At 69.6% G+C, this 55737-nt stretch carries 57 protein-coding genes and 2 riboswitches (2 of these 59 only partly in view); of the genes, 36 read left to right on the top strand and 21 right to left on the bottom strand.

Annotated features, from left to right (window positions below; all coding sequences use genetic code 11):
• The 4 genes from AC1RTC_RS13315 to AC1RTC_RS13330 all read right to left on the bottom strand — a co-directional run.
• Nucleotides 1-148, bottom strand: partial view of a DoxX family protein gene (locus AC1RTC_RS13315; protein ID WP_493156431.1) — the 5' end (the start) only. Its footprint begins 422 nt before the window's first position; only the first 148 of its 570 coding nucleotides appear in the window; it begins with the start codon at nucleotides 146-148; the stop codon falls past the left edge of the window.
• Nucleotides 149-450: 302 nt separating this feature from the next.
• Nucleotides 451-792 carry a YciI family protein gene (locus AC1RTC_RS13320; protein ID WP_493156433.1) on the bottom strand — a complete coding sequence of 114 codons (342 nt, stop codon included), beginning with the start codon at nucleotides 790-792 and terminating at the stop codon, nucleotides 451-453.
• 38 nt (nucleotides 793-830) lie between these two features.
• The gene (locus AC1RTC_RS13325) at nucleotides 831-1412 is read right to left on the bottom strand and encodes a dienelactone hydrolase family protein (protein WP_493156435.1); all 582 of its coding nucleotides are present in this window, start codon (nucleotides 1410-1412) and stop codon (nucleotides 831-833) included.
• Between the two features lie 9 nt (nucleotides 1413-1421).
• A complete protein-coding gene (locus tag AC1RTC_RS13330) occupies nucleotides 1422-3386 on the bottom strand; it encodes a hypothetical protein (protein ID WP_493156437.1) in 1965 nt (654 codons plus the stop codon).
• Nucleotides 3387-3493: 107 nt separating this feature from the next.
• Here AC1RTC_RS13330 and AC1RTC_RS13335 point away from each other — a divergent pair, with 107 nt between their 5' ends.
• The 7 genes from AC1RTC_RS13335 to AC1RTC_RS13365 all read left to right on the top strand — a co-directional run bounded on the left by AC1RTC_RS13335 (nucleotide 3494) and on the right by AC1RTC_RS13365 (nucleotide 11020).
• Entirely contained in the window at nucleotides 3494-4111 is a 618-nt protein-coding gene (locus tag AC1RTC_RS13335) for a TetR/AcrR family transcriptional regulator (protein WP_493156439.1), read from the top strand.
• Nucleotides 4108-5370, top strand: coding sequence for an MFS transporter (locus AC1RTC_RS13340; RefSeq protein WP_493156441.1), 1263 nt, complete (start codon nucleotides 4108-4110; stop codon nucleotides 5368-5370). The genes AC1RTC_RS13335 and AC1RTC_RS13340 overlap by 4 nt, the downstream gene beginning before the upstream one ends.
• A complete protein-coding gene (locus tag AC1RTC_RS13345) occupies nucleotides 5367-6590 on the top strand; it encodes an amino acid deaminase/aldolase (protein ID WP_493156443.1) in 1224 nt (407 codons plus the stop codon). The genes AC1RTC_RS13340 and AC1RTC_RS13345 overlap by 4 nt, the downstream gene beginning before the upstream one ends.
• Complete coding sequence (locus AC1RTC_RS13350) at nucleotides 6587-7882, top strand: D-arabinono-1,4-lactone oxidase (protein ID WP_493156445.1); 1296 nt, start codon at nucleotides 6587-6589, stop codon at nucleotides 7880-7882. The genes AC1RTC_RS13345 and AC1RTC_RS13350 overlap by 4 nt, the downstream gene beginning before the upstream one ends.
• Nucleotides 7879-9288, top strand: coding sequence for a GH1 family beta-glucosidase (locus AC1RTC_RS13355; RefSeq protein ID WP_493156447.1), 1410 nt, complete (start codon nucleotides 7879-7881; stop codon nucleotides 9286-9288). The genes AC1RTC_RS13350 and AC1RTC_RS13355 overlap by 4 nt, the downstream gene beginning before the upstream one ends.
• Before the next feature lie 213 nt (nucleotides 9289-9501).
• A complete protein-coding gene (locus tag AC1RTC_RS13360; protein ID WP_493156449.1) occupies nucleotides 9502-10068 on the top strand; it encodes a LemA family protein in 567 nt (188 codons plus the stop codon).
• A gap of 58 nt (nucleotides 10069-10126) precedes the next feature.
• Nucleotides 10127-11020 carry a M48 family metallopeptidase gene (locus AC1RTC_RS13365; protein WP_493156451.1) on the top strand — a complete coding sequence of 298 codons (894 nt, stop codon included), beginning with the start codon at nucleotides 10127-10129 and terminating at the stop codon, nucleotides 11018-11020.
• On the opposite strand, the gene AC1RTC_RS13370 is transcribed toward AC1RTC_RS13365, so the two are convergent.
• On the bottom strand, nucleotides 11017-12255 hold the full coding sequence (locus AC1RTC_RS13370; RefSeq protein ID WP_493156453.1) for a winged helix-turn-helix domain-containing protein: 1239 nt from the start codon (nucleotides 12253-12255) through the stop codon (nucleotides 11017-11019). The two genes, AC1RTC_RS13365 and AC1RTC_RS13370, sit on opposite strands and share 4 nt — an antisense overlap.
• Nucleotides 12256-12420: 165 nt before the next feature.
• Between AC1RTC_RS13370 and AC1RTC_RS13375 the strand changes: the two genes are divergently transcribed.
• The 8 genes from AC1RTC_RS13375 to AC1RTC_RS13410 are packed head-to-tail and all read left to right on the top strand — an operon-like array spanning nucleotide 12421 to nucleotide 20175.
• Nucleotides 12421-13536 (top strand): ABC transporter substrate-binding protein, encoded by a 1116-nt coding sequence (locus tag AC1RTC_RS13375; protein ID WP_493156455.1) that lies wholly within the window; start codon nucleotides 12421-12423, stop codon nucleotides 13534-13536.
• A gap of 23 nt (nucleotides 13537-13559) precedes the next feature.
• On the top strand, nucleotides 13560-14471 hold the full coding sequence (locus AC1RTC_RS13380) for an ABC transporter permease (protein WP_493156457.1): 912 nt from the start codon (nucleotides 13560-13562) through the stop codon (nucleotides 14469-14471).
• Nucleotides 14468-15268, top strand: coding sequence for an ABC transporter permease (locus AC1RTC_RS13385; protein ID WP_493156458.1), 801 nt, complete (start codon nucleotides 14468-14470; stop codon nucleotides 15266-15268). Before AC1RTC_RS13380 ends, AC1RTC_RS13385 begins: the two co-directional genes overlap by 4 nt.
• Nucleotides 15265-16377 carry an ABC transporter ATP-binding protein gene (locus AC1RTC_RS13390; protein ID WP_493156459.1) on the top strand — a complete coding sequence of 371 codons (1113 nt, stop codon included), beginning with the start codon at nucleotides 15265-15267 and terminating at the stop codon, nucleotides 16375-16377. The genes AC1RTC_RS13385 and AC1RTC_RS13390 overlap by 4 nt, the downstream gene beginning before the upstream one ends.
• 9 nt (nucleotides 16378-16386) lie before the next feature.
• Complete coding sequence (locus AC1RTC_RS13395; RefSeq protein ID WP_493156461.1) at nucleotides 16387-17550, top strand: AI-2E family transporter; 1164 nt, start codon at nucleotides 16387-16389, stop codon at nucleotides 17548-17550.
• Nucleotides 17543-18778, top strand: coding sequence for a threonine ammonia-lyase (ilvA, locus tag AC1RTC_RS13400; RefSeq protein ID WP_493156462.1), 1236 nt, complete (start codon nucleotides 17543-17545; stop codon nucleotides 18776-18778). Before AC1RTC_RS13395 ends, ilvA begins: the two co-directional genes overlap by 8 nt.
• A gap of 30 nt (nucleotides 18779-18808) precedes the next feature.
• Complete coding sequence (locus AC1RTC_RS13405; protein WP_493156464.1) at nucleotides 18809-19726, top strand: hypothetical protein; 918 nt, start codon at nucleotides 18809-18811, stop codon at nucleotides 19724-19726.
• The gene (locus AC1RTC_RS13410) at nucleotides 19723-20175 is read left to right on the top strand and encodes a hypothetical protein (protein WP_493156467.1); all 453 of its coding nucleotides are present in this window, start codon (nucleotides 19723-19725) and stop codon (nucleotides 20173-20175) included. The genes AC1RTC_RS13405 and AC1RTC_RS13410 overlap by 4 nt, the downstream gene beginning before the upstream one ends.
• Before the next feature lie 36 nt (nucleotides 20176-20211).
• On the opposite strand, the gene greA is transcribed toward AC1RTC_RS13410, so the two are convergent.
• The gene (gene greA / locus AC1RTC_RS13415) at nucleotides 20212-20700 is read right to left on the bottom strand and encodes a transcription elongation factor GreA (RefSeq protein ID WP_493156470.1); all 489 of its coding nucleotides are present in this window, start codon (nucleotides 20698-20700) and stop codon (nucleotides 20212-20214) included.
• A gap of 53 nt (nucleotides 20701-20753) precedes the next feature.
• Nucleotides 20754-21146 (bottom strand): DUF4307 domain-containing protein, encoded by a 393-nt coding sequence (locus AC1RTC_RS13420; RefSeq protein WP_493156472.1) that lies wholly within the window; start codon nucleotides 21144-21146, stop codon nucleotides 20754-20756.
• Nucleotides 21147-21192: 46 nt separating this feature from the next.
• Here AC1RTC_RS13420 and mca point away from each other — a divergent pair, with 46 nt between their 5' ends.
• Complete coding sequence (gene mca, locus AC1RTC_RS13425) at nucleotides 21193-22071, top strand: mycothiol conjugate amidase Mca (RefSeq protein ID WP_493156474.1); 879 nt, start codon at nucleotides 21193-21195, stop codon at nucleotides 22069-22071.
• A complete protein-coding gene (locus AC1RTC_RS13430; RefSeq protein WP_493156476.1) occupies nucleotides 22068-22328 on the top strand; it encodes a hypothetical protein in 261 nt (86 codons plus the stop codon). The genes mca and AC1RTC_RS13430 overlap by 4 nt, the downstream gene beginning before the upstream one ends.
• On the opposite strand, the gene trhA is transcribed toward AC1RTC_RS13430, so the two are convergent.
• Nucleotides 22325-23029: a PAQR family membrane homeostasis protein TrhA gene (gene trhA, locus AC1RTC_RS13435; RefSeq protein WP_493156478.1), complete on the bottom strand. Its 705-nt coding sequence runs from the start codon at nucleotides 23027-23029 to the stop codon at nucleotides 22325-22327. The genes AC1RTC_RS13430 and trhA overlap by 4 nt on opposite strands.
• Nucleotides 23030-23080: 51 nt before the next feature.
• Between trhA and AC1RTC_RS13440 the strand changes: the two genes are divergently transcribed.
• The 4 genes from AC1RTC_RS13440 to AC1RTC_RS13455 all read left to right on the top strand — a co-directional run bounded on the left by AC1RTC_RS13440 (nucleotide 23081) and on the right by AC1RTC_RS13455 (nucleotide 27441).
• Nucleotides 23081-23866 (top strand): isoprenyl transferase, encoded by a 786-nt coding sequence (locus AC1RTC_RS13440; RefSeq protein ID WP_493156480.1) that lies wholly within the window; start codon nucleotides 23081-23083, stop codon nucleotides 23864-23866.
• Entirely contained in the window at nucleotides 23863-24981 is a 1119-nt protein-coding gene (locus tag AC1RTC_RS13445; RefSeq protein WP_493156482.1) for an aminotransferase class V-fold PLP-dependent enzyme, read from the top strand. Before AC1RTC_RS13440 ends, AC1RTC_RS13445 begins: the two co-directional genes overlap by 4 nt.
• A gap of 317 nt (nucleotides 24982-25298) precedes the next feature.
• The gene (gene phoH2 / locus AC1RTC_RS13450; protein ID WP_493156652.1) at nucleotides 25299-26573 is read left to right on the top strand and encodes an RNA 5'-3' helicase PhoH2; all 1275 of its coding nucleotides are present in this window, start codon (nucleotides 25299-25301) and stop codon (nucleotides 26571-26573) included.
• A gap of 76 nt (nucleotides 26574-26649) precedes the next feature.
• The gene (locus AC1RTC_RS13455; RefSeq protein ID WP_493156484.1) at nucleotides 26650-27441 is read left to right on the top strand and encodes a fumarate hydratase; all 792 of its coding nucleotides are present in this window, start codon (nucleotides 26650-26652) and stop codon (nucleotides 27439-27441) included.
• A gap of 9 nt (nucleotides 27442-27450) precedes the next feature.
• Here the strand turns inward: AC1RTC_RS13455 and AC1RTC_RS13460 are convergent, their stop codons facing one another.
• Genes AC1RTC_RS13460 through xseA form a run of 5 tightly spaced genes read right to left on the bottom strand, consistent with a single transcriptional unit; the run spans nucleotide 27451 to nucleotide 31585 of the window.
• The gene (locus AC1RTC_RS13460; RefSeq protein WP_493156486.1) at nucleotides 27451-28845 is read right to left on the bottom strand and encodes a class II fumarate hydratase; all 1395 of its coding nucleotides are present in this window, start codon (nucleotides 28843-28845) and stop codon (nucleotides 27451-27453) included.
• 57 nt (nucleotides 28846-28902) lie between these two features.
• Complete coding sequence (locus AC1RTC_RS13465; protein WP_493156488.1) at nucleotides 28903-29526, bottom strand: carbonic anhydrase; 624 nt, start codon at nucleotides 29524-29526, stop codon at nucleotides 28903-28905.
• Nucleotides 29526-30152: a DUF4245 domain-containing protein gene (locus AC1RTC_RS13470; protein WP_493156490.1), complete on the bottom strand. Its 627-nt coding sequence runs from the start codon at nucleotides 30150-30152 to the stop codon at nucleotides 29526-29528. The genes AC1RTC_RS13465 and AC1RTC_RS13470 overlap by 1 nt, the downstream gene beginning before the upstream one ends.
• Nucleotides 30152-30367, bottom strand: a complete 216-nt coding sequence (locus tag AC1RTC_RS13475) for an exodeoxyribonuclease VII small subunit (protein WP_493156492.1) — start codon at nucleotides 30365-30367, stop codon at nucleotides 30152-30154. The genes AC1RTC_RS13470 and AC1RTC_RS13475 overlap by 1 nt, the downstream gene beginning before the upstream one ends.
• Before the next feature lie 9 nt (nucleotides 30368-30376).
• Nucleotides 30377-31585 carry an exodeoxyribonuclease VII large subunit gene (xseA, locus tag AC1RTC_RS13480; RefSeq protein WP_493156493.1) on the bottom strand — a complete coding sequence of 403 codons (1209 nt, stop codon included), beginning with the start codon at nucleotides 31583-31585 and terminating at the stop codon, nucleotides 30377-30379.
• Nucleotides 31586-31654: 69 nt separating this feature from the next.
• On the opposite strand from xseA, the gene AC1RTC_RS13485 reads away from it, so the two are divergent.
• The 4 genes from AC1RTC_RS13485 (at nucleotide 31655) to AC1RTC_RS13500 (ending at nucleotide 35627) form a co-directional block, all read left to right on the top strand.
• Entirely contained in the window at nucleotides 31655-32701 is a 1047-nt protein-coding gene (locus AC1RTC_RS13485; protein WP_493156495.1) for a 4-hydroxy-3-methylbut-2-enyl diphosphate reductase, read from the top strand.
• The gene (locus AC1RTC_RS13490; RefSeq protein WP_493156497.1) at nucleotides 32694-33179 is read left to right on the top strand and encodes a DUF6264 family protein; all 486 of its coding nucleotides are present in this window, start codon (nucleotides 32694-32696) and stop codon (nucleotides 33177-33179) included. Before AC1RTC_RS13485 ends, AC1RTC_RS13490 begins: the two co-directional genes overlap by 8 nt.
• 77 nt (nucleotides 33180-33256) lie before the next feature.
• On the top strand, nucleotides 33257-34486 hold the full coding sequence (locus tag AC1RTC_RS13495; protein WP_493156499.1) for a sensor histidine kinase: 1230 nt from the start codon (nucleotides 33257-33259) through the stop codon (nucleotides 34484-34486).
• A complete protein-coding gene (locus AC1RTC_RS13500) occupies nucleotides 34473-35627 on the top strand; it encodes a hypothetical protein (RefSeq protein ID WP_493156501.1) in 1155 nt (384 codons plus the stop codon). The genes AC1RTC_RS13495 and AC1RTC_RS13500 overlap by 14 nt, the downstream gene beginning before the upstream one ends.
• A gap of 9 nt (nucleotides 35628-35636) precedes the next feature.
• On the opposite strand, the gene fbaA is transcribed toward AC1RTC_RS13500, so the two are convergent.
• Nucleotides 35637-36662: a class II fructose-bisphosphate aldolase gene (fbaA, locus tag AC1RTC_RS13505; protein ID WP_493156503.1), complete on the bottom strand. Its 1026-nt coding sequence runs from the start codon at nucleotides 36660-36662 to the stop codon at nucleotides 35637-35639.
• An 89-nt stretch (nucleotides 36663-36751) separates the two neighbouring features.
• Between fbaA and glpX the strand changes: the two genes are divergently transcribed.
• Nucleotides 36752-37738 (top strand): class II fructose-bisphosphatase, encoded by a 987-nt coding sequence (glpX, locus tag AC1RTC_RS13510; protein ID WP_493156505.1) that lies wholly within the window; start codon nucleotides 36752-36754, stop codon nucleotides 37736-37738.
• A 3-nt stretch (nucleotides 37739-37741) separates the two neighbouring features.
• Here glpX and AC1RTC_RS13515 read toward each other — a convergent pair whose 3' ends face one another.
• Nucleotides 37742-39103, bottom strand: coding sequence for a DNA recombination protein RmuC (locus AC1RTC_RS13515; RefSeq protein WP_493156507.1), 1362 nt, complete (start codon nucleotides 39101-39103; stop codon nucleotides 37742-37744).
• 41 nt (nucleotides 39104-39144) lie between these two features.
• On the opposite strand from AC1RTC_RS13515, the gene AC1RTC_RS13520 reads away from it, so the two are divergent.
• Both AC1RTC_RS13520 and AC1RTC_RS13525 read left to right on the top strand, forming a co-directional pair.
• Nucleotides 39145-40050, top strand: a complete 906-nt coding sequence (locus AC1RTC_RS13520; protein WP_493156510.1) for a LysR family transcriptional regulator — start codon at nucleotides 39145-39147, stop codon at nucleotides 40048-40050.
• 72 nt (nucleotides 40051-40122) lie between these two features.
• Complete coding sequence (locus AC1RTC_RS13525; RefSeq protein ID WP_493156512.1) at nucleotides 40123-41613, top strand: CoA-acylating methylmalonate-semialdehyde dehydrogenase; 1491 nt, start codon at nucleotides 40123-40125, stop codon at nucleotides 41611-41613.
• Nucleotides 41614-41624: 11 nt separating this feature from the next.
• Here the strand turns inward: AC1RTC_RS13525 and AC1RTC_RS13530 are convergent, their stop codons facing one another.
• Both AC1RTC_RS13530 and AC1RTC_RS13535 read right to left on the bottom strand, forming a co-directional pair.
• A complete protein-coding gene (locus AC1RTC_RS13530; protein WP_493156514.1) occupies nucleotides 41625-42209 on the bottom strand; it encodes an exonuclease domain-containing protein in 585 nt (194 codons plus the stop codon).
• A gap of 55 nt (nucleotides 42210-42264) precedes the next feature.
• The gene (locus tag AC1RTC_RS13535) at nucleotides 42265-43371 is read right to left on the bottom strand and encodes a flavin-containing monooxygenase (RefSeq protein ID WP_493156516.1); all 1107 of its coding nucleotides are present in this window, start codon (nucleotides 43369-43371) and stop codon (nucleotides 42265-42267) included.
• 65 nt (nucleotides 43372-43436) lie between these two features.
• Here AC1RTC_RS13535 and ychF point away from each other — a divergent pair, with 65 nt between their 5' ends.
• The 3 genes from ychF to AC1RTC_RS13550 all read left to right on the top strand — a co-directional run bounded on the left by ychF (nucleotide 43437) and on the right by AC1RTC_RS13550 (nucleotide 46506).
• Nucleotides 43437-44507, top strand: a complete 1071-nt coding sequence (ychF, locus tag AC1RTC_RS13540; protein WP_493156518.1) for a redox-regulated ATPase YchF — start codon at nucleotides 43437-43439, stop codon at nucleotides 44505-44507.
• Between the two features lie 13 nt (nucleotides 44508-44520).
• Nucleotides 44521-45162 carry a hypothetical protein gene (locus AC1RTC_RS13545; RefSeq protein ID WP_493156520.1) on the top strand — a complete coding sequence of 214 codons (642 nt, stop codon included), beginning with the start codon at nucleotides 44521-44523 and terminating at the stop codon, nucleotides 45160-45162.
• 138 nt (nucleotides 45163-45300) lie between these two features.
• Nucleotides 45301-46506 carry an HNH endonuclease signature motif containing protein gene (locus AC1RTC_RS13550; RefSeq protein ID WP_493156522.1) on the top strand — a complete coding sequence of 402 codons (1206 nt, stop codon included), beginning with the start codon at nucleotides 45301-45303 and terminating at the stop codon, nucleotides 46504-46506.
• Here the strand turns inward: AC1RTC_RS13550 and AC1RTC_RS13555 are convergent.
• Both AC1RTC_RS13555 and AC1RTC_RS13560 read right to left on the bottom strand, forming a co-directional pair.
• On the bottom strand, nucleotides 46503-46919 hold the full coding sequence (locus tag AC1RTC_RS13555) for a DoxX family protein (protein ID WP_493156654.1): 417 nt from the start codon (nucleotides 46917-46919) through the stop codon (nucleotides 46503-46505). The genes AC1RTC_RS13550 and AC1RTC_RS13555 overlap by 4 nt on opposite strands.
• A gap of 251 nt (nucleotides 46920-47170) precedes the next feature.
• Nucleotides 47171-48097, bottom strand: a complete 927-nt coding sequence (locus tag AC1RTC_RS13560) for a hypothetical protein (RefSeq protein WP_493156524.1) — start codon at nucleotides 48095-48097, stop codon at nucleotides 47171-47173.
• Between the two features lie 94 nt (nucleotides 48098-48191).
• Here AC1RTC_RS13560 and AC1RTC_RS13565 point away from each other — a divergent pair, with 94 nt between their 5' ends.
• From AC1RTC_RS13565 to gcvP, 4 genes are all read left to right on the top strand, one after another.
• Nucleotides 48192-48896, top strand: coding sequence for a class I SAM-dependent methyltransferase (locus tag AC1RTC_RS13565; RefSeq protein WP_493156526.1), 705 nt, complete (start codon nucleotides 48192-48194; stop codon nucleotides 48894-48896).
• Between the two features lie 118 nt (nucleotides 48897-49014).
• Nucleotides 49015-49106, top strand: a riboswitch (glycine riboswitch).
• 1 nt (nucleotide 49107) lies between these two features.
• A riboswitch (glycine riboswitch) is annotated at nucleotides 49108-49211 on the top strand.
• A gap of 36 nt (nucleotides 49212-49247) precedes the next feature.
• Nucleotides 49248-50342, top strand: a complete 1095-nt coding sequence (gene gcvT / locus AC1RTC_RS13570) for a glycine cleavage system aminomethyltransferase GcvT (RefSeq protein WP_493156528.1) — start codon at nucleotides 49248-49250, stop codon at nucleotides 50340-50342.
• Nucleotides 50335-50706 (top strand): glycine cleavage system protein GcvH, encoded by a 372-nt coding sequence (gene gcvH, locus AC1RTC_RS13575; RefSeq protein ID WP_493156530.1) that lies wholly within the window; start codon nucleotides 50335-50337, stop codon nucleotides 50704-50706. Before gcvT ends, gcvH begins: the two co-directional genes overlap by 8 nt.
• A complete protein-coding gene (gcvP, locus tag AC1RTC_RS13580) occupies nucleotides 50706-53597 on the top strand; it encodes an aminomethyl-transferring glycine dehydrogenase (protein ID WP_493156532.1) in 2892 nt (963 codons plus the stop codon). The genes gcvH and gcvP overlap by 1 nt, the downstream gene beginning before the upstream one ends.
• An 11-nt stretch (nucleotides 53598-53608) precedes the next feature.
• On the opposite strand, the gene AC1RTC_RS13585 is transcribed toward gcvP, so the two are convergent.
• On the bottom strand, nucleotides 53609-54358 hold the full coding sequence (locus AC1RTC_RS13585; protein ID WP_493156534.1) for a CPBP family intramembrane glutamic endopeptidase: 750 nt from the start codon (nucleotides 54356-54358) through the stop codon (nucleotides 53609-53611).
• A gap of 22 nt (nucleotides 54359-54380) precedes the next feature.
• Nucleotides 54381-54794 carry a thiol-disulfide oxidoreductase DCC family protein gene (locus AC1RTC_RS13590; protein ID WP_493156536.1) on the bottom strand — a complete coding sequence of 138 codons (414 nt, stop codon included), beginning with the start codon at nucleotides 54792-54794 and terminating at the stop codon, nucleotides 54381-54383.
• Nucleotides 54795-55084: 290 nt separating this feature from the next.
• Between AC1RTC_RS13590 and AC1RTC_RS13595 the strand changes: the two genes are divergently transcribed.
• Nucleotides 55085-55737, top strand: partial view of an ABC transporter substrate-binding protein gene (locus AC1RTC_RS13595; protein ID WP_493156538.1) — the start only. Its footprint extends 1150 nt past the window's final position; 653 of the gene's 1803 nt are visible here — the first part of the coding sequence; it begins with the start codon at nucleotides 55085-55087; its stop codon lies beyond the right edge, outside the window.

The following is a 55737-nucleotide window of genomic DNA, read 5'->3' on the forward strand; positions in this document are numbered from 1 at the left end:
TCTTGTCGAGGAACGCCCACAGGAAGATGAAACCGGTGGCGAGCCTCAGGACTGCGAGGGCGATGTGCTGCGGTGCGGCGGCGAAGGCCGCTGTCCGTGCCGGTGCGGCTGATCGGCCGGCGATGAGGGGGACTGTCGTTGCGGTCATTGTCGTCTCTTCCGTTGGGGTGTTGCCCCAAGGCTGGTCCGGCCGGCGCGATCGGTGAAGTGCCGAAGGTCCCGGGACCTTCGGCACTGGGTCGCGGGCGCCGTGCGGTGTGGACTGGGCCTCCCACGGAAGACAGGACTGCGCCCCGGTGAGATGCATCGACGATGAGAGCTGGGAGGTTCTCAAGCGGCACACCGCCGAGCACCTTCGAAGCCGGATCTGGCTGGGCGGAACGTACTCGGTTGTGGCGCCGGCGAAGCGGGCGGAGGCCCCGGACGACGGGGTGCGGGCGCCCCGGGCGGCTAGCTCTCCGGGTCGTACATGAACTCGCGCAGCTCCTGCGAGCAGCGGCAGGCTGCCGCGATCCGCGCCGCCCAGGTGACCGCCTCCTCGCGCGTGGGGATCTCGAGCACGCAGAATCCGCCGTTGAACACGCGGGTCTCGGGGTAGGTCTCGGCGGACGTGGAGCCATCGGCGGCGACCATGACGGAGGGGACGTCCTCGGCGATGCCGCCTCCGAAGACGTAGACGCCCGCGGCCTTGGCATCGCGGATGACGGCGTGCGAGTCGACCCCGGCGGCGACGAACTCGTCCTCCGAGAGGTTCATGGCGCTGCCGGGGAAGGAGATCAGGTACTTAGTCATGTAGACAATGTACACATTAGGCTGCGCACGCGGAATAGCTAGCGCGCCGCCACGAACTGAAGCACGCGCGACCAGAGCAGCTCGGTAGCCTCGGCGTCGTACTCGTCCGGCAGTGAGGGGTCGGTGAACAGGTGGCCGGTGCCGGGGTAGTCGAACACCTCGACCCGGCCGCCCGCCGAGGTCACGTCGGCTGCCGCCTGCTCGGCGAACTCGTCCTCGCGCCAGGGGTCGCCGATCGTCTGGTGCACCTGGGTGTCGATGCCCGCGGGCCACTTCGCCTCAGGGCCGAACCACTCGAGCACGTTGAACCCCGCGAACTGCAGCACGCCCGAGACCGCGCGGCGGGTGGCGACGAACACCGCGGCGCTCGAGCCCTGGGAGAAGCCGCCCACGACGAAGCCGTCGGGCAGCTCGGCGACCGCCTCGAGCGCGCGTGCCATGAGCTTCTCCTGGCCGTAGGCGGCTGAGAACTCCATCGCGGGGTCGTAGTCGTCGAACCGGCGGCCGTCGTAGAGGTCGGGGGTGACGACCTCGTGGCCCGCGGCGCGGAGCCGGGCGGCAGCCTCCTCGATGCCGAGCCGGGGGCCGAGGACGGAGTGGAAGAGGACGACGGTAGCCATGCTCTGACGCTAGGACTCGCCCCTGACAATGAACTGCGGCTCCACGAGGCGCACCCACGCCCACACGCCGAGGCACACGGCGGAGAACACGAGCGCGCCGCCGATCACCCAGGGCACCGGGAAGCCGCTGCCGCCCGCGATCACGACGCCGGCGACGGTCGCGGTCACGAGCGTGAGCACCGCCCACGCTGTGCGCGACCAGGCCCAGATCAGGCGGCCGGGCATCCGGTTCACGGGCAGGAGCATGACCATCGCCGAGCCGAGCGCCGCGATCGTCAGCGCCGAGAGCGCCTCGCTCACGAGTGACGGGAGGAACCCGTCGACGGGCCCCAGCGCGCTCTGGGCTAGCCACGCGATGAACCCCAGGACCACGATCGCCGCCACCTCGACGAGAGACACCGCCCCGCGGGCGCGGGCGCCGAGCTCCGGCGCGAACCGCACGGCGAGCACGATCCCGACGATGATGGGCGGCTGGATCCCCGCGACCCGCGACACCAGCGCCGTCACCGCCGCGATCCCCAGGAGAAGAGGGGCGAGCCGGATGCCCGTGCTCAGCCCGAGCGCGCGGCCGGCAAGTTTCGCCGTCAGCATGGCGACCCCGTTGAGCGCCGCGAGCGCGAGGCCGATCGCGACGGCGAGCCGCAGGTACCGCACCTCGGCCTGGATGCCGCCCGCCAGCGCGGCGAGCAGCACGGCCGCCGCGAGGAACAGGACGGCGGTCACACGCGGGCTCAGCAGCGGCTCTTCGGTGCTGGGCGGGCGCGGCACATACCCCCGCTTGCGGCGCAGGGTCGTGACGAGCAGTCGCAGCGGGAGCGCCACGAGCAGCGCGAAGCCGAGCGCGAGGCCGAGGCCGAGCAGCCACGACGTGGGGTTCGTCGTCGACACACTGGGGATCGCGGCGCCGTAGTCGGTCGGCAGCTCCCAGGTGTCGAACGGCGCCATGCCCGAGACCCCGCCGACGGGCGGCGGGAAAAAGGGCGCGCTCGGCGCGGGGGCGACCGGCGGCAGTGGCGCTGCCGGCTGCGCGTTCGGGTTCGGCTCCGCCTCGTGCGACGGAGTCGGGGGAGTGACGGGGGCTGCGGCGCCCACGGTGATCGTGAAGCCCTGGGTTGCGCCGCTGGCGTTGCCCGCGGCATCCCACTGGATCGCCTTGATCGTGCGCTGGCCGTTCGCGAGCGTCGCCGAGCACGACCAGTGCTGCGTGATGACGGGGCTCATGCAGACACGGGTGGAGTCCGCGAACACCTCGACCCGGCCGCCGTTCTCGCCGCTGCCGGAGAACATGGTGGGCTGGCTCGACACCCGGCTTCCCGCCGCCGGAGCGGCGAACGCGGGCAGGGCCGGCGGGTCGACATCCACGCGCACGAGAATCGACGCCGAGCTGCCGCCGGGCTCGGAGGGCACGTTGCTCCAGGTGTGGGTCGCGTACAGGCTGTAGGTGCCGGTGCCCACGCCGAGCGCGCAGCTCCAGGTGCCGTTGGGGAGCACGGGGCCGCACGACTTCGTGACGTCGCCGGAGAGTTCGATGCCCGCGCCCGGGAAGCCGGTGCCGCTGAGGGTGCCGGGGGTGATGCCCGTCGTCGTGATCACGGGAGCGCCGAGCACGCGGACCGGCACGGTCGCGGTCGTCACGACGGGGGCCGCGTCGGCGCTGGTCTGGGTCGCCTCGACGGTGTGGTTGCCGTCCGACAGCGGGAGGTCGCACGACCAGGCCTCGGGGTCTGGAGCCGCTCCCGGGGCGATCGTGCAGACGGCGGCGGCGCCCTGCTCGCCGACCGTGACGGTGGCTGCGGCATCCTTGGTGCCGGTGACCGTGACGGTGCCGGGGAAGAGCGTTCCGGGGGAGGTGGCGATCGCGAACGACGCCGCGAGCGCGGCCTGCGGTGCGCCCAGAAGGGCGGTTCCGGCGACCACGACGCCCAGCAGCGCGAGCAGCGCGCGGCGGAGGACGTTCGGGCTCTGGGAGGTCACTCCTTCTATTGCAGACGAGTTCGGCGGCGAGGTCAAACGTGTGTGCGGCATTCGCAGGAAGGTCACTGGTTGCGTTCGGGACACTCGTCTGGGACAGTTGACCCACTATGCCGCGCATCCCCTCCTCAGACCGGCGCGCGCTGCTCGTGCAGGCGGCCATCCGGGTCATCGCGAAGCACGGAGTCGCCGGTGCGACCACGCGGGCGATCGTGGCCGAGGCCGGGATGTCCCTCGCGAGCTTCCACTACGCGTTCCGCTCGCACTCCGAGATGATGCGCGAGGTCGTGGCGTACGTCGTCGGCGCCGAGGTCGACTCGGTGTTCGCGACGCTGCGGCTCGGCAGCAGCATCCGGGACGCGGTGCGCGAGGGGCTGCAGTCGTACCTGGAGTACGTCATCGCCGACCCGGGCCACGAGCAGGTGATGCAGGAGCTCGTGCACTACGCGCTGCGCACCCCCGGCCTCGAGAGCCTCGCGGCCGAGCAGTACGAGGCGTACCACGCCGGCGTGACGGGCGTGCTGCTCGAGGGCGCCGCCGTCTCCGGGGTGGAGTGGGCCGTACCCGTCGCCGACGTCGCCCGGCTCGTCGTGACGATCACCGACGGCGTCACCCTCGCCTGGCTCGCCAACCGCGACACCGCCGCCGCCGAGCGCGTGCTCGACTTCGCGGCGGACTCCCTCGCCGCCCTCGCCATCCCCGTCCGAACCAGAGAGAGCGCTCAATGACGACATCGACTCCCGCCACCACCGCCGTGTTCGCCGAACCGGCCAAGGCCGTCACCGCCGGGTGGATCGCGGCCTTCGCGACCGCGTGGCTCGGCATCTGGATGGCCCAGCTCACGCCGGTGCAGCTGCTGCTCCCGCTGCAGATCGAGGCGCAGCTCAAGGCGAGCTACTGGGTCGACAACGTCGTGGCCTTCGGCATCATCTCCGGCATCGCGGGCCTGTGCGCGCTCGTCGCCTATCCGCTGACGGGAGCGCTCTCCGACCGCACGACGAGCCGGTTCGGCCGCCGCCGCCCCTGGATCGCCGCCGGCGCCGTGATCTTCGCGGCCTCCCTCGCCCTGCTGGGCCTCCAGACGACGATGGTCGGCATCGGTGTCTTCTGGGCACTGGCACTCACCGGATTCTGCGTGCTGACCGCCGCGCTCACCGCGACCATCTCCGACCAGGTGCCGGTCAACCAGCGCGGCTTCGTGTCGGGCTGGATCTCGGCGCCGCAGGCCGTGGGCACCATCCTCGGCCTCGTGCTCGTCACCTCGCTGTTCGTCGCCCCGTACCTCGGCGGGTACCCGGTGATCGCGGCGATCGTCGTCGTGTTCGTCATCCCGTTCCTGGTGTTCGTGCCCGACGCCGTGCTGCCCCGGGCGGAGAAGCTCACGATGCGCAGCTTCGTGGACGGCTTCTGGATCAGCCCGAAGCAGTACCCCGACTTCGGCTGGACGCTGCTCAGCCGCATCCTCGTGAACTTCGGCAACGCGTTCGGCACCGCGCTGCTGCTGCAGTTCCTGCAGTACGGGCTCGGGGTGCCCGACGCCGAGGACGTGCTCATCTACCTCGTGCTCGTGTACATGGTGTTCGTCATCCTCGCCTCCCTCTTCCTCGGCAAGCTCTCCGACCGGCTCGGCCGCCGGCGCATCTTCGTCTTCATCGCCTCGGCCCTGCAGGGCGTCGCCGCCCTCATGCTCGCGTTCGTGCCCGACCTCGGTGTCGCGTTCGTCGCGGCGGGGCTCCTCGGCCTCGGCTACGGCTGCTTCCTCTCCGTCGACCAGGCGCTCGCGACCCAGGTGCTGCCCGACCCGCACACCCGCGGCAAGGACCTCGGCATCATGAACATCGCGACTGCCGTGCCGCAGGCCATCGCGCCGCTGCTCGGCGCGCTCATCGTCGCCGCGCTCGCCGGCTTCACCGGCCTCTTCGTGCTCGCCGCGGCCGCGGCCATCCTCGGCGCCCTCGCCGTACTACCGATCAGGAGCGTCCGATGAAACTCGACAAGCCCACCGCGCAGCCCTGGCTGCAGCCCTCCGTCTACTGGCCGCAGCTCAGCGCCGCGACCGCGGCGCTCGACACCCCGTTCGGCGTCGTCTCGGCGCCGGCGCTCGCTCACAACGCCCACGACATGCTGCGCCGCGCGAATGGCACCACCATCCGCGTCGCCTCGAAGTCGGTGCGCGTGCGCGGCGTGATCGACGCCGTGCTCAAGCTGCCCGGCTACCGCGGTGTGCTCGCCTACACGCTGCCCGAGGCGCTCTGGCTCGCCGAGACCATCGACGACGTCGTGGTCGGCTACCCGACCGTGGACCGCGCGGCCATTGCGGCGCTGGGTCGCTCCGAGAAGCTCGCGGGCCGCGTCACCCTCATGGTCGACTCGGTCGAGCAGCTCGACGTCGTCGACTCCGTACTCGGTGCCCAGCGCGAGCAGATCCGGGTCGCGATCGAGCTCAACGCCTCGTGGCGCTCGAAGGTGCTCGGCTACCTGGGCGTCTACCGCTCTCCCGTGCAGGGCGTCGCGGATGCCGTCGCCCTGGCCCGCGAGGTCGTCGGCAGGCCCGGCTTCCGGCTCGTGGGGATGATGGCCTACGAGGCCCAGATCGCCGGCGTGGTGAACCGCCCCCGGGGCAAGCCGCTCCTCGGGCGCGTCGTGGACTACATGCAGAAGAACTCCAGCGCCGAGCTGAACGCGAGGCGCGGCGAGGTCGTGGCGGCGCTTCGGGAGCTCGCCGATCTCGAGTTCGTGAACGGCGGCGGCACCGGGTCGCTCGAGCGCACGTCGTCCGATCCCTCGGTGACAGAGATTGCGGCCGGCAGCGGCCTGTTCGGCCCGCACCTGTTCGACGGCTACAGCCACTTCCAGCCGGCCCCGGCGGCGGCGTTCTCGCTGAGCGTGGTGCGCAAGCCGACGCCCGACATGGCAACGCTCCTCGGCGGCGGCTGGATCGCGTCCGGCCCTCCGGCGGCGGACAGGATGCCCCAGCTCGCCTACCCCGAGGGCCTCGAGTACGTCGCGCGCGAGGCCGCGGGCGAGGTGCAGTCCCCGCTGCGCGGCGCGGCCGCCGCGGCCCTGCAGGTCGGCGACCGCGTCTGGCTGCGCCACACCAAGGCCGGCGAGATCAGCGAGCACCTGAACGAGTTCGCCGTGGTCGACGACGGCCGTATTGTGGAGACTCTGCCGACATACCGGGGCGAGGGAAAGGCCTTCTTGTGAGAGTTGAGGCTGGCGGCCGTTGGCGCAACTGGGGCCGCTCGCAGGAGTCGCGCCCGCAGCACGTTGTGCGGGCGTCGTCGGTCGACGATGTCGTGGAGGCCGTGGCCTTCGCCCGTGACCAGCGCCTCCCGATCAAGACGATCGGCGCCGGCCACAGCTTCACGGACATCGCCGCGACCGACGGCGTGCAGCTCGACATCGCCTCGCTCGACGGCGTGCTCGCCGTGGACGGCAGCCTGGTCACCCTCGGCGCCGGCACGAACCTCTTCCAGCTGCCCGCCCTGCTCGGCGAGCACGACCTCGCCCTGGAGAACATGGGCGACATCGACAAGCAGACCATCGCCGGGGCGATCTCCACGGGCACCCACGGCACCGGCGCGCGCTTCGGCGGCATCGCCACGCAGGTGGAGGGCATGACCCTGGTCACGGCCGACGGCTCGGTGCTCACCGTGGGCCCCGACCTGCTGCCCGCGGCGCGGGTGGGCCTCGGGGCGCTCGGCGTCATCACCGACGTGACCCTGCGGTGCGTTCCCGACTTCGTGATGCACGCGGTCGAGCGGCCCGAGCCGCTCGAGGAGGTGCTCGACGGGTGGCTCGAGCGCGCGGCATCCGTCGACCACTTCGAGTTCTACTGGTTCCCGCACACCGAGCAGGCCCTCACCAAGACCAACACCCGGATGCCCGCCGACACCCCGCGCAAGCCGCAGCACCCGGTGGCGGCGTGGATCGACGACGAGCTCATGCCCAACGGCCTGTACGTGCTGCTGTGCAGGCTCGGGATGATCGCGCCCGGCACCACCCCGCCGCTCAACCGGCTCGCCAACAGGCTCGTGGCCGAGCGGCAGGTCACGGACGGCTGGCACGAGGTGTTCACGTCTCCGCGGCGGGTGCGGTTCCGGGAGATGGAGTACGCGCTGCCCGTCGAGGCGGTGCCCGAGGCTCTGCGGGCCATCCGCGCCGCGATCGACGCCAACGGCTGGCGCATCACCTTCCCCGTCGAGGTGCGGGTGGCCGCGGCCGACGAGAACTGGCTCTCCACCGCCCAGGGCCGCCAGACGGGCTACATCGCGGTCCACCGCTACTACCGGGAGGACCCGACGGAGTACTTCGAGGCCGTTGAGGCGATCGCGCGCGAGCACGGCGGGCGGCCGCACTGGGGCAAGATGCACTTCCGGACCGCGGACGACCTCCGCCCCGCGTACCCCCATTTCGACGACTTCCTCGCGGTACGTGACAGGCTCGACCCCGACAGAGTCTTCACCAACCCCTACTTGGAGCGCGTGCTGGGATGAATGAGTGGGTGCGGGATCCCGCGGGGTTCGCGAGCACGGTGCCGGCCGGCTTCGAGCTCGGCGTGTCGACCGCCGCGTTCCAGATCGAGGGCGCGGTGCGGGAGGACGGCCGCGGCCCCTCCACCTGGGACGAGTTCATGGCGCAGCCGGGCCGCATCGCCGACGGCTCCAACGCCTCCGTTGCCGCCGACCACTACCACCGGTACCGGGAGGACGTGCGGCTCATGGCCGAGCTGGGCGTCGACTCGTACCGCTTCTCGCTCGGCTGGCCGCGCATCCAGCCCGGGGGCACCGGCTCGCCCAACAAGGCCGGTCTCGCGTTCTACGACAAGCTCCTCGACGAGCTGCTCGCCGCGGGCATCAAGCCGATGGTCACGCTGTTCCACTGGGACATGCCCGAGCCCCTCCAGCACAAGGGGGGATGGATGACGCGCGACACCGCCTACCGCTTCGCCGACTTCGCCCTCCTCGCGGGGGAGGCCTTCGGCGACCGCGTCGACAAGTGGGTGACGATCAACGAGCCCACGACCGTGACGCTCAACGGCTACGCGCTCGGGGTGCACGCCCCCGGCGCGACACTCATGTTCGACGGGCTCCTCGCCGCGCACCACCAGCTGCTCGGCCACGGGCTCGCCGTGCAGGCCCTGCGCTCGGAGGGCGTGAAGGGCGGCATCGGGATCACGAACGTGCACTCGCCCGTGCATCCCGCCAAAGACAACTTCGTCACGCGCCAGTACGCGGAGGTCTTCGACCTCGTGCACAACCGCATCTACGCCGACCCGGTGCTGCTCGGCCGGTACCCGAAGTTCCCGTTCCTCGCGCGCAAGCAGTTCAAGGCCCTGCACGATGTGGACAGCGACGACCTGAAGACCATCGCGCAGCCGCTCGACTTCTACGGGCTCAACTACTACATGCCGACCCGCATCGCCGCGGGGCCGCCGGCGGACGGCACGACTCCCGACGGAGGAGATGCGGCCGGGATGCGCGACCTGCCGTTCCACCTCGCGAAGTGGCCCGAGTTCCCGGTGACCGCGTTCGGGTGGCCGATCGCGCCGCAGTTCCTGACCGAGACCCTCGCGGACTACGGGAAGCGCTACGAAGGGAAGCTGCCGCCGGTGTACGTCACCGAGGGCGGCGCGAGCTTCCGCGACGCGCTCACGCCCGAGGGCACCATCGAGGACGCCGACCGCACCGCCTACCTCGCCGACCACCTGTCGGCCGCCTTCGCCGGCGCGCCCGGCGTCGACGTGCGCGGGTACTACGTGTGGACGCTCATGGACAACTGGGAGTGGGCGGCCGGCTTCGCGGAGAAGTTCGGGCTCATCGCCGTCGACCCGAAGACCCAGGACCGCACTCCGAAGGCCTCGTACCGCTGGCTGCAGCAGGTGCTGCGCGGGCGAAACTGATCGGCTGCTGAACTGCCCCGCTCCCGCTCCCGCTCCAGAACTGCCCCGCTCCCGCGGTGAGATCCGTCAATCGCCGGTTCGCTCGGCGTGGTAAACGCCGATTGCCGGATCTCAGGGATGCGGCGGCCCGGCGCTCATCGACCGCTTCGCTTGCGGCTGAATACCTGCCGCGAGCCTAGGGGAGCACGGTTTCACCAGATATGATCTGGCGTTATGGAAATCCTCATCGTCGTCGGCGTCATCGTCCTGCTCGTCGTCATCATCGGCGGGTACCTCTGGGCCACCTACAACGGGCTCGTCACGCTCAACGTGCGCGTTGACGAGGCGTGGAGCGACATCACGGTGCAGCTCAAGCGCCGGGCCGACCTGATCCCGAACCTCATCGAGGCGGTCAAGGGCTACGCGGCCCACGAGTCGCAGGTCTTCGAGAACGTGACCAAGGCCCGCGCCGAGACCCTCGCGGTCTCGAGCCCCGCTGACGCCGCGGTCGCCGAGAACCACATGCAGTCGGCCCTCAAGTCGATCTTCGCGGTCGCCGAGGCCTACCCCCAGCTCCAGGCGAGCCAGAACTTCCTGCAGCTGCAGGGCGAGCTCGTCGACACCGAGGACAAGATCCAGGCCTCGCGCCGCTTCTACAACGGCGGTGTGCGCGAGCTCAACACCAAGATCAAGGTCTTCCCGAACACGCTGTTCGTGCGCGGGCTCGGCTTCACGGAGCGCGAGTTCTTCGAGGTCACCGACTCGGCCTCGATCGCCGAGCCGCCCCGGGTGCAGTTCTAGTTTCTCGCTGATCGAGCCTGGGCCCGCCCAGGCTCGATCACCGGTTTAAGGACCCGACATGTATCGCAATATCGCGAAGAACAAGCGCAACACCGTCTTCATCATCATCCTGTTCGTCATCATCATCGGCGCCCTGGGCCTCGCGCTCAGCGCGTTCATGGGCGGCAACCCGTGGGTCGTGACGACCGCGACCGTGATCGGCGCGGGCCTCTTCACGCTCATCCAGTACTTCGCCGCGTCCGGGCAGGCCCTGGCCATCAGCGGCGCGCAGGAGATCACGAAGGCCGACAACCCGCGGCTGTACCGGATCGTCGAGAACCTGTCCATCACCACGGGCACGCCGATGCCGAAGGTGTACATCATCAACGACCCGGCGCCGAACGCGTTCGCCACCGGCCGCGACCCACAGCACGCCTCGGTCGCGGCGACCACGGGCATCCTCGAACTGCTCGACGACTCGGAGCTCGAGGGCGTCATGGCGCACGAGCTCGGCCACGTGCAGAACTACGACATCCGGGTGTCGATGATCGTCTTCGGCCTCGTCGTCGCGGTCGGCTTCATCTCCGACATCGCTCTGCGCTTCACGCTGTTCGGCGGCCGCGGCAACAACAACAACAACGGCGGCGGCAACCCGGTCATGATCATCATCGGCCTCGCGGCCCTCGTGATCTCCCCGCTCGTCGCCGCGGTCGTGCAGGCCGCGATCTCCCGTCAGCGGGAGTACCTGGCCGACGCGACGGGGGCGCTCACCACGCGGCATCCGGATGCCCTGGCCTCCGCCCTCGAGAAGCTGGGCCAGTACGGCCGCCCGATGCGCCGGCAGAACTCGACCATGGCGCACATGTGGATCGCCGACCCGACCAAGCCGGGCCTCATGGACAAGCTGTTCTCCACGCACCCGCCGATCGCCGACCGGGTCAAGCGCCTGATCGAGAGCGGTAGGAGCTTCTAAAGGTCTGCTGGTTGAGTAGCCGCCTGCGGCGTATCGAAACCACTCGCACGTTCCACCAGCGGCACCCCCAGCTCCGCCGCGAGGGCGGACGCGAGATCGCCCCACTGCTGCACGACCAGCCCGTCGAGCCCCTGCCACGCGGCGGTCTCGCGGAGCAGCTGCGCGATGCGCGCCACGTCCGGGTGGTGGCCGGGCTCGGTCCACGCGGACTGCACCCGCAGCGCGCGGCTCTGCCGGTCGGACTTCAGGTCGATGCGGCCGACGAGCGCCTCGTCCTGCAGCACCGGCAGCGTGTAGTAGCCGAACTGCCGCTTCGGCCCCGGGGTGTAGATCTCGATGCGGTAGCGGAAGCCGAACATGCGCTCGGTGCGCGCCCGCTCCCAGACGACGGGGTCGAAGGGGGAGAGCAGCGCGGTGCCCTCGACGCGGCGGGGGATGCGCGCGTCGCGGTGCAGGTAGGCCGGCGGCCACCCCTCGACCCGCACGGGCAGCAGCTCGCCCGCCTCGACCAGCTCGAGCACCGCGGCCTTCGCGTCCGCCTGGTACAGGCGCCAGTAGTCGGCGAGGTCGCGGACCGTGCCCACGCCCAGCGCCTGCGCGCCCTGCCGCACCAGCTCGCGAATGGCATCGGCCTTCGGGATGCTCGCGCCAAGGACGTGCGCGGGCAGCCGCCGCTCGGGCAGGTCGTAGAAGCGCTCGAAGTTCTTGCGGCCCGCGACCACCACCCGGCCGTCGAAGAACATCGTCTCCAGGGCCGACTTCACCTCCGACCAGCCCCACCACGGACCGGAGCGCTTGTTCGCCTCGTGCTCGATCTTCGACGCCGGCAGCGGCCCCTTCGCCGCAAGCTCGCCGAGCAGGAAGTCGGTCATCCGGGTGTCGGTGCGATCCCAGGCCTTCGTCTTGCCGGTGCCTGCGCGCTCGTTGTCGCGGAACCACTGCCACAGCGGCCAGGACTCGACGGGGATGAACGCCGCCTGGTGCGCCCAGTACTCGACGTACGGCGCCCGCCGGGCGAGCAGGAGCCTGTCGAGCTGCGCCTTGTCGTACGCCCCCAGCCGGGCGAAGAGCGGAAGGTAGTGGCTGCGCTCGAACACGTTCACGGAGTCGATCTGCAGCACGGCGAGGCGCTGCAGGGCGAGGTTCAACTGGCGCGTGCCGACGGGGCCGGGGGCGCGCCCGAAGCCCTGCGCCGCGAGGGCGATGCGGCGGGCCTGGGCGGCGGAGACATCCACGCTCCCGACAGTACTGAACGCGACCGACAGCGCGAGTTCGCCTCCCGTTCACCCTGCGGGCACCGCGCCTACCCCGGCGCTCCGTAGCGTTCCGACCGAGGTTGTCCGGTATCCCTCGCCCTGTACACAGCTCAGGCGGCCGGCGGCCCAGAAGAGGACACTCTCTTGTTCAAGAAGCGCAACCTTGCCGCTCTCGCGCTCGTCGCGGGCGTGGCGATCTCGCTCTCCGCCTGCGCCGGTGCCAGCACCCCCGCAGCCTCCGACGTCGACGCGGCCACCGCGACCAGCGCCGAGGACTTCGGCGGGCTCGACGCCCTCGTCGCCGCCGCGAAGGCGGAGGGCCAGCTCAACGTCATCGCCCTTCCCGACAACTGGGCGAACTACGGCGCCATCAAGGCGCTGTTCGAGGAGAAGTACGGCATCACGGTCAACTCGGCCGACCCCGACATCTCCTCCGCCGAGGAGATCGCCGCCGCCGACAACCTCAAGGGCCAGGACACCGCCCCCGACGTCTTCGACCTCGGAACGGCCGTCACCCTCGACAGCCTCGACTACTTCGCGCCCTACCAGGTCGCCAACTGGGACGAGATCCCGGCTGAGAACAAGGAGTCGACCGGCCTCTACGTGAACGACTACACCGGCTCGATGTCGATCGGCTACGACTCGAACTCGGTCCCCGAGCCCACCTCGCTCGACGACCTGCTGAAGCCCGACTACAAGGGCGCGGTCGCCCTCAACGGCGACCCGACGCAGGCGGGCGCGGCCTTCGCCGCCGTCGGCCTCGCGACTGTGCAGTCCGGCGGAACGCTCGACGACTTCACCCCCGGCATCGAGTTCTTCGAGAAGCTGAACGACGCGGGCAACTTCCTCCCGGTCAACGCCACGGGCGCCACGATCGCCTCGGGCGAGACCAAGGTCGTCTTCGACTGGAGCTACAACAACCTCGCCGCCGCGGCGACGGTCGACGGCTGGAAGGTCACCACGCTCCCGGGCGCGGTCTACACGAGCTTCTACAACCAGGCCATCAGCAAGGACGCGCCGCACCCGGCCGCCGCTCGCCTCTGGCAGGAGTTCATCTACAGCGCCGAGGCGCAGAACCTGTTCATCGTCGGTGGCGCGTACCCCGTGACCATCAAGACGCTGCAGGACGCCGGCACGGTCGACAAGGCCGCGCTCGAGGCTCTCGGCGAGCTGAAGGGCGACCTCGTCACCCCCACCGCCGAGCAGGCCGAGGCCAACGCCGCGATCCTCGCCTCGAAGTGGGCTGCCGCGATCTCCTGATCGCGCGCAACTGATCAACCACAGTGACTGTCGCTCACGCGCCAGCTCTGACCAGCACTGGCGCCGGGGCATCCCCCCGGCGCCAGTCACGGTCCGGCCTCGCGAAATACCTCGGGCTGACGCCCTTCGCCGTCTACGTGATCCTGTTCCTCGCGATACCCACGGCCCTCGCCGTGAGCACCGGGTTCTTCACGGAGAGCGGCGCGTTCACGCTCGACAACGTCGCCGGCATCTTCGCGCCGAACGTCATCGCCACCTTCGGCAGCTCGTTCTGGGTCTCCGCGGTCACCGCCGTCGTCGGGGCCGTGATCGGCGCCCTCGTCTGCTACGCCCTGCTCGGCACCAGGGCGGAGGGCTCGCTGCGCACGGTGATCGACTCCCTCTCGAGCGTGCTGGCCCAGTTCGGCGGCGTCATGCTCGCCTTCGCCTTCATCGCGACCATCGGCAACCAGGGCCTCATCACCGTGGCGCTGCGCGGCCTCGGCATCGACCTCTTCGCGAGCGGCCCCTGGCTCTACCAGGTGCCGGGCCTGCTGCCCGTGTACATCTATTTCCAGGTCCCGCTGATGATCATCACCTTCATGCCGGCCCTGCAGGGCCTCAAGACCACCTGGGCCGAGGCGAACGCCACTCTCGGCGGCACGCCCTTCACCTACTGGACCCGCATCGCCATCCCGGTGCTCGCACCCTCCTTCATCGGCAGCCTGCTGCTCCTCTTCGCCAACGCGTTCTCCTCCTACGCGACGGCGGCGGCGCTCATCAGCCAGGGCGCGCAGATCGTGCCCCTGCAGATCCGCTCCGCCCTGGTGAGCGAGACGGTGCTCGGCCGCGAGAACATGGCGGGCGCCCTGGCGCTCGGGATGATCGTGGTCATGGTCGTCGTCATGTGGGGCTACTCGGTCCTGCAGAACCGAACCTCGAGGTGGCAGCGATGAAACTCGGAACCGAGCCCTCGGCGGTCACGCGCTGGATCATCCTCGGCGTCGTCGGCGTGATCTTCGCGATCCCGATCATCGCCCTCCTGCAGTTCTCGTTCCGCGACGGGCTCGGCGGCGGCTACACGCTCGACCACTGGACGGGGCTCTTCGGCCCGGAGGCCGCGCGCACCTACCGCGGGCTCTTCCAGGCCGTCGGCAACTCCGTGCTCCTCGCGATCGTGACCGTGGCGATCGTGCTCGTGATCCTGCTGCCGACGATGATCCTCGTGCACCTCCAGTTCCCGAAGCTCAAGCGCGTGCTCGAGTTCATCTGCATCGTGCCGATCACGGTTCCGGCGATCGTGCTCGTCGTCGGCCTCGCCCCGGTCTACTCCGTGGTGGTGAAGCTGTTCGGCAGCGGGGTCTGGACCCTGGCCTTCGCCTACGGCATCACTGTGCTGCCCTACGCGTACCGGGCGATCCAGTCGAACCTCGACGCCGTGCCGGTGGTCACTCTCAGCGAGGCGGCCCGCTCACTCGGGGCGGGCTGGCTGACGGTGCTGGGCCGCGTGCTCCTGCCCAACCTCCGGCGGGGAGTCCTCGCCGCCGCGTTCATCTCGGTGGCCGTGGTCCTCGGCGAGTTCACGATCGCGAGCCTGCTCAACCGCGTGAACCTCCAGACCGCACTGCTCCAGGTCGGCCAGTCCGACCCCTGGGTCGCGGCGATCTTCGCGCTCCTCGCACTCACGTTCGCGTTCGTGCTCCTCCTCCTCATCGGCCGACTGGGTGCTACCCGGAACCGGAGTTCATCATGACCAGCAGCATCCCCATCGCCACCACCATCGCCCCGTCCCTCGCGACGGAGGGCGCCACTGTCGAGCTCATCGGGGTGGTGAAGGACTACGGCAGCCACCGCGCGCTGAACTCGATCGACCTGTCGATCAAGCCCGGCGAGTTCATCGCCCTGCTCGGCCCCTCGGGCTGCGGCAAGACGACCGCGCTGCGCGCCCTCTCGGGCCTCGAGACGGTCAACGGCGGCCGCATCGTGATCGACGGCGTCGACGTGGCGGACGTGCCCACCAACAAGCGCGACATCGGGATGGTCTTCCAGTCGTACTCGCTGTTCCCGCACATGACCTCCCTCGAGAACGTCGAGTTCGGGCTGCGCATGCGCAAGGTGCCGGCCGACGAGCGCCGCGCCCGTGCCCTCGAGGCGCTGGAGATGGTGGGACTCGGCACCTTCGCGGAGCGCTTCGCCCACCAGCTCTCGGGCGGCCAGCAGCAGCGCGTGGCACTCGCCCGCGCCCTCGTCACCCGCCCGCGCGTCCTCCTGCTCGACGAGCCGCTGAGCGCCCTCGACGCGAAGGTTCGCGTCTCGCTGCGCGACGAGATCCGCCGCATCCAGACCGAGCTCGGCATCACTACCGTGTTCGTCACGCACGACCAGGAGGAGGCGCTCGCCGTCGCCGACCGGGTCGCCGTGATGAAGGACGGCGTGATCGAGCAGATCGGCACCCCCGAGGAGCTGTACACGACGCCCGCGACCCCGTTCGTCGCCGACTTCGTGGGCCTGAGCAACCGGGTCAGTGCCGAGCTCTCCGGCGGCAAGGTGGTCGTGCACGGCAAGAAGCTGGACCTGCTGGGGGCGCCGCAGCCCGACGGCCCGGTCACGGCGTACGTCAGGCCGGAGGATATCGCGATCGAGGGCAAGGGCATCCCGGCCACCGTCGTCGCCTCGAGCTTCCTCGGGAGCCTGCGCCGCACCCAGGTGGTGCTCGACGACGGCTCGCTGCTGTCGATCCAGCACGAGGTGGACACGCGGCCGCAGCCCGGGGACGCGGTGTTCCTGCGTCTGAAGGGCGCGCCGGTGAGCGCCGTGCCCCGCACAGTCAATGCCCCGGTTTCGGAGGTCGCGGTTCCCTAGACTGACGGGATGGCACTCCGTCGCAAGGTCGGCCCCCGCACGGTCGAGACACCGCCCACCGCACAGGACATCGACGCCGTCGTCCCGCCCTCGCTGCGGATCGCGGGGGCGTACTCGTGGCGCATCCTGCTCGTCGTCGCGGTCGTGGGCGTGGTGATCTTCGTGATCGCCCAGCTCAAGGACATCGTGGTGCCGTTCATGATCGCGATCCTCGTCGCGGCCCTGCTCGTGCCCCTTGTGAACTTCCTCGTGCGGCACCGCTGGCCGAAGGCGCTCGCGGTCGCCGTCGCCATGGTCGGCACCATAGCGATCGTCAGCGGCCTCATCTTCGTGATCGTGCAGCAGATCCGCAGCGGGTACCCCGACCTGCAGAAGCGGTCGCTCCTGGCGTACGACCAGTTCAAGGACTTCCTCGCGAACTCGCCGCTGCAGCTCGACGACAAGCAGATCCAGGGCTACATCGACCAGGCCTTCGCCGCGATCCAGAAGGACAGCCAGGCGCTCCTCTCCGGCGCGCTCTCGGTCGGGACGACGGCGGGCCACGTGCTCGCCGGCCTCCTGCTCGTGCTGTTCGCGACGCTCTTCATCCTGATCGACGGCCGGGGCATCTGGGCCTGGATCGTCCGGCTGTTCCCGCGCCGCTCGCGCACGGCGCTCGACGGGTCGGGCCGGGCGGGATGGGTGACCCTCACCACGTTCGTGAAGGTGCAGATCTTCGTGGCCGCGGTGGACGCGATCGGCATCGGCGTCGGCGCCTGGATCCTCGGGCTCGTGTTCGGCGGGTTCCCCCTCGTCATCCCCATCGCGATCGCGGTGTTCCTCGGCTCGTTCATCCCCGTCGTCGGTGCCGTGCTGACCGGCACGATCGCCGTGTTCGTGGCCCTCGTCTACCTCGGCCCGTTCCCCGCGCTGCTCATGATCGGCATCGTCCTGCTGGTGCAGCAGGTCGAGGGGCACATCCTGCAGCCGCTCGTCATGGGCTCCGCGGTCAAGGTCCACCCGCTCGCCGTGGTGTTCGCCGTCGCGGCGGGATCGTTCCTCGCGGGCATCCCCGGGGCGCTGTTCGCCGTTCCGGTCATCGCGGTGGCCAACGTCATGGTGAAATACATTGCAGCGGGCCAGTGGAGGACGGACCCGAACCCGAAACCGAAAGACGTTCTGCCTGATGCCTGAGACTGCTGTGGGGCCCTCCCTCTCCGACTTCCAGGAGGCCCGCGAGCGCGTCGCCCCGGCGATCCACGTCACGCCGATGGAGACCTCGAGCTACCTCGGGGGAGTCCTCGGGGTGCCGGTGTTCCTCAAGTGCGAGAGCCTGCAGCGCACCGGGTCGTACAAGATCCGCGGCGCGTACAACCGCCTCGCGCGCCTGACCGAGGAGGAGCGGGCGCGCGGCGTCGTCGCGGCCTCCGCCGGCAACCACGCCCAGGGCGTCGCCTACGCCGCCCGTGAGCTCGGCATCAAGGCGACCATCTTCATGCCCCTCGGCGTCGCCCTGCCCAAGCTGCAGGCCACGAAGGACTACGGCGCGGATGTCGTGCTGCGCGGCCACACCGTCTCCGAGCCCCTGCGGGCCGCCGCCGAGTTCGCCCGGACCACGGGCGCCGTGCTCATCCCGCCCTTCGACCACTTCGACGTCGTCGCGGGCCAGGGCACCCTGGGCCTCGAGATCCTCGACCAGCGCCCCGACGTCGAGACCGTCGTCGTGCCCATCGGCGGCGGCGGGCTCATCTCGGGCGTTGCGAGCGCCATGAAGCAGCGCGCCGCCCTCGACGGCCGCACCCTCCGCATCATCGGAGTGCAGGCGGCGAACGCGGCGCCGTACCCCGTCTCGCTCGAGGCGGGCGCCCCGACCGAGATCACGATCGCCCCGACCATCGCCGACGGCATCGCTGTGGCGCGGCCGGGCGACCTGAACTTCGAGATCGTGAGCACCTACGTCGACGAGGTCGTGACGGTCACGGACGACGACACCGCGCAGGCGCTGCTCGTGCTGCTCGAGCGCGCGAAGCTCGTCGTGGAGCCCGCCGGCGCGGTGGGCGTGGCGGCGGTCCTCGCGGGCAAGGTCGCGGCGACCGGCACGACCGTCGTCATCCTGAGCGGCGGCAACATCGACCCGCTCATGATGGAGCGCGTCATCTCGCACGGCCTCGCCGCGTCCGAGCGCTACCTGAAACTCCGGATCCCCCTGCCCGACCGCCCCGGCCAGCTCGCCCGCACCGCCGCCATCGTCGCCGAGGCCAACGCCAACGTCGTCGAGGTGCTCCACACGCGGCACGGCAGCGGACTGCAGATCAGCCAGGTGGAGCTCGAGCTGCACATCGAGACCCGCGGGCCCGAGCACGCGGAGGACGTGCTCGCGCGCCTGCGCGACGAGGGCTTCGAGCCGCGCATCGACTTCTGAGCCGCCGGCCGGGCTGATAGGTTCGTCCCCGTGGACGACCTGCAGCCGATCGCGCCCTTCACGTTCGATCAGGCTGCTGACCAGCCGCCTGCGGCTGGTCAGCCCGCCGCCGAGCCGCCCCGCAGGCGCCGCACGGCCCTCATCGTCTCGCTCGCGGTCGGAGTGCCGATCCTCGCCGCTGCGGGCGTCTTCGCCTTCCTCCTGCTCTCCGGAGCCTTCGCCGACCCCGAGCCGCCGCACCTGACCGCGTCGCAGGCCGCCCGCATCGAGGACGAGGTCGCCGAGCGGGAGGACCTGCTCGGCGAGCTCGACGACCAGCGCGCGGCGTACCGCACCGCGGACTCGCAGTGGGACCAGTCGCTCGCCTGGGCCGAGGACGCGCACGGGCCCGCCGACCAGCCCGCGGTGGCCGTCGCCAATCCGGGCGGCGACGCGCTGCCGGGCGACGACCCGGCCGGCCGTGCGTTCCTGGACTCGATCGGGGCGACGGATGTCTCGGTGGTCTTCGACGCCGGTCCTGACAACTGCGGCTACTACGGCAACGGCGGGCAGGCGGACTACGTGTACGCGGGCGGCTGCTTCCGGGGCGACTACGCGAACACCCTCTACATGGCGTGGGACCCGGGCGCCGAAGACCTCGTCTGGGCGATCTTCGTGCACGAGGCGATGCACTGGTTCCAGGCGGAGAAGTACGCCCAGGCCACCTACCTCGCCGACTTCGCGGGCATCGACGCCGCCTCGTACAACGACAAGTGGGAGGCGGATGCCAGCTGCCGGGCCGTGTACGTCTACGGGATGTCCCTCGACGACTACGCGGACTCGAGCTCGCCGTGCACGATCGACGGCTGGTACGAGGGCTGGATCAGCGACTACCTCACCTCGCTCGGGGCGAGCCTGACAGAGCCGGACCCGGCGACGTACGAGCTCGTCGAATCGAGCCGTCCGTGAGGGCCGCGAAGGGCGCTGTCGTGGCCGCGGCCGTCGTGCTCCTGCTGGCAGGCTGCTTCGGCCCGGGAGAGGACGAACTCATCACGCAGGCCTCCGGCGACTTCGACGGGCTCGTCGACCAGGCGGCGGCCGCCGACGTGGCGGTGCTGCACACCCTCGAGGTCGAGAAGCCCGCCGTCGAGTCCTGCGGTGCCAAGACCGAGGACGAGCACACGGTGTTCGTCGCTGCGGGGACCATCGCCGTCCAGGCCGACTCGGTCGACGAGCGCGAGCTGGTCGACGGGTTCGAGCTGAGCGAGAAGACCGACGACGACGAGGAGCGCTGGACCGAGGTCCGCAAGGACCTCGACACCGGGCAGCGGGCGTGGGTCGACCCCCAGGGCATCACCGCGACGGTGACCGTCGACGACGGCCTGCTGGTGGTCGCCGTGTTCAGCCCGTGCCGCTAGTACTGTCCAAGGGACGGCCGGCTGCTGGTCGGCCGGCTACGGGACGTAGGTCTCGACCTTGAGGATCTTGACCGCGATCGCCTTGCCGTTCGGCGCCGTGTAGCTGGTCTCGTCGCCGACCTTCATGCCGATGATCGCCGTGCCGAGCGGGCTGCCCTCGCTGTAGACGTCGAGGTCGCTGTCGCCCACGATCTCGCGGCTGCCGATGAGGAACGTGCTCTCGTCGCCGAGGATGGTCGCGGTGATCACGGTGCCGGGCTCGACGACCCCGGTGCTCGCGGGTGCCTCGCCCACGACCGCGTGGCTGAGGAGCTGGGTCAGCACGCGGATGCGCGCCTCGATCTTGCCCTGCTCCTCCTTGGCGGCGTGGTAGCCGCCGTTCTCCTTGAGGTCGCCCTCTTCGCGCGCGGCCTCGATCTTCTTCGCGATCTCGAGACGGCCCTCTCCGGAGAGCTGCTCGAGCTCCGCAGTGCGACGGTCGAACGCCTCCTGGGTCAACCAGGTGACCGAGTTGTCGTTAGCCATTGGAGCCTCCCTGAACATGATGAATCCGGCCGCGCGGGCCGGAATGATTCAGCCTAGGTCAGCCAGCAGCGGTAGATCAACCCGGTAACGGCGGGCTCCGTGGTGAGCACGCGCTGGGTGAGGTCCCGGGTGCGCTGCGTCGAGGCGGGAACGTCGACCACCTTCCACCCCACGATCGCGAACGTCGAGTTGAGCGCCTGGACAGCGCACCGGGCATCCGTGCCGGGCTCGACGGTGAACTGCCAAGTCACATCGACCGCCGAATCGCCGACGATGCTGTGCGCCGTGTCCTCGGCCTGGAACTGCGCGGGGGCCCCGAGGATGCCCGCCCACAGCAGCCACGCCGCGAACACGGCCACGAACGCCAGTGCTGAGGCGATGACCACCACGCGGGTGCGGCGGGACGCGGAGCGCGTGCGGCCGTAGCGCGCATCGAGGTCGGTCAAGGGCCACTCCATTAGTCTTGAGGTTCCAAGGCTAAAGGACATTTCAGTGACACGGCGCTTGCTGGCTGTACACGCCCATCCCGACGACGAGTCGAGCAAGGGCGCCGCGACGTACGCGTACTACGCGGCCTCCGGCGCGACGGTCACCGTCGTGAGCTGCACTGGCGGAGAGCGCGGCGATGTGCAGAACGAGGCGCTGGAGCCTCGGGCGATGGCCGAGCGCGACATGGCGGGGCTGCGCCGCCTCGAGATGGCCGCCGCGCAGAGCGTGATGGGCATCGAGCACCGCTGGCTCGGCTACGTGGACTCCGGCCTGCCCGACGACTACACCCGCGAGCGCGCGGACCTCCTTCCGGCGGGGTGCTTCGCGCTCGTGCCGCTCGAGATCTCCGCCGAGCCCCTCGTGCGGGTGATCCGCCAGACCCGCCCGCAGGTGATGATCACCTACGACGAGAGCGGCGGGTACCCGCATCCCGACCACATCCGCACCCACGAGCTCGCGCTGTACGCGTGGGAGGCGGCTGCCGACCCCGCACGCTACCCGGAGCAGGGCGCGCCGTGGCGCATCTCGAAGGTCTACTACGACCGCGTCTTCAGCCCGGCCCGGGTCGCCGCCGTCCATGACGCGCTGGTCGCCGCGGGCCACGAGCGCGCCGCGGACATGGCCGAGATGCGCGAGTGGCTGACGGGCCGGCCGGATGCCACGACGACCCGTGTGCCGGTGGGGGAGTACCTCGACACCCGCGACGCCGCCCTCCGCTCGCACGCGAGCCAGGTCGCCCCCGACGACCGCTTCTTCTTCTGGCCCAACGACGTGCAGCGCACGGCGTGGCCGTACGAGGACTTCCAGCTCGCCGAGTCGTCGGTCGAGACAACCCTTCCCGAGAGCGACCTGTTCTCGGGCATCACAGAGGATGACGCATGACCTTCGGCGTACTGGCCAGCTACGTGATCGTGTTCCTGGCGGACCCCACCCCGAGCCCCACCCCCGGCGAGTTCACCGGCGACGAGAATGCCGTCACGCCGGGCGTGATCGGCTTCGTGGCCACGGCGTTCGTCGCCGTCGTCACGGTGCTGCTGCTCATCGACATGACGCGCCGCGTGCGGCGGCTGCGCTACCGCGCCGAGATCCAGGAGAAGCTCGAGGCGGAGAAGGCCGAAAGCGACCGAGGAGAGAGCTAGCCCAGCACCGGAGGGTTGATCGCCACGATCAGGATCCCCGTCCAGTGGCACAGGAACGCGAGCAGCGTGAGCGTGTGGAAGATCTCGTGGAACCCGAACACCCCGGGCACCGGGTTCGGCCGCTTCAGGCCGTAGATGACGGCGCCCACGGAGTAGAGCACGCCGCCGACGAGGATCAGCGTCATCATCACGGCATTGGCGGTGAAGAAGTCGACGATGAAGGCGAGTGCCGCGTAGCCCAGCAGCAGGTAGAGCGGCACGTAGAGCCAGCGCGGTGCGCCGATCCAGAACACCCGGAACAGTATGCCGATGCCGGCGCCGCCCCAGACCAGCCAGAGCAGCAGCGCCGCCTTCTCGGGCGGAAGGCACAGCACGGTGATGGGGGTGTACGAGCCGGCGATGAGCAGGAAGATGTTCGCGTGGTCGATGCGCTTGAAGATCGCCTTGACCTTCGGGCTCCAGTTGATGCGGTGGTAGAGCGCGCTGGTTCCGAACAAGAGGAGTGAACAGGCGAAGAAGATCGACGTGCTGACCTTGGCGGCCGTGCCGTCGGCGAGCACCACGAGGACAATGCCCAGCGCGATGGCCACCGGGAAGGTCCCCGCGTGGATCCACCCCCGCCAGGTGGGCTTGATATCGGCGGTGCCGTGCTCGATCTCATCCTCGAGGAGCGGGAGATTGGGGACGTCGGGCAGGCTCATGGCGCCAGTGTACGGCAGCGCCCGCACAGCCAGCTGGGCTAGCGTATGCATGTGAAAGAGCGCCAGATCCCCCTCGGTCGCGGCCTCCTCTACGGCCTCTACCAGAACCGGCTCCGGCGCTTCCTCGCCAAGCAGACCGTTCCGCGGCACGTCGCCATGATCATCGACGGCAACCGCCGCTGGGCTCGCCTGCGCGAGCTGGAGACGGCCGCGCACGGCCACCGCGCGGGCGCTGCGAAGTACCGCGAGTTCCTCGAGTGGTGCGACGACCTGGGCATCTCGGTCGCGACCCTCTACCTGCTCTCGACCGACAACCTCACCGGCCGCACCCAGGTCGAGCTGGAGAGCCTCTTCGAGATCATCGGCGACCTCGCGGAGGACCTCTCGCACTTCCGAGACTGGCGCGTTCAGCACGTCGGGTCGACGGAGGGACTCCCGGACGACCTCAAGAAGCGCCTCGCCGAGGCCGCCCAGCGCACCGAGGGCAACCGGGGGCTGCACGTCAACCTCGCCATCGGCTACGGCGGGCGCCGTGAGATCGCCGACGCGATGCGCAGCATCGTGCAGGCCCACGAGAGCAAGGGCGGCACGCTCGACGCGCTCGCCGAGCTGCTCACCCCCGAGCTCATCGGCGAGCACCTGTACACGGGCGGACAGCCCGACCCCGACCTGGTGATCCGCACCTCGGGGGAGCAGCGCATCAGCGACTTCATGCTGTGGCAGAGCGCGCACAGCGAGTTCTACTTCGTCGAGGCCCTCGGACCCGACCTGCGCGAGGTCGACTTCCTGCGCGCCCTGCGCGACTTCTCACGCCGCCAACGGAGGTTCGGACAGTGACTATCGACGAGTTCGTTGCAACGTTCACCGAGGAGCCCGGCTACCTCGACTTCGCCAAGCGCGCCCCCGTCGGCCGCACCGTGCGCGACGAGGAGGCGGCCATGTCGAGCCTCCTCGGCCGCTCGAGGTTCGGCACGCTCGAGACCCTCGAGGAGCAGGATGCCCGGGTCCGCGCCGCGGTCGCGAGCACTATCGGGTTCCGCGACGACCAGGTGGTCTTCCAGCCCAACACGAGCCAGGGCCTCATGCACGCCATGTTCGGCCTCACGGGGGAGATCCTGCTCTCGCCGGCGGAGTTCCCGAGCAACACGTACGCGGTGTCCCGGGCCGCCGATGCCCTCGGCGTCGTCTCGCCGCGCTGGCTCGAGACCGACCACGGGCGCGTCACCCCCGGCAACATCAAGCGCCAGCTCCGCAAGTCGACGGTCGCCGTCGGGGTGAGCCTCGTCGACTACCGCACGGGCCACCTCGTCGACCTCGAGGGCATTCGCCAAGTGATCGGCGACCGCCTGCTCATCGTGGACGCGATCCAGGGCTTCGGCATCGTCGACGCCCCCTACGAGGTCGCGGACGTCGTCGTCGCGGGCGGCCAGAAGTGGGTGCGCGCGGGCTGGGGAACAGGCTTCCTCGCTCTGAGCGACCGAGCGGCCGAGACCCTCGTGCCGGTGTTCTCCGGCTGGAACGGCACCGACGCGGAGGGGACTCCCACCGAGGTGCTGCCGCCCGCCCGCGGTGCGCGCGCCTTCAGCATCAGCAACCCCGACCCGGTCGCCCAGGCGCGGTTCGCGGCGGCGCTGGAGGAGATCGCGGCGGTGGGCATCCCGGCCATCAACTCGAAGCTCGCCGAGAATGTCTCCCGTGTCATCGACCTCGCGGACGAGTTCGCACTCGAGGTCACCTCGGCGCGGGCCGAGCCCGAGCGGGCGGGCATCGTCGTCGTGGCACCGGAGCCCGACCAGCTGACCGTACTGGTGGCGTCGCTGCACAACCACGGCATCACGTCCACGTCGCGCGAGGGCACGGTGCGGCTCAGCCCGCACGTCACCACCGACGAGGAGACGTTCGCGATGCTGCGCGCCGCCTTCACCTCCTTCGGCAGCGCCGTCAACCTCTAGCGCTGGCTTTCGGGCGCACTCGGTAGCGCCGTCAACCTTTAACCTTTCGGACACATTCGGCGGTGTGTCGGTTACGCCCCTGAATCATCCGAGGCTTAGCGTCGAGGTATCAGGCACGGCGCCTGATCGAGACGGCCACGTAAGTTCGTTTCGGAACCAGTGTCCTTAAAAAACACGACCGGCCGTCTTCGCAGACTGGATCCGGGTGCGCAGCACTCGGGGATGGAGTGCACGTGGCCGAGCTAGCCAGCCCCAAGTCGAAGCGGAACGAGACCGGGGCGGAGGGCAGCGGGTCACTCCAGAAGGAACGGACCTACGTGCTCGACACGTCGGTGCTCCTCTCCGATCCGAAAGCGGTGTTCCGTTTCGCCGAGCACCACGTGGTTCTCCCCGTGATCGTCATCACGGAGCTCGAGACGAAGCGCAACGACCCGGAAATCGGCTACTTCGCCCGGCAGGCCCTGCGCAACCTCGATGAGCTGCGCGTGCAGCACGAGCGCCTCGACTTCCCGATCGCCGTCGGCGACGGCGGCTCGCTCCGGGTCGAGCTCAACCACTCGAACATGTCCGTGCTCCCCTCGGGGCTCCAGCTCGGTGACAACGACTCGCGCATCCTCGCCGTCGCGCTCAACCTGGCCAACGACGGCCTCGCTGTCACGGTCGTCTCCAAGGACCTCCCGCTGCGCGTCAAGGCCGCCTCGATCGGCCTCGCTGCCGAGGAGTACCGCGCCGAGCTCGCCGTTGACTCCGGCTGGACCGGCCAGACCGAGATCGACCTGTCGAGCGAGCAGATGGCGCAGCTGTACGACAACGAGCAGCTGCACTCGCGGCTCGTGCAGGACCTGCCCGTGAACACGGGTCTGATCATCCACTCCGACCGCGGCTCGGCGCTCGGCCGGGTCTCCGGCCGCGGCGAGATGCGGCTCGTGCGCGGCGACCGCGACATCTTCGGGCTGCACGGCCGCTCGGCCGAGCAGCGGCTCGCGATCGACCTCCTGCTCGACCCCGAGATCGGCATCGTGTCCCTCGGCGGACGCGCCGGCACCGGCAAGTCGGCGCTCGCGCTGTGCGCGGGCCTCGAAGCGGTGCTCGAGAAGCAGCAGCACAAGAAGATCATGGTGTTCCGCCCGCTGTACGCCGTCGGCGGCCAGGAGCTCGGGTTCCTGCCCGGCGACGCCGCGGAGAAGATGAACCCGTGGGCTCAGGCGGTGTTCGACACGCTCGGCTCGGTGGTCTCGCAGAACGTGCTCGACGAGGTGCTCGAGCGGGGCATCCTCGAGGTCCTTCCGCTCACGCACATCCGCGGGCGCTCGCTGCACGACGCATTCGTGATCGTGGATGAGGCCCAGTCCCTCGAGCGCAACGTGCTGCTGACCGTGCTGAGCCGCATCGGCCAGAACTCGCGCGTGGTGCTCACCCACGATGTCGCCCAGCGCGACAATCTGCGGGTCGGACGGCACGACGGCGTCGCCTCCGTGATCGAGACGCTCAAGGACCACGCGCTGTTCGCCCACATCACACTGACCCGGTCGGAGCGCTCGGCGATCGCTGCGCTGGTGACGGAGATGCTGGAGTCGAACGAACTCGCCTGAGAATTTGTCGTGAAGAGGGTGGCCGCACCGGTGGGGCGGTCACCCGTCGGGGGGTAGAACACGTAGGGTCTACTTCGTGACGTGGATTTTCGGGGTGCTTGCGGTGAGCCTGGGGATCTATTTCCTCTGGGGCCTCCTCGCGCCGCGCAGCCAGTGGCGCGCGCTCGCCGCGTGGAGCGTCGCGAACCCGCACGCGAACGAGCCCGGGGGGTCCGCCTACGGCTGGCGGCGCTTCCTCTCCGGTGTCGGAGTGCTCGGCCTTGCCCTGGTCGGCGTGCTCGCCGCGGTGCCCGGCCTCCTGGCCGCGATCCCGCAGGAGGAGCGGGTCGTGCCCCCCGTCACCATCATGTGGGGCTCACCGGACCCGCAGCTGGTCAACCGCGCCGTCTACGGGTCGTCGGAGCCGCCGAAGGGGCTCGTGGAGTTCCCGGTCCTCGGCTACCAGGACCTCGACGAGCTTGACGAGCTGCCGCCGTACCTCCTGGACCTCACCGAGTACGCGCTGCTCGGGGACACCACGCCGACGGGGTACATCGGCTCCGCACCCGCTGAGGGCTTCTCCGGCATCGGCCCGGCCGACCTGATCGTCAATGTGCGGGGCCCGGTGCTGTGCATCCCGCGCGAGGCTGTCGTGATCGAGACCGACACCACCGTGCAGATCGCGATCTACTACGGCCTGCCCGACCCCATGCCGGTCCTCGAGGGGGAGAAGGCGCCCGCCGCGCCCGACAACGTGAAGAGCTGCGCCACCGACGACCCGATCACCGGCTCCGTGCTCATCCCGATCACTCTCGCATCCGAGCTCGGCGACCGCACCGTCGAGACTCTCAACGGGGACGAGATCACCAAGGTCAAGGTGCGCGCGTAGGGGACTCGATCAGCCCGGGTGGGTCATCGACATGACGTCGAGCGCAACGTCGAGCTGCTCGAGGGTGACCTCGCCGCGCTCCACGAAACCGAGGTCGATGACCGCCTCCCGCACGGTGATGCCCTTTGCCACGGAGTGCTTGGCGATCTTCGCCGCCGCCTCGTAGCCGATGATCTTGTTGAGGGGCGTCACGATGGAGGGGGACGACTCGGCAAGGGCCCGTGCGCGCACGAGGTTCGCCTCGAGACCGTCGATGGTCTTGTCGGCGAGGGCGATGCTCGAGTTGGTGAGCAGCCTGATCGACTCGAGCAGCGCCGTGCCCATGACCGGGATCGCAACGTTGAGCTCGAAGCTGCCCGAGGCGCCGGCCCAGGCGATCGTCGCGTCGTTGCCGATGACGCGCGCGCACACCATGAGCACGGCCTCCGGGATGACCGGGTTGACCTTGCCGGGCATGATCGACGATCCTGGCTGCAGGTCAGGGATGTGCAGCTCGCCGAGGCCCGTGTTGGGGCCGGAGCCCATCCAGCGCAGGTCGTTGCAGATCTTCGTCAGTGAGACCGCGAGGACCCGGAGCGCGCCGGATGCCTCGACCAGCCCGTCGCGCGCGCCCTGCGCCTCGAAGTGGTCCAGGGCCTCGGTGATGGGCAGCTGCGAGTCGGCGGCGAGCACCTCGATGACGCGCTGGGGGAAGCCCTTCGGGGTGTTGATGCCCGTGCCGGTGGCGGTGCCGCCCAGGGGCACCTCGGCGACGCGGGGGATGGTCGCCTCGACGCGCGCGATACCGAGCCGCACCTGGCGGGCGTAGCCGGCGAACTCCTGGCCGAGAGTGACGGGCGTCGCGTCCATGAGGTGGGTGCGGCCCGACTTCACGGCATCCTTCCACAGGGCTGCCTTCACGTCGAGCGAGGCTGCGAGGTGGTCGAGTGCGGGGATCAGGTCGGAGAGCAGTGCGCCCGTGACCGCGAGGTGCACGGAGGTCGGGAACACGTCGTTCGACGACTGCGACATGTTCACGTGGTCGTTCGGGTGCACGGGCGAGCCGAGCGAGGTTGTCGCAAGAGTGGCGAGCACCTCGTTGATGTTCATGTTCGAGGAGGTGCCGCTGCCGGTCTGGTACGTGTCGACCGGGAACTGGTCGTGGTGCTCCCCGGCGATGAGAGTGTCGGCCGCGCCGACTATCGCGTCGGCGATCTTCTGGTCGAGGATGCCCAGCTCGGCGTTCACGATGGCAGCGGCGCGCTTGATGCGGGCGAGAGCGATGATCTGCGCGGGCTCCAGCCCCGACCCGGAGATCGGGAAGTTCTCGACGGCACGCTGCGTCTGTGCGGCGTACAGGGCCGATGCGGGGACCCGCACCTCGCCCATCGTGTCGTGCTCGATGCGGTACTCAGGGGTGCTCACTGCATGGTCCTTTACGTAGTGCCTGGCGGATGGGAGACAGTGGTGGGGTGGGTGGGGCTAGACCGTGCCGACGACGACGTCGGGCACTGCGCGGCCCTCCCGGAGGCGGTAGTTGGCGCCCACAATGGCCAGCGTACCGGCGGCGATCGCGTCGGAGATGAGTTCGGAGGAGGCCAGCAGCTCCGCGATCGTGTCGCGCAGGTGCTCACGGCCGACCTCGTGCGAGTCCACGTGGTGGTCGGGTGCGGCGGCGGAGACCCGCTGGACGGCGGGGACGATCTTCGAGACCAGGCTCGCGATGTGCGGGGGCAGCACCGGCGCGTCCTCGGCGACGGAGTCGATGGCCGCGCGCACGGCGCCGCACTCGTCGTGCCCGAGGACCACGATGAGGGGCACGCCCAGCACGCTCACCGCGTACTCGAGCGAGCCGACCACGGAGTCGGAGATGACCTGCCCGGCGTTGCGCACGACGAACAGGTCGCCGATGCCCTTGTCGAAGATGATCTCGGCGGCGAGGCGGGAGTCGCTGCAGCCGAAGAGGGCCGCGTGGGGCTCCTGCTTGTTGGCGAGCTCTTCGCGCCGCTCGACGTCCTGCCGCGGGTGCAGCGGCTCGCCCGAGATGAAACGGTCGTTGCCGCGGAGCATCTCCTGCCAGACCTTGCCCGGGGTGCGCGTGCTCATCAGTTCTCCTCCCACTCCGCGGCGACCGCGGTCGCCAGCAGCTCGAACTCATCGTCAGACGCCGTCCCGTGCAGGATCACCGTGCTGCCGCCCCTGGTGGCGGCGAGGGAGTAGGCGAAGTTGCCGGGGTCGCTCGCACCGCGCTGGTCGTAGACCGTCCACTCGATGCCGTCGATGGTCACCGTGCCCGACTGTTCGGCGTCGTCGAGCTGGGCCGCCAGCCAGGTCGGGTTCGCGCCGATGCCCTGGTCGAGGCCGATGTACTGCTCGCTCGGGGTAATGAGGCCGATGTACCAGGTGGGCACCTGCTCGGTGGTCTGGAATCGCGCATCGTTCGCCGACCAACCGGCCGGGAGCACGGGCGCGAGGAGCGGCTCAGCGGCGTCCACCTGGGCCTGGGTGGCGATCGTCGCGTAGTCGATGCTCGCGGCGGGGGCGGGCGCCGGCCTGACCACCACGACCACGAGGAACACGACGACCGCGAGGGACGCGACGAGGGCGACGACGAGGTTCAGCAGGGTCTGGTTGGCGCGGTGCTTGCGGGATGTCTCGGCCTTGCGCGCGGCGGTCTCCTCCGGAGTTTCCGGCCGGCCGAGCTCGGCGACGACGGGGCGGTTCTCGGCCATCACTCGGCCTTGGCGGCGCGAGCCGCGTCGAGCCGTGCCCGGGCGCCGATCAGCCACTCCTCGCAGCGCTGCGCGAGGGCCTCGCCGCGCTCCCACAGGGCGAGCGACTCCTCGAGGCTCGACGAGCCCTGCTCGAGCTCGGCGACCACGCGGATCAGCTCGTCCCGCGCCTGCTCGTAGCTGAGCTCGCCGACGTCGTTCTTCTCACTGGCCACGCTTCGATCCTAACCGGGGTCGACCGTCGCGCTCACGGTGCCGACGGCCACCGTGAGCAGCAGCGGGGTGCCCGCGGGTGCGGAGGAGGCGTCCCGCAGTGCGGTGCCGTCCGGCAGCTGTGCGATGGCGTACCCGCGCTCCAGCGTGCGCCGGGGGGAGAGGGCGCGCAGCTGCCCCGTGAGGTCGGCCACGCCCCGGTGAGACCGCTCGATGCGCAGCTCGATCAGCTCGCGCGACCGCGACACGGAGCGGCCCAGATCGTCGGCCCTGGCGTCGATCATCGACACGGGGCTCGCGAGCACCGGGCGCGAGCGCAGCGCCTCCAGCCGGTCCACCTCGTGGCCGAGGCGCTGGGTGACCCGCAGGCGCATACCGCTTCTCGCCTGCTGCACCCGCGCGAGCTCCTCGGCGACGTCCGGGACCACGCGCTTCGCGGCATCCGTCGGCGTGGATGCCCGCAGGTCGGCGACCTCGTCAAGCAGGGGCCGGTCGGCCTCGTGGCCGATGGCGCTCACGATCGGCGTCGCGCATGCTGCAGCGGCACGCACGAGCGCCTCGTCGCTGAACACGAGGAGGTTCTGGAAGTCGCCGCCGCCGCGCGCGACGATGATGACCTCGACCTCGGGGTCGGCGTCGAGCGACTTCAGGGCCGAGACGACCTCGGAGACGGCGCGCTCGCCCTGCACCGCGGCGTGCACCACGCGGAACTCGACGGCGGGCCAGCGCAGCTGGGCGTTGCGCAGCACGTCCTTCTCGGCGTCGCTGTCCTTGCCGGTGATGAGCCCGATGCGGCCCGGCAGGAACGGAAGCTTCCGCTTGTGGTCGAACAGGCCCTCCGCACGCAGCTTCTGGCGCAGCCGCTCGAGCCGCTCGAGCAGGTCGCCCAGGCCGACGTGGCGCATCTCGAAAACCTGCATCGAGAGCGTGCCGCCCTTGACCCAGTAGTTGGGCTTGACGAGGGCGACCACCCGGTCGCCCTGCTTCAGGTCGGCCGGGAGCTTGGCCTTCACCGACGACCAGATGGTGAAGGAGATGGTCGCATCCTCGTCGACGTCCTTGAGCTTGCCGTAGACATTGCCGCCAGAGATGCCCCACTGGGTGATCTCGCCCTCGACCCAGGCGGTGCCGAGCCGCTCGATCCAGCCTTTGATCTTCTGGGAGAACAGGGACACGCCCCAGGGCGCGTCGACCGTGGGGGGCGGCGTCTCGATCGTCACACAGGCTCCCTCACGTAGAATCGGCCCGTGATCTCGAATGGCAATGCGGTGAGCTTGGAGATGCCGCATATGCCCGCCGTGCGGAACCGGCTCAAGGATACCCCGGCCCCCGGGCCCAAGCGGGTGCTGCTGGCAGCACCCCGTGGATACTGCGCGGGTGTGGATCGTGCCGTCGTCGCGGTCGAGAAGGCCCTCGAGAACTTCGGAGCCCCCGTCTACGTTCGCAAGCAGATCGTCCACAACATCCACGTGGTGTCGACTCTGGAGAAGCAGGGCGCGATCTTCGTCGACGACGTCGAGGAGGTGCCGGTCGGCTCGCACGTCGTGTTCAGTGCGCACGGCGTCTCGCCGGCTGTCGTGCAGGGCGCCGCCGATCGCGAGCTGCAGGCTATCGACGCGACCTGCCCGCTCGTCACCAAGGTGCACCGCGAGGCGACCCGGTTCTCGAAGGCCGGCCGCCACATCCTGCTCATCGGCCACACCGGCCACGAGGAGGTCGAGGGCACCATGGGCCACGCGCCCGAGCAGACCACGCTCGTGACAGGACCGGCGGATGTCGCGAGCCTCGTGGTCGACGATCCCGAGAACCTCGTCTGGCTCTCGCAGACCACCCTCAGTGTCGACGAGACGATGGAGACCGTGCGGCTGCTGCGCGAGCGCTTCCCGCACCTGCAGGACCCGCCCAGCGACGACATCTGCTACGCGACCCAGAACCGCCAGGTCGCGATCAAGAAGGTCGCGCAGGATGCCGAGCTCGTGATCGTCGTCGGCAGCGCCAACAGCTCCAACACTGTCCGACTCGTGGATGTCGCGCTCGAGAACGGCGCCAGGGCGGCCTACCGCGTGGACTACGCGAGCGAGATCAAGCAGGAGTGGCTCGACGGCGTCTCGACCGTGGGCGTCACGAGCGGGGCATCCGTGCCCGAGGTGCTCGTGCAGGAGGTGCTCGACGACCTCGCCGACGCGGGCTTCGGCGACGTGAGCCAGGTCGTCACGGCGGAGGAGGACCTCATGTTCTCGCTGCCGAAGGAGCTGCGCAAGGATTCCGCGGGCAACCAGGACGAGCGGGCGCTCGGCGGCCGCATCCGGAGGCTCGACTGGCAGGCTGATGACTGACGACCGCCCCGAGCCCAAGTACGGCCAGTACGCGCCGGTGGCTCCGGCGGCTTCGGCGACGAAGCCCACGGAACTTCCGCCGCCCCCGCCGCCGCCCGTGGTCGCACCTCCCAACCGGACGCGGGACGTGATCGTCACGACGGTGCTCCTGCTCGTGGGCGTGTTCGACGTCGTGACGGCCTTCGCGACCTTCGCCGACCTCGGTGCCTCGCTCAGCCTCGTCTACAAGCAGCTCGGGATCGACGGCACCGTCGCTACGGACCTCGCCGCTCCCTACGGCCTCGCGATCAACATCGCCCGCATCACGGTGCTGGTCATCACCATCGCGGTGTCACTGCTGCTGATCGCCCGGCACCGCCGGGCGTTCTGGGTGCCGCTCGCGGGCTACGTGCTCGCCGGGATCATCTCCAGCGGCCTGGTCATCGCGCTCATGCTCAACGACCCCGCCTACCAGGCCTGGCTCACGCAGAACCAGTAGCCGTGGCGCAGCGGGCCGCTACCCCGTCCGGATGCCAGAATCTCCAGTAGCCGGAAGGGCTGAGGAGAGGCGGACCTGTGCGAGTCGCGGTACTGCCGCGCGAGGTCGCGGCCCGGGTCATCACGAGCGGCATCGCTCGCGGTGCGTGGGCCGTCAACGCCGCGAACCTGCTGCTGACCATCCCGATCCTGGTCGAGTACCTCGTGCAGCACGGCCACACGGAGGCGCTGCCCTTCCCGGTCACCCTGCTCTCGCTCCTGCTGCTCCTCGCGATCGGTGCGGCGATCATCCCCAGGCCGTGGGTCGTCCTCTCCTTCCTGATCCTGGGCAGCGCGGGCGCCGTGATGTACGAGGTCACCCTTCTCGCCACCGACCCGACAATGCTCACCGAGGCGTTCTTCCTGCTGAACCGGCCGGCGGTCTCGCTCGTGCTCGTCGGCGTCGCGTCCACGACCTGGCTCACGGGGCTGGCGTGGACCATGGGCGGGTACCTGTTCTCGACCGGGGTGAGTGTCACGGTCGCCGCGTTCACGGGGCTGCCGCTCACGACGGGGTGGGGACCGCTGCTCATGCTCGGGCTCTATGTCACCGCGTACCTCGTGCTCGCCGCTATCCAGCGCAGCCAGCGCCGCCGGGTACCGAACTTCGACGAGCTCGAGGAGGAGACGCGCAGGCTCGCGGTGGAGGAGAACATGCGCGCGCGCGTCACCGCCGCAGTGCACGACACGCTGCTGAACGACCTGTCGCTCGTCATGAACGCGCCGGACGAGCTCGACGACCGCATCACCGCGCGACTGCGGAGCGACATCGCGACCCTCACGAGCGCGGAGTGGGCGAAGGAGTCGGCGGACGCCGCTATCACCGACGACCAGGACTCCGACCTGCGGAACCGCATCATGGCCATGATGAGCGACCTGCAGTGGCGCGGACTCACCGTGCACGTCACGGGCAGCGGCTCGGGGATCTACCGCCTCGCCCCGGAGGTCGCCACGGCGCTCATCGACTCGATCCGCGCCTGCCTCGAGAACGTGCTGCGCCATTCGGGCGCGAGCGTCGCCGAGGTTGACCTGGCATACGAGGAGAACGAGCTCACCGTGATCGTCTCCGACCAGGGCCGCGGGTTCGACCCCCAGGCGATCCCGACCGACCGCCTCGGCGTGCGGTTCTCGGTCATCGACCGGATCCGCGCCGCCGGCGGGACCACCCGCATCTGGTCGGCACCGGGGGCCGGAACATCCATCATCATCCGGGTCCCGATCCTCGAGGTCGTCGCCGCGCACGAGGAGTCGCACCATGGCGACCAATAGGCGGCACTTCGTCACCTCCGCGCGCCAGATCGATCCGCTCAGCTGGTTCACCGGGCCGCTCGTGCCGATCTCGTTCGCCTTCCTCGGACTGGCGTACGGCCTGGTGCTCGCCGCCATGACCTGGAACGACACGTCGGCGCCCTGGCTTCAGCTCATCGCCGCCCTGTTGTGCGCATCGACGGGGTTTGCCGTGCACTTCGCTACCCGCCCGCTCCGCGGCGACCTCGGGTGGGGCACCGGTGCCCTCGCGCTCCTCCCGGCGACTGCGGGCATGATCGTCTCCGCCGTCGGCTACGCCCACACCGCGGCCTTCTCGGTCGAGCTCTGGTGGGCATCCGGGGCCTTCGCGCTCATGATCGCGACGCTCGGGCCCTACGTGCCGGTGCGCAAGATCCTCGTGCTCGGCGGTTCCGCCACGGTCGTCGCGGTGCTCATCTCGCTGCTCATCGTTCACCCGACGAACGACCGCTGGGGGCCGATCGCCACCGCCGTGATCATCGCCTACCCGCCGCTGCTCGGGCTCATCGCGACCGCCGTGTTCTCCTACGCCGTGGTGAGCACGATGATGGAGATGCTCGAGAGCCCGTCCCGGATCATGGTCACCGGCCAGGCCCTGCGCGACGAGGCAGCAGAGCACATCGAGCGCGTCACGATCGCCCGCCTGACCGCGCGCGCCGCGCCGTTCCTCGAGGGCATCGCGGAGGCCGGCCGCATCACGCCCACCGACCGCGCCCTCGCCGGCCAGCTCGCCCGGCGCCTGCGCGACGAGCTGGTGACCCAGTCGAACCTCACCTGGCTCGACTCGATCGCGAGCGAGTCCCGGCTTGTCGTCGTCGACCCCGATCGCCGCGCGCACCGCATGAACAGCGCCCAGCGCACCGCGATGCGCGGCATGCTCCGGGCGATCGTGGACACCCCCGGTATCGACAGCGGCTCACTCATGGTGGAGCTTCGCGGCGCGCCGGACGGCGCGACCGCGGTCGCCGTGAGCCTCGACATGGCGCTGCCCGAGGGCAGGCGCATCATGCACCTGGCGCCGTACTACCTCACCCTCAGGACGGCCGTGGACGACCTCACGATCGACCGGGAGACACTGCTCAAGCTGTCGTTCAGCGTGCCCGGGGAGAACGCTAAGGGCTAGCGCAGCGCGCTAGTTGCCCGAGTGCCCGGCCGAGCCGAGCTGCTTGGTCGCCTCGACGACGCGCGCGGCCATGGCCGTCTCCGCGATCTTGCCCCAGGAGCGCGGGTCGTAGACCTTCTTGTTGCCGACCTCGCCGTCCACCTTGAGGAAGCCGTCGTAGTTCTTGAGCACGGTGTCGGCGATCGAGCGCGAGTAGGCGTACTGCGTGTCGGTGTCGAGGTTCATCTTGACGACGCCGTTGGCGACCGCGGTGGCGATCTCCTCGTCGGTCGAGCCGGACCCGCCGTGGAAGACGAGGTCGAGCGGCTTCGGGCCGGTGCCGTACTTGGCCTCGAGGCCGGCCTGGATCTCGCCGAGCAGCTCGGGCTTGAGCTTCACATTGCCGGGCTTGTACACGCCGTGCACGTTGCCGAAGGTGAGGGCGGCCATGTAGCGGCCCTGCTCGCCGAGGCCGAGCGCCTCGACCGTCGCGATCGCATCGTCGAGCGTCGTGTACAGGTGCTCGTTGATCTCGTGGCTGACGCCGTCCTCCTCGCCGCCGACGACGCCGATCTCGACCTCGAGGATGGCGTTGATCGCCTTCATGCGGGGCAGCAGGGTCTTCGCGATCTCGAGGTTCTCCGCCAGCGGCACGGCCGAGCCGTCCCACATGTGGGACTGGAAGATGGGGTTGCGGCCGGCCCTGACCTCGGCCTCCGACGCCTCGATGAGCGGGATGACGAAGCCGTCCAGCGCGTCCTTCGGGCAGTGGTCGGTGTGCAGCGCCACCGTGACGGGGTAGTTCTTGGCGACCTCGGTCACGAACGCGGCAAAAGCGAGGGCGCCGGATGCCCGTGCCTTCACGCTCTGGCCGGCGAAGTAGTCCGCGCCGCCCGTCGTGACCTGGATGATCCCGTCGGATCCGGCCTCGGTGAGGCCCTGGAGCACGGAGTTGATCGTGGACGACGACGACACGTTGATCGCGGGGTAGGCGAAGCCGCGGGCCTTCGCCTTGTCGAGCATTTCGGCGTACTGGTCTGGGGTAGCTACAGGCATGGCACCGAGTCTAGCGATTAGGCTGTAGCTGCTGATTCCGATGAATCCCACCACAGCGCCCATCTCGTTCTAAAGGACAACTCGCTGTGGTGAACCCCGAAACCGGAACCCTCTTCCTCCACCCCGACCGCAACCTCGCGCTGGAGCTCGTCCGTGCCACGGAGGCCGCGGCCATCCGCGCGGTGCCGTTCATCGGCAAGGGCGACAAGAACGGCGCGGACGGCGCGGCCGTGGATGCGATGCGCAAGTTCCTCGGAACCGTGGACTTCGACGGCGTCGTCGTGATCGGGGAGGGCGAGAAGGACAAGGCGCCGATGCTCTTCAACGGCGAGCACGTCGGTACCGGCCACGGCCCCTCGTGCGACATTGCCGTCGACCCGATCGACGGGACGTCGCTCACGGCGGCCGGGCGGCAGAACGCGATCTCGATGATCGCCGTCGCCGATCGCGGCACCATGCTCGACGCGTCGTCGGTGTTCTATATGCAGAAGATCGTGGCGGGCGCGGAGGGCCACGGCGTGCTCGACATCCGCCAGCCGATCGGCGACAACATCCGCGAGTTCGCGAAGGCGAAGGGCAAGCCCGTGGGCGAGATCGTCGTCGCCGTGCTCGACCGGCCGCGGCACGAGGAGCTCATCGAGGACATCCGGGCGACGGGCGCCGGCACGCGCCTCATGCTCGACGGCGACGTCGCGGGCGGCATCAACGCGGCGCTGTACGGCACGCGCATCGACCTGTGCGTGGGCATCGGCGGCAGCCCGGAGGGCGTGGCGACGGCGTGCGCGATCAAGGCGCTCGGCGGGTTCATCCAGACGATGCTGCACCCGAAGACTGACGAGGAGCGGCAGAAGGGCCTCGCGGCCGGGCTCAAGTTCGACCACGTCTACGACGCCGACTCGCTCGTCACCTCGGACAACACGTTCTTCGTCGCGACCGGCGTCACCGACGGCGGCCTCGTGAACGGGGTGAAGCGGCTCGGGCCGATCATCCGCACGGAGAGCATCGTGCTGCGCTCGCACTCGGGCACGATCCGCCGCGTGCACGCCGACCACCTCGCGGAGAAGTGGTTGGGCTAGAAGCTAGGCGCGCTTCTTCTTGTCGGCGAGGCTCGGCAGCTCGGGGATCTCGAGCTCCGCGCCCGCGAAGGGCTCGCGCGCGACACCCGGCAGCTCGTCGAGCGCCGCGAGTTCCATCTCGACGGCGGTGAGCTGCTTGGCGCCGGTCTCGATCGTGGTGGCGGTGCCGATGACCTTGGACTCGTCGAGGGCGTTGAGCTTGCGCGCCGTGACGAGCACGCGCGTCTCGAGCGAGTTCGCGAACTGGTTGTAGCTGCTCACCGTGGAGTCGATCGAGCGCCGCAGCTTGTCAGCGTGCTCTGACAGCGTCGAGAGCCGCGAGTAGAGCTCCTTGCTCAGGTCGAACAGGGTCTTCGCCTGATCCGTGAGCACATCCTGCTGCCAGGAGAAGGCGACGGTCTTGAGCACCGACCAGAGGGTGACTGGGGAGGCGAGGGCGACGCGCTTGTTGAAGGCGTAGTCCATGATCGCGGGGTCGGCCTCCATGGCGGAGGAGACGAGCGACTCGCTGGGGATGAAGGCGATGACGAGCTCGGGGGAGGCGTCGAGCCCCTGCCAGTACGCCTTGCTCGCGAGGGTGTCGATGTGGCCGCGCAGCACCTTGACGTGCTGCTTGATGAGAGCCTCGCGCTTTGCGCCCTCCTCTCCCGTCGCGGTGATCGGGATCTGGCTCGCCTCGAGGTACGCCGTGAAGGGCACCTTGGCGTCGACGGCGATGTTCTTGCCTCCGGGCAGGTGGATGACCATGTCGGGGCGGCCGGCACCCGCATCGGAGCTGATGCTGTGCTGCACGTCGAAGTCGACGCGCTCGATGAGGCCTGCCGCCTGCACGACGTTTCGCAGCTGCGTCTCGCCCCACACCCCGCGGGTGCTGTTGCTGCGCAGGGCGGAGGCGAGCGACTCGGTGGTCGCGCGGATCTGGTCGCCGGCGAGGCGCGTCTGGGTCAGCTGCTCGGCGATCTGGCCGAACTGCTGCGATCGCTGGCCCTCCATGTCGGCGACCTTCTGCTGCATCGTGCGCAGCGACTCCTGCACGGGGGAGAGCGCCTGGAGGATCTTGCTCTCGCGCTGGCGCTCGTCAGCCTCGGCGCGCGCGCGATCGACAGCCTCGTGGTAGCGGTTCTGCGCCTCCTCGAGCTGCTCGCGCAGGCCGGCGATGCTCGCCTCCGTCGCGGCGAGGCTGGCCTCGATCGCCGAGCGGCGCGCTGCCTCCTCGGCCTGCACCTGCAGGAGCGCCGTCTGGTGCCTCGCCTCGAGCAGCGCGGGGTTGGCATCGGCACGGCGACCGCGCGCGATCAGCAGCCCGATTGCCGCACCGAGCACGAGGCCGACGAGGAGGGCTGCGAGAAGCATCACGAGATCCATGCTCCGAGTCTCGCACCGGGCTCGGACATTACTGTGGTCCCATGCCGGACCCCCGCCCCTTGGACGTCAGCACCGACGACCTGCGCTACCTGCTCGCCGTCGCGCGGGCCGGGCGGATGGTGAGCGCGGCCGCGCTGCTCGCGGTCGACCACACGACGGTGAAGCGCCGCATCGACCGGCTCGAGGCCGCGCTGGGCGTGCGGCTGCTCGACCGCGGCGCCGACGGATGGGAGCTCACGGCGATCGGCCGTGAGGTCGCGGAGCGTGCCGGGAGCCTCGAGCAGGTTGTCGAGCAGGTGGTCGCGGCGGCCTCGGGCGGGGACGACGCCGTGCGCGGCACCGTGCGGGTCGTGGCCCCCGACGGCTTCGGCTCGCTGTTCGTGGCGCCGGCCCTCGCGCGGCTGCAGCGCGGGCATCCCGGGATCGTCGTCGAACTGGTGACGAGCACGCGCCCGCTGAGCCTGCGGGGCTCGGGCTTCGACATCGCCGTGACCGTCGGCTCGTCCGCGGCGTCGCGGCTCACGTCAGAGGTGCTCGCGCCCTACGCACTGCGCCTGTACGCGTCGCCCGCGTACCTCAGCGCCCACCCGCCTATCGCCGCGTTCGCCGACCTCGAGAAGCACGACCTGGTCTTCTACGTGGATGCCCTCCTCACGGTGCACGAGCTCGACCTCGCCCCCGTGCTCAACGGAATGCGCGTCGGATTCGGCTCCACGAACGTGTTCGCCCAGCTCGAGGCCACGAGGGCCGGAGCGGGCATCGGCCTGCTCCACGCGTTCATGGCCGGGCGCGACCCCGGCCTCGTGCCCGTGCTGCCGAAGGAGGTCGACTTCCGCCTGCAGTTCAGCATCGCGACGCGGCGCGACAGCGCGAACGTCGAGGCGGTGGCACTGGTCGAGCGGGCTATCCGCGCCGAGGTGGCGGCGCGCGCCGCGGAGATGCTGTGATCTGCGTTTCTGCAGATTCCCTCTGCATGAGTAGTGCTTGATCGCAGATAGCAGAGTCGTGAGACTAGGGCTATGACCACCATCCTCGACCACTGGGTCAGCGGCACCGCGTTCGTCGGCGCCTCCACCCGAACCTCGCCCGTCTACAACCCCGCGGAGGGCACCGTCTCCCGCGAGGTGCGCCTCGCCACCGCCGCCGATGTGGACGCCGCCGTCCAGGTCGCCAAGGCCGCGTTCCCGGAGTGGTCGGAGACGAGCCTCGCCAAGCGCCAGCAGGTGCTGTTCGCGTTCCGCGAGATCCTCAACGCCCGCAAGGAGGAGGTCGCCGCGATCCTCACGAACGAGCACGGCAAGGTCACGTCCGACGCGCTGGGGGAGGTCGCCCGCGGCCTCGAGGTCGTGGAGTGGGCAACGAGCATCCCGCACCTCATGAAGGGCGAGCACAGCGAGAACGTCTCGACCGGCGTCGACGTGTACTCGGTCAAGCAGGCCCTCGGCGTCGTGGGCATCATCAGCCCGTTCAACTTCCCGGCGATGGTGCCGCTGTGGTTCTTCCCGGTCGCGATCGCCGCGGGCAACACCGTGGTGCTCAAGCCCTCGGAGAAGGACCCGTCCGCCGCGATCTGGATGGCCAAGGCGCTCAAGGAGGCCGGCCTGCCCGACGGCGTCTTCAACGTCGTGCACGGCGACAAGGAGTCCGTGGACGCGCTGCTCGAGCATCCCGACGTCGCCTCCATCAGCTTCGTGGGCTCGACGCCGATCGCGAAGTACATCTACGAGAACGCCGCGAAGGCGGGCAAGCGCGTGCAGGCCCTGGGCGGTGCGAAGAACCACATGCTGGTGCTTCCGGATGCCGACCTCGACCTGGTCGCGGACTCCGCCGTCAACGCGGGCTTCGGCTCCGCGGGCGAGCGCTGCATGGCCATCTCGGTCGTCGTGGCCGTCGAGCCCGTCGCGGACGAGCTCATCGCCAAGATCCAGTCCCGGATGTCCGGACTGAAGGTCGGCGACGGCACCCGCGGCTGCGACATGGGACCGCTGATCACCAGGGAGCACCGCGACAAGGTCGCCTCGTACATCGACATCGCGACGGCGGACGGCGCCACGGTGGTCGTCGACGGCCGCGGCATCGACGTCGACGGGGGAGAGAACGGCTTCTGGCTCGGCCCGACCCTCATCGACAATGTCGCCACCACCTCTGACGTGTACAAGCACGAGATCTTCGGCCCGGTGCTGTCCATCGTTCGCGTGAAGACCTACGAGGAGGGCGTCGCCCTCATCAACGCCTCGCAGTACGGCAACGGCACCGCGATCTTCACCAACGACGGCGGTGCCGCCCGGCGCTTCCAGCGCGAGGTGCAGGTCGGCATGGTCGGCATCAACGTGCCGATCCCCGTGCCGGTCGGCTACTACTCCTTCGGCGGCTGGAAGGACTCGCTGTTCGGCGACGCGAAGGCGTACGGCCCCCAGTCGGTGGCGTTCTTCACGCGCGAGAAGGCGATCACGTCGCGCTGGCTCGACCCGAGCCACGGCGGGATCAACCTGGGGTTCCCGCAGAACTAGCGCTGGGCTGATTAGGCGAACTGCACCGGGGCGCCCAGGGTCCTGATCCGCGCCCCGGTCAGCTCGGCCAGCTCCGCGATGCTGCCGGCCCCGTGCCGCTGCGCGGCGTGCACGATGATCGCGGCGCAGGCCGCGGCATCCGCAGCAGCGTTGTGGTGCTCGAAGTCTTCGAAGCCGGCGGCCATCGCGGCCACGGGCAGCCGGTACGACTCGAGGTGGTAGGTCTTGCGCGCCACCTGCAGGCTGCACAGGTAGTCGTAGGTGGGGGTTGCGACGTACGAGGCGGCGCACGCGGCGGCGATGACGCCCATGTCGAAGCCGGCGTTGTGGGCGACCAGGTGGTCGTTCTCGGCGAAGGCCGTGAGGTCGGGAAGCTGCTCGCTCCAGAGCAGGGCGTCCGCGACATCCACCGCCATAATGCCGTGGATGCGGACGTTCCACTCGAGGAAGTCGTCGTGCCCGAGCGGCGGCTTGATGAGCCAGTAGGCGGTGTCGACGACGCGGCCGTCGCGCACCTTCACCATGCCGACCGAGCACGCGCTCGCCGCCGAGTTGTTGGCGGTCTCGAAGTCGATCGCGGTGAAATCCAGTGGCACGGACCTAGATTCACACGGGCCCCCGACGTTGGCCGCGCGGGCGCGCCGGGTGCTCCTATCTGGCCCTGCGCGCGATCTTCTTCGCGTCGATAGCGACCTGGCGGATGTTGCCGGTGATCGGGTTCGAGTAGCCGAGGAAGAACAGCCCTTCGAGGCCGGGCAGCTGCTCGTCGGCGTTGATGAGCGGACGGCCGCCGGGCGCGATCACGCCGAGGTCGCCCACGAGCGGCTCGAGCCCGCGCTGGAACCCGGTCGCGACCAGCACGACCTCCGGCCGGACGGATGTCCCGTCGGCGAGAACCACGGCATCGTCAGTGAACGACTCGACGGCGCCCACGACGGTGACTTTTCCCGCCTTGAGCGCGTCGATGAAGCCGACGTCGATCGTCGGTGTCACGTCGTCGTAGGCCTGCTGGGAGAAGACGCCGCGGGGAGCCTTCTCCAGCCCGTACTTGCTGAGGTCGCCGACCGTGAGGATCTGCATGACGCGGGCCACCTTGTCCGCCGCCTTCGTGGGCAGCGGGTAGGTGGAGAGCGTGAGCGACTGGGTGGGGATGCCGAGCACCTGCCGGCGCACGAGGTTCGGGGGAGTGCGCACGGCGATCCGCACGGCGACGCCCGCGCCCGCGAGGTCGGCGGCGATCTCGGCGCCGCTGTTGCCGGGGCCGACGACGAGCACGTCCTTCGCGCCGAGCTCGGTCGGGTTGCGGTACTCGGAGGAGTGCAGGACGCGGCCGGTGTAGCTGTCGAGGCCCGGCCAGTCCGGGATCTTCGCGGTGTGGTTGTACCCGGTGGCGACGACCACCGCGTCGGCCTGGAGTGCGCCGATCGACGTGTCCACGGTCCATCCCGAATCGGTCTTCGTGATTCCGGAGGCGGTGACGCCGAGCCGCACGTCGAGCTTCTCAGCCTCCGCGTAGTCGGCGAGGTAGGCGCGGAAGTCGTCGCGGGCCACCCACCGGCCGTAGCGGGAGGGGATGGGGCGACCCGGCAGTGAGCTCAGCGGTCGCGAGGTGTGGAGGTGCAGCCGGTCGTAGTGCTTCGACCAGCTGGAGCCGATGCTGTCGGCCCTGTCGACGACGGTGACCGTGTACCCGGCCTTCTGCAGCTCGGCGGCGGCGGCGAGGCCCGCGGGCCCGGCTCCAATGACAACAGCGTCCATGCCAGAACTCTAGGGCTTTTCGTCAGCGGCGCCGTGAGTCTGGTGCGCCGTTAGGCTGTACTCCCGTGGCTCTAACTATCGCGATCGTCGGTCTCCCCAACGTCGGCAAATCGACCCTCTTCAACGCCCTCACCAAGAACCAGGTGCTCGCGGCGAACTACCCGTTCGCGACGATCGAGCCGAACGTCGGTGTGGTCAACCTGCCCGACAAGCGGCTCGAGGTGCTCGCCGAGATCTTCGGCAGCGAGCGCATCCTGCCCGCGCCGGTCTCGTTCGTCGATATCGCCGGCATCGTGAAGGGCGCCTCGGTGGGTGAGGGCCTCGGCAACAAGTTCCTCGCGAATATCCGCGAGGCGGACGCCATCGCGCAGGTCATCCGCGGCTTCGCCGACCCTGACGTGGTGCACGTCGACGGCAAGGTGGATGCCGCCTCCGACATGGAGACCATCAACACCGAGCTGATCCTCGCCGACCTGCAGACGCTGTCGAAGGCGATCGAGCGGTACGAGAAGGAGCTCAAGACGAAGCGCATCGAGCCGGCCGTGCTCGATGAGGCTGTTAGGGCCCGCGCAGTGCTCGACTCCGGCAAGCCCCTGTCGTCGGCCGGCGACTTCCCCCTCATCAAAGAGCTCGGCCTGCTCACGGCGAAGCCCTTCATCTACGTCTTCAACGTGGACGAGGGCATTCTCGGGGATGCCGCGGCTCTCGCATCCCTCGCCGCCCTCGTCGCCCCGGCCAAGGCGATCTTCCTCGACGCCAAGCTCGAGTCGGAGCTCATCGACCTCTCGCCCGAGGACGCCGCGGAGCTCCTGGCCTCGACCGGCCAGGAGGAGAGCGGACTCGACCAGCTCGCCCGCATCGGCTTCGACACCCTCGGCCTGCAGACCTATCTGACGGCCGGCCCGAAGGAGTCGCGCGCGTGGACGATCCACAAGGGAGACAAGGCCCCGCAGGCGGCCGGCGTGATCCACACCGACTTCGAGAAGGGCTTCATCAAGGCCGAGATCATCGGCTTCGACGACCTCGTCGCGACCGGGTCCATTGCCGAGGCGCGCTCGAAGGGCAAGGCGCGCATCGAGGGCAAGGACTACGTGATGCAGGACGGGGATGTCGTGGAGTTCCGGTTCAACGTCTAGTTAGAAGTAGAACATGGCCGAGGCCGGGGCGATGGTCGTCACGTATGAGGGACTTCCCCTCGGGAGTGGTGGTTCGCACGGGCTTGGGACGATCGGGTCACGTGATGCGTACCGGCGTACGGTCGAGTTCATCGCCAACTGCGCGGTCGAGGTCGGACCGCGAACGCAGAGCTTCTCTCTGCACGATGTTCCGGGTCTCGGGGAAGGTGCCGAGTGGGAAGGCGAGCTGCATCGTGAATTCGGTGAAGCCACAGCCAATGCGATCGCTGTCTCGGACGACCGAGTAGAGGCGGCGCTAGGGTTTCTCGAAGAGATAGCCCCGCAGCCTCACAATGAATGGGGAATGGCTCCCCTCACCCTCAGAACCTTCTGGAAGATCGCAATCATTGATCCTCAGACCGGCAAGCCATTCCCCGGTCAAGACCCGGCGCGCTACCCGGGACTCGGCTACGACAGTCGACTGACCCTGCATCTCAGCAACCGTGCTTCGCTCACCATCGAGATTTGTATTCCCGACTTAGACGACCCGGGTCTGCGTCGACTGCTTCCAAGCCTCCAGTCGCACGCGCCCTTCACGTTCTCCTCGAAGCAATGGCGACGCTGGACTGCGAGTAAGTCAGGGTCATTCGTGCCCCGCAAGATCGTCATCTCATAGGGACGGGGACGTTGTGGAGTTCCGGTTCAACGTCTAGCGGTCTGCCGCTCCTCCTCCACGGGCTGACGTTCCGATCGATGGTTCACAGCGGGTCGCGCATCTTCTTCGAATGTCGGTGGCTTCTGATCTAATACCTGTATGGACACGGCACTCGACCCGCGCGACGCGGAGACGCGCGTGTCGTTCGGCCTGGCCGAGGCGGAGGTCGCCCAGCGCGGGCAGTGGCGCAGCTCGGCGCTGACGTTCGCGGCGATCCATGAGGTGATGCGCGAGGCAGCAGCGCACCCCGAGGTGTTCATCGACGAGCAGATGCTGCGCGGCGACGCCGTCGAGCTCTCCGTCCGAGCGGCGGTCGCCGACCTTGCCGTGCGGTTGAACCTCGCGGAGTCGACGGTGCGCGCTCACGGCCACATCGCCGAGACTCTGCAGCGGTGCATGCCGCGGGTCTGGGCCGGCTTCGCGGAGGGCGACGTCTCCACGCAGAACGCCCGAGAGGCGGCGTCGATAGTGGTCGAGTTGCCGGATTCCGCGTGGCTCGAGTTCGACGCCCAGCTCGCGGGTCCGGCCAGCACCCTCGCGCCGTCACGGTTCGCGGCGAAGGCCCGCGCCCTGCGCGAGAAGCTGCACCCGACGCCGCTCGCGGAGCGCCACGAGCTCGCGTCGGCCCAGCGCCGGGTCGCGGTCGAGCAGGACCGTGACGGCATGGGCTGGATCAGCGCGTACCTCCCGTCGGAGACCATCGCCATGGCGAGTGCTCGGGTGGACGCCGCGGCGTTCGAGCACTTCCGCGAGGCCGACGAGACCCGCACGATGAGCCAACTGCGCGCCGACGTGTTCGCCGACCTGCTTCTGGGCGACGGGGAGGACCGGCCGCGGGTGACACTCGCCCTGACCATCCCGGTTCTGGCGCTGCTGGGCCACTCCGGGGAGCTGGCAGTGCTGGAGGGTGCCGGGCCGATCGACCTCGACACCGCCCGACGCCTGGTCGGTGATGTGCCGAGCTTCACCCGATTGCTCACCGACCCGGTCTCGGGCAGGGTGCTGCAGATGGATCCGAACCAGTACCGTCTGAGCGCCGCGGTCAAGCGGTGGTTCACGGTGCGCCACGCGACCTGCGACTTCCCGGGCTGCGGCCGACGCGCGGTGAACTGCGACCTCGACCACACGGTCGCCTGGGCAGACGGTGGCCTCTCCACGCTGGCGAACCTCGCCCCGCGGTGCCGCAAGCACCACACGATGAAGCACCAGACCAAGTGGACTGTAGAGAACCTGCGCGGCCACCCGGAGCCCGTGTGGACCAGCCCCACCGGGTACCAGCGCGAAGCCGATCCGCCGCCGTTCTAGCTCTGCACGCGCCGCCCGCGCCTCCGCAGGCGCCACCACTTCCACGCGCCCGTCGACCACAGGGCGACCACCACGAGCAGCGGCTGGAACACGAGGCGCACGCCGCGCGCGACATCCGAGTCGAGCCCGAGAGAATCGGTGTGCGTGACGAACTGCGAGATGTTGCCGGGGAAGATCGCGATGAAGAACGCGGCCAGCAGCCAGCCGACGGCCACGCGCCAGCGACGGAGAAGGATCAGCCCGACGGCGAACGCGAGTTCGACGACCCCGGAGGCCAGCACCACGAAGTCCGGGTCGAGCGGCACCCACGCGGGCACCTGGCCCTGGAAGCCCACCCGCGCGAACGTGAGATGCCCGATCCCGGTGACGACCAGGACCAGGGCGAGCAGGTAGCGCGCGATGGTGGCGGGCACGGAGACGGAGACCCCGGTGGCGGAGACCCCGGAGACAGGGACCCCGGAGACAGGGACCCCGGAGACAGGGACCCCGGTGGCGGAGACGCCTGACGCGGAGGCAGCTGAGTCGGAGGCAGTCGAGTCGGAGGCAGAGACCGAGTCGGAAGCCGCGGAGTCGGAAGCTGAGGCAGGGCGCACAATCCTGACCCTAGACGCTCGAAGGGCCCCGCCGAGTGCGGCGAGGCCCTACGAGTACAGCGGCTAGCCTTCTAGCCTTCGGTGCCGTCGGTGCTGCCGTCGGTGCTCTCGTCAGACGGCGCGTCCTCCGTCGGCGCGGCGGCCCGGAGGTCGCGCACCTGCTGGATGATCTCGTCGACGTTCTCGGGCTCCGCGAAGCCGCACTCCTGCAGCTCCTTCTTGATCTCGAGCGTCAGACCCTCCTTGCCCGCCGTGTGGGCGGTGGCGACATCCCCGGAGTAGATCTGGTTGTCGGCCGAGGTCAGGTTGACCGCGGAGGCGTCGGTGCAGAGGTGGTAGACGTTGCCCGACTTGGTCCACGTGACGAAGTCCTCACCGGTGAGCTCGGTGACGATCTCGGAGTAGTTGCCGATCTGGCCCTCGTTCGCGACCTGCTGCGCGGTCTCGTTCTCGACGGAGTTGGGGCTGAACTCGGCGCTCAGCAGACCGGCCGCGATGAGCACGGCGATGCCGATGCCGCCCGCGATGCCCTTCTGCTTCCCGTCCATGTCCTTGTTCAGGAAGATCAGGATGATGAGCGGCAGGAAGGCGATGATCGAGATGATCACGCCCAGCTGGTTCTGGATGAAGAAGCGCGCCGGCTCCGACTTCTTGGCCGGGTCGAGCTGGTTCGCCTTCTTCCAGAACTGCGAGCCGACGACGGCGAGGATGCCGATGAGCACGATGCCGCCGATGAGGGCCCACAGGAACCAGCTCTGCTGGGTCTGCTTGAGCAGCCAGAAGATCGCGACAGCCTCCGCCGCGATCGCCAGCACCCAGAATATGACGGCGACGATGCGGAACGTGGTCGCCTTGCTCTTGTTCTCGGGCGTGGGCTTCCACACGCCGTCGGTGTTGTTCTTGACTGCCTCGTTGGCGAGATCCTTTGCCTTCTGGCTCGGCTCTGCCTGCTCGACTTTGACGACTTTCTTGCCGCTCTTCGCGGTTCCTTCGGCCATGCGCTGCCCTCCTCAGGTGCAAGTTCGCCCCGAGCTTAGTGGAGCCGGGGAACCTTCTGGGAGGGAGGGCCGGGGCTTCCGGTAGCCTTCACACATGAGCGTCGACGACATCCGCCCGCTCGAGCGCGACTCCGAACTGATGCGCGACATCGTCTCGTGGGACGTGCGCACCTGGTCGACGGCTGTGCTGTTCTGGGAGCAGGTACTGCCGAAGGGCCGCACGCTGCGCTGCCTCGAGATCGGGGCCGGTCCGGGCGGACCGTCACTGTGGCTCGCGCTGCAGGGCCACGAGGTGCTGTGCACGAACTGGCAGAACACCGAGGGGCAGGCTGCTCCGCTGCACGAGCGGTACGGGGTATCCGGGATCAGCTATCAGGATGTCGACGCCACGAAGATCCCGTTCGAGAACGAGTTCGACCTCATCGTCTTCAAGTCGGTCATCGGCGGGGTGGGGACGAGGGCGGCGCAGGATGACGCGATGCGCGGCATCTACCGGGCGCTCAAGCCGGGCGGCACCCTGCTGTTCGCCGAGAACCTGCGCGGCACCGTGCTCCACCGGCTCGCCCGCGCGATCGCGTACAAGGTGCGCGGCACGTCGTGGCGCTACGTCACGGTGAAGGAGCTCCGGCCGCACCTGGCGCAGTACTCCCGGCACGACGTGCGGGTGACCGGCTTCCTCTCGATGTTCGGCCTGCGGGAGCGCCAGCGCAACGAGCTCGCCTCCGCCGACGAGCGCGTGTTCAACCGGCTCGTTCCCGAGTCGTGGCACTACGTGAGCTACGGCACCGCCACGAAGTAGCGCCAGCCACGAAGTAGCGCCAGCCACGAAGTAGCGCCAAGCGCGGTTGCCGCGGCGGTCGTCTACGGGCTGGGCTGAGCGACTAGTAAGCTGGCCGCACAACAGAACATCGGGCCGCAAACACGATGCGGGAGAGCAGCTCTTCGAGAGCTGCACCGAAGGAGCAAGCCTCCCCGCCAATCTCTCAGGTCTCCGTACCGCATCGAACTGGCCACTCTGGAAAGCGGATGGAGTAGCGCGCTCGCGCGCATCGACATCCCGCCGTCGGTGAAAGCGCGCAAGCGTGAAACTCTCAGGCTCCATCACAGAGGGGGAGTTCTTATCCGCAGCCCCGCGCGCCAGGAGAACTCCGTGACCAGACAATCACCGCTTCACGAGCTGCACGAGCAGCTCGGCGCGAGCTTCACCGACTTCGCCGGCTGGCTGATGCCCGTGCGCTACAGCTCAGACCTGGCAGAGCACCACGCCGTGCGCACCGCCGCCGGCCTCTTCGACATCTCGCACATGGCCGAGATCAGTGTGACCGGCCCGGATGCGGCGGCCTTCCTCGACCACGCCCTCGCCGGCCTCATCTCGGCGGTGCCGCTCGGGCGGGCGAAGTACTCGCTCATCCTCGAGGAGAGCGGGGGCATCCTCGACGACCTCATCGTCTACCACCTCACGCAGGGCGCGTACTTCGTGGTCGCCAACGCCGGCAACCGCGACGTGGTGGTGAGCGCGCTGCAGGACCGCAGCGCGGGCTTCGACGTGCAGCTCGCCGACCTCACCGACCAGATCGTGCTCATCGCCGTGCAGGGTCCGGCGTCCCGGGAGATCGTTGCCGACGCCCTCGAGGTGCCGGCGCTCGCCGACCTCAAGTACTACGCCTGCACCGACGGCACGTTCGGTGAGGCAGACGTCATCGTCGCCCGCACCGGGTACACGGGCGAGGACGGCTACGAGCTCTACGTCGATGTCCCGGATGCCGCGGCGCTCTGGCAGGCGCTCCTGGAGGCCGGCGCGTCCCGCGGCCTCGTCCCGGCGGGCCTCGCGAGCCGCGACACGCTCCGGCTCGAGGCGGGCATGCCGCTCTACGGCCACGAGCTGGGTCTCGACACCCTGCCCGAGCAGGCCGGACTGGCCCGCGTGGTGAACCTCACGAAGGAGTTCGTCGGCAAGCACGGCATCGAGGCCGGCCCCGCGGACGACGCGCGTGTTCTCGTCGGGCTCGTGTCCGAGGGCAAGCGGGCCGGGCGCGCGGGCTACCCGGTGCTGCACGGCGACACCGAGGTGGGCACGGTCACGAGCGGCGCGCTCTCCCCGACGCTCGGCTACCCGATCGCCATGGCCTACGTCGACAAGGGCCTGAGCGAGCCGGGCACAGCGCTCGACATCGATGTGCGGGGGTCGCGAGTTGCGGCATCCGTTGTCCCACTGCCGTTCTACAAGAAGGAGAACCATGGCTGACAAGACCACGCTCCAGTACACCGCCGAGCACGAGTGGGTGCTCGTGGAAGGCTCCGTGGCCACGGTGGGCATCACCGCGTACGCCGCGGAGAAGCTCGGCGACATCGTGTTCGTCGACCTGCCCAAGGCCGGCTCGTCCGTCGCCGAGGGCAAGGTCGTGGGCGAGATCGAGTCCACCAAGTCGGTGGGGGAGCTCTTCGCGCCCGTCAACGGCACGGTCGTCGAGGCGAACGACGCGGTCTCGTCGAGCCCCGAGCTCGTCAACTCCGACCCGTTCGGCGAGGGCTGGCTCATCAAGGTCGAGTTCACCGAGCTGCCCGAGCTGCTCTCGTTCGACCAGTACACCGCCCTCACAGGAGACTGATGGATTCCGCAGACCGCACCGACCTCTTCCAGCACCGGCACGTCGGAACGGACACCGACGCGCAGAAGGCCATGCTCGCGGCCGTCGGCTACGACAGCGTCGAGGCGCTCGTCACCGCGGCAGTGCCGGCGTCGATCCGGGTGGAGCCCCTCGAGAACTCGGTGATCCCGGATGCCGCCTCCGAACGGGGAGCGCTGCGGGAGCTCCGGGCGCTCGCCGGCAAGAACACCGTCAACCGCTCCCTGATCGGCCTCGGCTACTACGACACGATCACGCCCGCCGTGATCAAGCGCAACGTGCTCGAGAACCCGAGCTGGTACACGGCGTACACGCCCTACCAGCCCGAGATCTCGCAGGGCCGCCTCGAGGCGCTCATCAACTTCCAGACCATGGTCTCCGACCTCACGGGCATGACGACGGCGAACGCCTCCATGCTCGACGAGGGCACGGCCGTGGTCGAGGGCATGCTCCTCGCCCGCCGGGCTTCCGGTGCCGAGTCGAACGTCTTCCTCGTGGATGCCGACGCCCTCCCGCAGACGAAGGTGCTGCTGCGGAACCGCGCGGACGCGGTCGGCATCGAGCTCGTGGAGACCGACTTCGCCGACATCCCCCCGGCCTTCGGCGCGTTCATCCAGTACCCGGGCGTCTCCGGCCGCGTCTGGGACCCCACCGAGGCCATCGCCGCGGTGAAGGAGCACGGCGGCCTCGCCGTTGTCGCGGCCGACCTGCTCGCCCTCACCCTGCTCAAGGCCCCCGGTGAGCTCGGGGCCGACGTGGCCGTCGGCACGTCCCAGCGCTTCGGCGTTCCGATGGGCTTCGGCGGACCGCACGCCGGCTACATGGCCGTGCGCGCCGGACTCGAGCGCCAGCTGCCCGGGCGCCTCGTGGGCGTCTCGCAGGACGCGTCCGGCCACGCCGCCTACCGGCTCTCGCTGCAGGCGCGCGAGCAGCACATCCGCCGCGAGAAGGCCACGTCGAACATCTGCACCGCCCAGGTGCTGCTCGCCGTCATGGCCTCGATGTACGCGGTGTACCACGGGCCGCAGGGCCTCAAGCGGATCGCGCAGAACGTGCACGCCTCCGCGGTGCTCGCCGCCAAGGAGCTCACCGCCCGCGGCGTCACGGTCAGCAGCACGAGCTACTTCGACACCCTGTCGATCGAGGTCGAGGATGCCGCGGCCGTCGTCTCGCGGGCGCACTCGCTGGGCGTCCTCCTGCACGCGGCGGGCGAGAGCACCGTGACGGCGTCGTTCGACGAGGTCTCGGCCGAGGACCTGCCGGAGCTGCTGCCCGTCCTGTTCGAGATCTTCGGCGCGGGGGACCGCGCCCCCGAGCAGGACCAGGGCGTGTTCACGAAGACCGACCGCTGGTACGAGCTCGACGCCGCGCACCAGCACGAGTACCTGCCCGCCCTCGCCCGCCAGAGCGCGTACCTCGTGCATCCCGTGTTCAACACGCACCGCTCGGAGACGAGCATGATGCGGTACCTCAAGTACCTCGCCGACAAGGACTACGCGCTCGATCGCGGGATGATCCCGCTCGGGTCGTGCACGATGAAGCTCAACGCCGCCACCGAGATGGAGGCGGTGACGTGGCCGGAGTTCGCCGGGCTGCACCCGTTCGCCCCCGACAGCGACACGGTCGGCTACCGCGAGCTCATCGGGCAGCTCGAGGGCTGGCTCGCCGAGGTCACCGGGTACGACTCCGTCTCGCTGCAGCCGAACGCGGGCAGCCAGGGCGAGCTCGCGGGCCTGCTCGCGATCCGGGGCTACCACCGCGCGAACGGCGACGCGCACCGGACGGTGTGCCTCATCCCGTCGTCCGCCCACGGCACCAACGCGGCCTCCGCGGTACTGGCCGGTATGAAGGTGGTAGTGGTCGAGTGCGACGACCTCGGCAACGTCGACCTCGTCGACCTGCGCGCCAAGATCGCGCAGCACGCCGAGGCGCTGGCCGCCCTGATGATCACGTACCCGTCCACCCACGGCGTCTACGAGCACGAGGTGCGCGCGATCACCGATGCCGTGCACGGGGCCGGCGGCCAGGTGTACGTCGACGGCGCCAACCTCAACGCCCTGCTCGGCTACGCGCGCTTCGGCGACTTCGGCGGAGACGTCTCGCACCTCAACCTGCACAAGACGTTCTGCATCCCGCACGGCGGCGGCGGACCCGGCGTGGGGCCCGTGGCGGCGAAGGCGCACCTCGCGCCGTACCTGCCCGGCGCGGCTGGCACTGCGCACTTCGACGACCCGCACGCGGTGAGCGCGGCGAAGTACGGGAGTGCGAGCATCCTGCCGATCTCGTGGGCCTACGTGCGCATGATGGGCTCTGAGGGCCTCAAGGCCGCCACGGGCGCCGCGGTGCTCGCGGCGAACTACGTGGCCGCGCGCCTGCGGGACCACTACCCGGTGCTCTACGCGGGCGACAACGGGCTCGTGGCGCACGAGTGCATCCTCGACCTGCGGCCGCTCAAGGAGGCCACCGGCATCGACAACAACGACGTCGCCAAGCGGCTCGTCGACTACGGCTTCCACGCCCCGACGATGTCGTTCCCGGTCGCGGGCACGCTCATGGTCGAGCCGACCGAGAGCGAGGACCTCGTCGAGATCGACCGCTTCATCGACGCGATGATCGCGATCAAGGACGAGGCGGATGCCGTTGCCGCCGGAACCTTGCCCGCCGACGACAACCCGCTCGTGAACTCCCCGCACACCGCCCAGTCGGTGATCGAGGGGGAGTGGGCCCACGCCTACTCCCGCGAGCAGGCCGTCTACCCGCTGCGCACGCTCATCGGCCACAAGTACTGGCCGCCCGTGCGCCGCATCGACAACGCGTACGGCGACCGCAACCTCGTGTGCGCGTGCCCGCCGGTGGAGGCGTTCGCTGACTGAGTCTCTCGAAGCTAGCTGAACAGCGCGGGGAACGTCGCCGCCGCCCAGGGGTAGCCCACGAAGATCGCGCTGTCGATCAGCACGTGGGCTATCACCAGCGGCAGCACGCGCCCGCCGTGCTTGTCCGACGGCCTGCTGTACAGCCAGCCGAAGAGCATCCCCATGGCGAAGTTGCCGACGAACGCGGGGAAGCCCTGGTACAGGTGGTAGGTACCGCGCAAGGCCGCGGTGGCGACGATGATCTGCCACCGGCCCCAGCCCAGGTCGCGCAGCCGGGCGAAGAGGTAGCCGATGACGATGACCTCTTCGGTGACCCCGGCGCGCACGGCGGAGAGGATGAGCACGGGGACCGTCCACCAGTAGGCGTCGAGCGCGGTCGGCACGACGTTGACGGAGAGTCCGAGCGCGCGGCCGGCCAGGTACACGCCGATGCCCGGGACGCCGATCGCGAGCGCCAGCCCGACGCCGGCGAGGGCATCCCGGCCCGGTTTCGTGAAGTCGATGCCCAGCCGGCCCAGGTGCGGCCGTGAGGCCTGCCAGAGCAGGAAGCCGACCAGGGCCACCGGCACGAGGTCGAAGAAGATCGCCATGAGCTGGTAGATCAGGTCGAACGTGGGTCGGTCACTGTACGAGGAGTTCAGCGTGGTGGTCTGCTGGGAGAGGGCGACCGGCTGCGTGAGCTTGTTCGTGATCGACACGATCGAGTACGCGGCGGATGCCCCGAGCGAGAGCCCCAGGACGATGAGGACCTCCGCGCCCACCGTGCGGCGCGAGAGGGGCAGCTCAGTGATGTGCGGCTCCCGCCGGAGGCATGGCGCAGGCCGGAGTGCCGCCCGGCAGCTTGTGGCGGTACTTCGCGATGAAGTGGTACGCGACCGCGGCCGCCCACGACACCGGGGGAGTGGCGATCAGGTTGCCCAGGAACCGCCAGCCGAATCCGGGCTGCATGCGCAGGAGGGCCGAACCGGCGAGATGCCCGGCGTAGTGGTGGCCGGCGGTCACGACCCACGCGTAGTGGGTGACGTCGTGCTCGGAGAGCCCCAGCTCGTCGATGTCGAGCCACTGCCAGGGGGACTTGGCGGGGAACACGGGAAGGATCTTCTCGAGGCGGTTCACCCAGGTGGTGCAGAACGCACAATCTCCGTCGAACACCAGCAGGGGGAGGTTGGACGAATCCGACAGTCCGGTTGTGCTCACGAGTCGAGACTACGCCGTTGACGACGCGGGTTCGGCGCACGAAAGCACCATGCCCGCAATAAAAGAGCGTGCCGCGCAGGATTCACGCAACTTATCACCATTCGGCGCAATGAATTCATAACTGCGTTACCACTATGTAACGTTTCCGCTTACAGTTTTGCGGGGGCTTTACCCCCGTTTAGGGTGTGAAATATCAAGCCCGTCGTGCCGCTAGGAATCGGCATGCCGCGGTCTCATCTTGCACAGGAGGAAAATTGAAGATTAAGCGCCTAGCTGCTGGCGTCGCGCTGGTGGCCACTGGGGCACTCGTACTCGCAGGGTGCACGCCGCCCCGTGAGTCCGAAGTCGTCGAGGGCACCAAGATCACGGTGGCCATGAACGACGTCTACAGCGGTTACAACACGCTGCTGACGAACCTCAACAGCCTTTACAACGCCCAGGTCGTCTACATGGCCCAGGACACGTTCGCGTACTACAACGACAAGTCCGAGCTGGTGAAGAACACCGACTTCGGCACGTACGAGAAGACCAGCGACGACCCGCTGACGGTGAAGTACACCATCAACTCGGGCGTCAAGTGGTCGGACGGCACTCCTGTCGACGCTGCTGACATGCTGCTCTACTGGGCCGCGGTCACCACCCACGTCACCAACGGTGAGGCGACTGTCGACGAGGAGACCGGCGCGGTCACCGACCAGACCGGTACGGTCTGGAACACGGGCGCTGCCGAGGGCATCGGCTTCGACCTCGTGTCGAAGACCCCCACCCTGAGCGACGACAACCGCAGCATGACCGTCGTCTACGACAAGCCCTACGCGGACTGGGAGCTCGTGAGCCCGATCGGCGTTTCCGGTCACGGCACGGTGCAGCTCGCCTACCCGGACAAGTACACCGGCGATGACGGCGCGAAGAAGGCCAAGACCGACCTGATCAAGGCGATCCA

It is taken from the genome of Rhodoglobus sp. GW821-FHT12B09, assembly GCF_058809925.1.

Excerpts from the sequence above, each read along its gene's own strand:
- AC1RTC_RS13325 (WP_493156435.1), bottom strand. The coding sequence starts at position 1,412 with ATGGCTACCGTCGTCCTCTTCCACTCCGTCCTCGGCCCCCGGCTCGGC.
- AC1RTC_RS13560 (WP_493156524.1), bottom strand. The coding sequence starts at position 48,097 with ATGGCCGAAGGAACCGCGAAGAGCGGCAAGAAAGTCGTCAAAGTCGAG.
- trhA (WP_493156478.1), bottom strand. The coding sequence starts at position 23,029 with ATGAGCCTGCCCGACGTCCCCAATCTCCCGCTCCTCGAGGATGAGATC.
- AC1RTC_RS13360 (WP_493156449.1), top strand. The coding sequence starts at position 9,502 with ATGGAAATCCTCATCGTCGTCGGCGTCATCGTCCTGCTCGTCGTCATC.
- AC1RTC_RS13340 (WP_493156441.1), top strand. The coding sequence starts at position 4,108 with ATGACGACATCGACTCCCGCCACCACCGCCGTGTTCGCCGAACCGGCC.
- AC1RTC_RS13395 (WP_493156461.1), top strand. The coding sequence starts at position 16,387 with ATGGCACTCCGTCGCAAGGTCGGCCCCCGCACGGTCGAGACACCGCCC.
- AC1RTC_RS13465 (WP_493156488.1), bottom strand. The coding sequence starts at position 29,526 with ATGAGCACGCGCACCCCGGGCAAGGTCTGGCAGGAGATGCTCCGCGGC.
- AC1RTC_RS13355 (WP_493156447.1), top strand. The coding sequence starts at position 7,879 with ATGAATGAGTGGGTGCGGGATCCCGCGGGGTTCGCGAGCACGGTGCCG.
- AC1RTC_RS13525 (WP_493156512.1), top strand. The coding sequence starts at position 40,123 with ATGACCACCATCCTCGACCACTGGGTCAGCGGCACCGCGTTCGTCGGC.
- gcvP (WP_493156532.1), top strand. The coding sequence starts at position 50,706 with ATGGATTCCGCAGACCGCACCGACCTCTTCCAGCACCGGCACGTCGGA.
- AC1RTC_RS13500 (WP_493156501.1), top strand. The coding sequence starts at position 34,473 with ATGGCGACCAATAGGCGGCACTTCGTCACCTCCGCGCGCCAGATCGAT.
- AC1RTC_RS13385 (WP_493156458.1), top strand. The coding sequence starts at position 14,468 with ATGAAACTCGGAACCGAGCCCTCGGCGGTCACGCGCTGGATCATCCTC.
- ilvA (WP_493156462.1), top strand. The coding sequence starts at position 17,543 with ATGCCTGAGACTGCTGTGGGGCCCTCCCTCTCCGACTTCCAGGAGGCC.
- AC1RTC_RS13335 (WP_493156439.1), top strand. The coding sequence starts at position 3,494 with ATGCCGCGCATCCCCTCCTCAGACCGGCGCGCGCTGCTCGTGCAGGCG.
- AC1RTC_RS13470 (WP_493156490.1), bottom strand. The coding sequence starts at position 30,152 with ATGGCCGAGAACCGCCCCGTCGTCGCCGAGCTCGGCCGGCCGGAAACT.
- AC1RTC_RS13535 (WP_493156516.1), bottom strand. The coding sequence starts at position 43,371 with ATGGACGCTGTTGTCATTGGAGCCGGGCCCGCGGGCCTCGCCGCCGCC.
- AC1RTC_RS13565 (WP_493156526.1), top strand. The coding sequence starts at position 48,192 with ATGAGCGTCGACGACATCCGCCCGCTCGAGCGCGACTCCGAACTGATG.
- AC1RTC_RS13345 (WP_493156443.1), top strand. The coding sequence starts at position 5,367 with ATGAAACTCGACAAGCCCACCGCGCAGCCCTGGCTGCAGCCCTCCGTC.
- gcvH (WP_493156530.1), top strand. The coding sequence starts at position 50,335 with ATGGCTGACAAGACCACGCTCCAGTACACCGCCGAGCACGAGTGGGTG.
- AC1RTC_RS13430 (WP_493156476.1), top strand. The coding sequence starts at position 22,068 with ATGACCTTCGGCGTACTGGCCAGCTACGTGATCGTGTTCCTGGCGGAC.
- AC1RTC_RS13365 (WP_493156451.1), top strand. The coding sequence starts at position 10,127 with ATGTATCGCAATATCGCGAAGAACAAGCGCAACACCGTCTTCATCATC.
- AC1RTC_RS13320 (WP_493156433.1), bottom strand. The coding sequence starts at position 792 with ATGACTAAGTACCTGATCTCCTTCCCCGGCAGCGCCATGAACCTCTCG.
- greA (WP_493156470.1), bottom strand. The coding sequence starts at position 20,700 with ATGGCTAACGACAACTCGGTCACCTGGTTGACCCAGGAGGCGTTCGAC.
- AC1RTC_RS13490 (WP_493156497.1), top strand. The coding sequence starts at position 32,694 with ATGACTGACGACCGCCCCGAGCCCAAGTACGGCCAGTACGCGCCGGTG.
- AC1RTC_RS13550 (WP_493156522.1), top strand. The coding sequence starts at position 45,301 with ATGGACACGGCACTCGACCCGCGCGACGCGGAGACGCGCGTGTCGTTC.
- AC1RTC_RS13390 (WP_493156459.1), top strand. The coding sequence starts at position 15,265 with ATGACCAGCAGCATCCCCATCGCCACCACCATCGCCCCGTCCCTCGCG.
- AC1RTC_RS13485 (WP_493156495.1), top strand. The coding sequence starts at position 31,655 with ATGCCCGCCGTGCGGAACCGGCTCAAGGATACCCCGGCCCCCGGGCCC.
- fbaA (WP_493156503.1), bottom strand. The coding sequence starts at position 36,662 with ATGCCTGTAGCTACCCCAGACCAGTACGCCGAAATGCTCGACAAGGCG.
- AC1RTC_RS13520 (WP_493156510.1), top strand. The coding sequence starts at position 39,145 with ATGCCGGACCCCCGCCCCTTGGACGTCAGCACCGACGACCTGCGCTAC.
- AC1RTC_RS13515 (WP_493156507.1), bottom strand. The coding sequence starts at position 39,103 with ATGGATCTCGTGATGCTTCTCGCAGCCCTCCTCGTCGGCCTCGTGCTC.
- AC1RTC_RS13545 (WP_493156520.1), top strand. The coding sequence starts at position 44,521 with ATGGCCGAGGCCGGGGCGATGGTCGTCACGTATGAGGGACTTCCCCTC.